The sequence below is a fragment of the uncultured Chloroflexus sp. genome, from assembly GCF_937129525.1.
Lineage (GTDB): Bacteria > Chloroflexota > Chloroflexia > Chloroflexales > Chloroflexaceae > Chloroflexus.
In genome coordinates, this window is record NZ_CAKZNK010000074.1 from 1 (window position 1) to 57,671 (window position 57,671).

Below are 57,671 nucleotides of genomic sequence, written 5' to 3' on the forward strand. Positions count from 1 at the left end.
ATGGTGGGCGGTGGGGCGGATGATTGTGCGGGGATGGGGATGGTGGGCGGTGGGGCGGATGATTGTGCGGGGATGGGGATGGTGGGCGGTGGGGCGGATGATTGTGCGGGGATGGGACGTAGGGGCGAATAATTATTCGCCCCTACGTCCCCCGCCGCGTCGTCATGATTCCCCATCGGTTCGCCGCGTCGTCATGATTCCCCATCGGTTCGCCGCGTCGTCATGATTCCCCATCGGTTCGCCGCGCCGGCATCATCCCCATTCGCCCCTACGCCCCACCCCGATACCAGCACGTCGGCAATGGCAATGCGTTCCTGGTGGTATTGTCACTGTCAAGCGGGTGTGGAAAATCGCGCCGGTAGACTGTGTCGGTCACACGATCACGACGCAAAAAGGTGAATTCCATCGTTTGCGGAATGACGATGTCACCGATTCGCCTGACTGCGCGCCGGTTGTTGGGGTGAATGTGAACGCAGGCATGCGTTTGCAATACCTTCTCAAGCGCTCGACTGGCTGTGTGAAAAAACCACTTATTCCACAACTGGTCGAGATGATGCAACTCCAGGACAATAATCCGAAACCGGTTGAGCAGCGCTACCGGTGTCGCCAGCAACACCTCATATTCCGCTCCTTCAATGTCCATCTGCAAGAGGAGATCGCTCGTTTCGTCCCCGGCCAGCGATTGCGTGACCCAGTCGGCAAGAGTGATGAACCGGCCATCGCTGTAAGCGCCAACGAACAGCTTGCGGAAATGAAATGCCGGATGTTGTGTCGCCGGCCCATCGACCGAGGCGTCGGCCATGAAGACCTGCATGCCTCGTTCGGCGCAGGCGCGCTCAAATTCGGAAACCGGGCCGACACCGGGAGAAAAGCAGGCCACGATCCCTGCCAGATCATCCGGAACGAGGTACCCTCCATCACCGGGTGGGCCGAGCCGGATGAAAGGTACCGGTGGCGCGAGCGGATGAAGCTGATGAATCAATCCTCGCAATCGCTCCGGTGGCGTGAGGTTTGTCGGGAACATCCGGGCTAATGCGAAGAGCTGGATGAACCATTGCAGGATAACTTGCTTCATGAGAAATACATCGTAATTGATACTACCGCTCGGTCGTAATTGTATCAGTTGCGGTTGCGTTGTCAATCGGGGACAATTGCCGACCGGTTCTTGCCAACGCGCTGCGCGTCATTTGCCCTCAATTCAGCATGCCCCGGTCGGAAGCAAACAGGACATAGGCGGGAGTGATCTCTTGATTTCGGAGCGAACGGCATCATGCGCAGTGTACGATCATCTTGCCCGCTTAACGCACTTCCACTCGCGACAGCGCATTCAAGATCACCACGCCAATCAAAATAAACCCAATTCCAATCCAGGCCCAGCTATCGAGTTGTTGGCCATAGATCATCCAGGCAATCAGGGTGATCAAGACAATCCCAATCCCCGACCAGATCGCGTAGGCGATGCCGACCGGTATCGCTTCCAGAGCCAGCGACATGGCGTAGAACGAGATCCCATAGCCGGCGACCACGATGATCGACGGCCACAGGCGGGTAAAGCCAGCGCTGGCTTTCAGGGCCGAAGTTGCCGCCACTTCGCTCAGAATAGCGATCAGCAGAAAGAGCCAGTACTTTGTCATAATTCGATCTCCTGGGTAAAACATGCTTATCACAGCAAAACAAAACGACCAGCGCGCGCCGCGAGCAGCGCCTACCACTGCCGTCAGGCGCCACGTCAGCACGCAGGGTAAACGGCAAGAGGTGCCAGAGAATGGAATGGGAACTTAATCTGGAGCGGTATGTTTGGGCAGAATACGGTTCAAGAGAGGGTTAGGAAAGCGACGGGCCAGGGTAATGGCGCAGAAGGTTTCGGCCAGATCCGGCAACCTGGCATACTCAACCAGGATACCGCTCTCTAACTCATCGTTTACCACGATCGGCGGCAGCACTGCCAGTCCGTTGTGTTCGCGCGCCACGAGACGCAACATCGCCATATCGTCAACTTCGGCCACGATCCTGGGTTGAATCCCCAGTCGATGAATCAGAGCGTCGAATCCAACCCGGATCGTCGATTCTGGCGCCGGTACGACTAATGGCTCGCGCTGCAACAAAACCTCGAAGGGCATCTGATAACGCGCCGGATCGGGACGACCGATCAATCCCACCGGTTGAGTGTCGATAACCTGAACGATCCACGGTGTCGATTGATCGCGCGGTGGTGGGATGTCCGAAAGCACCACGTCAAGCTCATACAGCTTCAAACCACTCAACAGCTCGTCGAGAGTTCCCGAATGAATGATTAATTTGACATCGCCATCGCGGAGCAGCGGACGCAAGAAGCGTAATTGAAAATTGCGCGAGAGCGTGGCCAAAGCGCCCGCGCGCAAGACCGGCTGCTGATTGGCGGACAACCGTCCAAAGGTACCGAGCAATTCATCGCCTTTGGCAAAGATTGCATCGGCAAAGTCGAGCGCAATGTGACCAGCCTCGGTTAACACCAGGCGGCGACCCACGCGCTCGAAGAGTGGCTGGCCCAGATACTCCTCGAGCGCGCTGATCTGCATCGATAGCGCCGATTGAGCGATGTTATGTTTGCGCGCAGCGCGCGTTAAGTTCCCTTCGTGCGCCACAATCCAAAAATAGCGGAGATGATGGTAATTCAACATACGATGGTGTGTATGGTCAGGTCAGCATCACGAGGCAATCTATGCCCCAGCTTGCGATTGGTTGATGGGCAGCGTTGCCAGAGCCGCATGCTCCCATCGCTCATAAGCCGATCTGCGTGTTGATACTGACTTCCTTGCCCTCGCGTTTCTTGCAACCGGTCGATCCGATTACCAGTATGCCAGATCGCGTTCAGGCTCGCAATGGGGGTTGGCGCTGCAACACTCCGCTTGCTGTGTGCGAGCGAACTGTCGGAGTGGTTAATGTTCTTTTAGATAGAACATATTTTTAAAATACATATATTTTACTGATTATTCTTGGCATGATACTATCCAGACATCGACCTTTGACACCAAGGAGGTAACGACGGTATGGGTATGGATGGAGGGCTGGCACTCATCGGGTATCTCGCGCCGCTGCTGCTGCTGCTCGCGGCAGCAGCAGCGGCGCTCAACCTGGTGCGGACGGTTGAGTTGACGTTTCAGTTGGGGCGTGCCGTCAGTTTTGGCGCATTTGGCTTGATGCTGGCATTGGGGATCGTAGTCTTCACCGGAGGACCGCTGGTCAGTCCCCTGATCGGAGTCGGCGAGATCGGCTTCACGCTGCGGCTCGATGCGCTCAGCGTCATGATGTCGTGGCTGGTCACGCTGTTGGGTGCGCTTCTGATCCAGTTCAGTCGCAACTACCTCGATGGCGATCCGCGCCAGAAGATCTTTTTCATCCGCTTGTATACTACCCTGGGCGCAGTGCTGCTCATGGTGTTGTCCGGCAATCTCTGGCAACTGGTGATTGCCTGGATTGGCACCAGTCTGGCGCTGCACGAACTGCTGGTCTTCTACCCTGATCGTCCGCGCGCAATTCGCGCTGCGAGCAAAAAGTTCATCGTTGCCCGGATTGGCGATCTGAGTTTGATCACCGCTGCGGTAGCGCTGGCGCAGACCTTCGGCACTACCGATCTCGGCCAGCTCCGCGAAGCTGCGCGCGCTGCGCTGGCTGACGGCGTGGCGCCTGCCGGCGCGGTCGTTGCCGCTATCCTGATCGTCATTGCGGCGGCGCTCAAGTCGGCAATGTTTCCCTTCCACGGCTGGCTGCTCGAAGTTATGGAGACGCCGACACCGGTTTCTGCGCTACTCCACGCCGGTCTACTCAATGCCGGTATCTTCCTGGTTGTGCGCTTCGGCGAATTGACCTTCCTGGCGACGCCAGCGCTCCTCTTGCTGATCGGGCTGGGCGGTTTGACTGCAATCATAGCTTCATCATCGATGATTACCCAGAGCAGCGTCAAGGTTTCACTCGCCTACTCAAGCGCAGCTCACATGGGTTTCATGCTAATGCTCTGCGGGTTTGGCGCTCATACCGTTGCGCTTATGCACCTGATCGCGCACTCCTGCTACAAGGCGCACGCCTTCCTCTCGTCGGGTAGCATTATCGAGTATGTGCGCAACACCGGTATTCAGAAACTGGATAAGGCGCCAAATCCGCTGGCCTTGATTGTGAATATGGTCATTGCGGTGGCGATGTTTGTAGCAGTTGCCACGGTCCTGGGCATCGATATTACGAAGCGACCAGGCGAGACGGCAATGATCACCATCTTTATGACTGCAGTCGCCTACCTTTTGGTGAAGGGCAATACCGGCAAAGCTCCACTGATGGTCATTGCGCGCACAATGGGAATGGCGGCGCTAGTAACGATTGCCTTCTTCATCCTGGAAGTAGTGGCCGAAGCGTCGCTCGGTCAGGCTGTGGCAGTCTATCCACCACTCGATAGCGTGACGTGGATTGCCGTGGTCACAGCAGTCATCATCTTCGTGGCTGTGATGGCGTTCAGCGCCTTCCTGCCCGCACTGGTCAATCGTCCCGTCTGGCGCGTGTTATACGTTCACCTCAAGAATGGCTTCTACGCGAACGCCCTGTTTGATCGGTTGCTCGATACGTTGCGGTTAGCGCGGTAACTGTTCTCTGCGCGCTCGACAGATACGGGCGCGCAAGACCACAAGGTCGGTGAAGCTGTTGTGTGCTGTCGTCAGTGTGCGATATTTGCTGGAGGAATGAATACCATGACGCTGGTTGAGACCAATATCAAAACGCTCCCGAAGATGTCGGCGCCGGTTGATGATCTCTCTGCCGAGAAGATCCTTGCAGCGGCCAGGCTTGCCGAGCAGCGCATTGCGCCGTTGTGGCCACTGCGCACGTTCGTCGCGGTTAATCCATATCTCGGCCTGATCGATCACTCGTTTGCGCAGGCAGCGCAACTGTTGGCGCGACGGGCCGGCGCCAAAATGACCGCGCCACGTTCGTTCTACGCCCAGGCCATCCAGAGTGGTCGTGTCACCGACGATGACCTTGCGGCGGCGATTGCCGAAGGTATTCCCTTTCCCGGCGCGCCGAACAGTGTGGCGGCACTGAAGACCTTTGCGTTGAGTGGCGCGCCCGATCCGGTCTTCAAGACGCTGCCGACTGTAGCTGATGTGGCGTATCAGGTAACCGGCGTCAAATGGACTGATATAGTCACCGATACGATTTCGAATTGGGCCGGAGCGTATTTCGATCTGGGTCAGTCATACTGGCGGTCACCCTGGGCGCACCTGCCGGCATACGAGGCCTGGCGCGCCGAAGCTGCTTTTGACCGCGCGCCACTGGTGCGGGGGGCGCGCGGTTTTCGCCGGGCTTTGCGCGAATTGCCGACCACAGCAGCCGAGACGATTGTCAGCGCGATTAAGCTGTTGCAGATTCCGGCTGATGGTCTGGAAGCGTATATGCACCGTCTCCTGCTGTCGATCCACGGCTGGGCCGGTTATGCCCGCTATCTGCGCTGGAATGCCGAACTGTACGGCGGTGAAGATCAGACCTTGACCGATCTGCTGGCGATTCGGCTGGTATGGGAAGTGGCGCTCTGGCATAGTTTCGCCAGCAGCGGTTTGGCCGAACACTGGCAGCAGCGCAAGAGTGAACTGGTTAACACTCAAGTGGAAGAGGCGACCAAACGCGCGCTTGACGGCGATCTGCTGCTCCAGCGCGCTTTCGAGAAGGCGTATCAGCGTCAGTTGTTTCAACGCCTCGGCCAGCCAGCTCCGGCAGCGGTTACGCGCAAACGAGCGCAGGCGGCATTCTGCATCGATGTTCGCTCTGAGATCTTCCGCCGCGCGCTTGAGACAGTGAGCGATGAGGTTGAGACTATCGGCTTTGCCGGCTTCTTCGGTTTTCCCATCGAGTACGTACCGATGGCCGAAACGCGCGGTGGCGCCCAGTGCCCGGTCTTGTTAACGCCCCAGTTCGTGATCACCGAGTCGGTGGCTGGCGCCAGCGAAGCAGAAGTCAACGCGGCCATCGAGCGCCGGTCAATGCGCCAGCGCGTGGCCAAAGCCTGGCGAATGTTTAAGTTTGGCCCCGTCTCGTGTTTCGGGTTTGTCGGCCCGGTGGGATTAGGCTATCTCTACAAACTAACCTTCGACACACTTGGCATTACGCGACCGGTGCCGCATCCGGCTACGTTCGGTCTCAATGCCGCTACCCGTGCCCGCGTCAAGCCGAGCCTCGAACCGCGCTCAGCCAACGGTCGCGTAATCGGCATGACACTCGCGCAGCGGATTGCAGCCGCAGAAGGTGCGCTCAAGGCAATGTCACTGACCGATCATTTTGCGCGCCTGGTGCTGCTGGCCGGTCACGGCTCAACCACCGTCAACAATCCGCACGCAACTGGTCTCGACTGCGGCGCCTGCGGCGGCCATACCGGCGAAGCGAATGTGCGGGTCGCCGCGCAGATCCTCAACGATCCGGCGGTGCGGGCCGGTTTGCGCGAGCGTGGCATTGAGATACCCGCTGATACGATCTTTCTCGCCGGATTGCACGATACCACTACCGATGACGTTACCATCTTCGATCAGGACGATGTTCCCGTCAGCCACAAGGCCGATCTCCAGCAGTTGATCGCCGATCTGAATGCTGCCGGTCGATTGGCCCGCGCCGAGCGCGCTGCGCTGCTGAAGATCGATAACGGACGTGACATCGATCGGGAAGTGCGCCGGCGCAGCAAAGACTGGTCGCAGGTGCGTCCGGAGTGGGGTCTGGCCGGGTGTGCCGCGTTCATTGCCGCGCCGCGAAGCCGCACTGCCGGGGTGAAACTCGATGGGCGGACATTCCTGCACAACTACGAATGGCGGCAGGATGATGGTTTTGGTGTGCTGGAGCTGATCATTACCGCGCCAATGATTGTCGCGAGCTGGATCAACCTGCAATACTACGGCTCGACCGTCGATAATCAGGTCTTCGGCAGCGGCAACAAGACTCTGCACAACGTGATCGGCACACTTGGCGTGCTTGAAGGCAACGCGGGCGATTTGCGCGTCGGCCTGCCCTGGCAATCAGTACACGACGGTGAACGGTACGTTCACGAACCGATGCGGTTGCACGTGGTGATTGAAGCGCCAATTGACGCGATGACCGCGATCATTGCCCGCCACGAACAGGTGCGCCAGTTGCTCGATAACGGCTGGCTCTACCTCTTTGCAATGGATGATCGCGGCAAGGTAACGCACAAGTATGCCGGCAATTTGCAGTGGGAAACGCTAGAGCCGGCGAGCGCAGCATGATAAGCTGACTGCTGTCAGCGCGCAGAGACGGGGCAACGCTCCGTCTCTGTTTTGTTATCATCGATCTCCTTGTCGGCAAACGGCATCTGCGTGAGCGCCGGCTAGAGGATGCGCATGTCCGTTTCGGCCCGGCTGGCAGACACTACCGTAGCCGATTGTGTAATGCATTGGTTATTGCGGTATGTTATACTGTGCGCATTACCCGATTATCGAACAATCTCGTCGATGCTTTGCGTCTGATGAAAAGAATAAACATTTTGCTGCGCAGATCCTTCTTTTTTTATCTGTGCTAAGTGGAATATCATGCGATAATCGATTATAGTTGCAAATTGACTGAAAATGACATCTTTCTAATTGAGTAGAATGTATTGTGCTATAATTAGGATTATACTTCTCAGCATTGTATCTAATTCAGTACTTCCGCCAGGATAGGGGGCGCTATGGCAGTTATCGGGGCTGATGTCGAGCTTTTGCGGGCAATGGCAGCCGCTTTGCGGCAGGGTAGCGAACAGCTCAGTGAACATTTTCAGCACTCAACTCATGCGATGCAATCATTGCAGAACAGTCCATGGTCTGGACAGAATCGCCAGCGCGCTGAGGCGATGTGGATGCATATTCAAGAACAGTTTACTCCTGTTGTTGAAACGCTCAATCATTTGATCACGCAAACAGATCGTTTTACCGATTCATTAGAAGAAGCCGGGCGTGTTTTTGGCGATGGCGTCATATCCATCGCTGATACTGATGCGTCTCGCGGCATCAGGTTCACCTCTGATATGCATATTCTTGGCGGTGTTGCCCCTATTGTTGGCGCCAATCTGTCTAAGCTGAGGTTGGGTAGGTTGATCGATGTTATTGAAGACGCTCATGAAACCATACAGCTATTCAGAGATCTAACGCTAATAAAATCGCTGGAAATTGTAAACGGAAACAAATATGCTAATCAGATAATTATTAAGGGATCATTGAAAGCTAAGGAAGCAGCATTCCTTCTGCCAGCAACAACGCATATGAAAGGAGGATTGATAAATGCGCTACAAAAGCAAACGCCAAATATTATAAAGGACGTAGGTAAAGGTATTCCTTTTTCGATACTAATTGGTTCTGCTGAAAATGTATTGGATAACTGGGAAGATTATAAAGATGATGAACAGGCGTGGCAAAAAACAGCGGTTGCAACAGTTTTAGACACAGCAGTAGAAACGACCTGTGAAGCCATCGGGAGCGCTGTCTGCGGTGTGGCGCTTGGAGCAGGGCTGGGCGCCATCAGCGGCGGCACACTTGCTCCGCTAGGAGTTGCGGTGGGCGCGAGGATCGGAGGGGTTGCTGGTGGATTTGTTGGTGAGATAATAGCTGAAAAAATCATTGAAAGCGAATCTTATCAGACGTGGAGAGAAGATGTGGTACAGAAAGGCGCCGATCTTATTGACGACACCATTGAGCAAGGAGAGAAGCTACTTGATGAAGGAAAGAAGTTACTTAATGAAGGAAAGAAGTTTCTCGACGATGGCGCTCAGTTTATGCAGGATCAGGTAAAGCATTTTGATTCGCAGATTCGAGGATTTCTCAAAGGGATAGGAGTATAAGCTCTATGGAAAAGGATTTAACCCTTCGAATATCAATCGAAGAGCTGGCGCTGGCATGCATTCTGAATGGTAAAGCAGAGGAAGGTAACGCCCTGATTGCAGGCAGTCTTGGGCGCGATGTAAGCCAGGATGAACTGATTGGTCGCTTGACATCCGCCAGTCATACGCTGCTGGGCAAGGGATTGCTCGATCTGTCAGCGGATGGCAACGTTGTCGGTTCGCCAATATTGACTGAAGTGGTTGACATGATGACCAGCGCTCGTTGCACGTTGCGTTATTCGCTATCGTCGCCTGAAGAGCGCCGGGTCCTTTCCTACCACTTTGTGGGTGATAGTATCTACGAGCACTGGATCGATACGGGGGTTGTTCACGTTATCACGCGCGTCGATGCAGCGGAACCGGTTACAACCTGCCCTCTCTTCTTCAGCCTTGAGACGTTTCGCCCAACACCTGAAGCCGCAGGGGTTATCGCCGAGTCGCTGTTTCGCCAGGCCCTGCGCCAGAAACAGGTAGCGGAAGCCGAAAACCTGCTGTGCCCTGCGCTGCCGGCCACGATATGCCGTCCGTTGAGCGAAGATGCGGTGCATACAAAGGCCATTGGTGATGTGATGTTGATCCACTATCAAGCCAATCGAGAACCGGTGTCTGATGAAGGTCAGTTGATCCTGTTTGGCGCCGAGCGATTTTGGGTGTTTCATCCCACGAAAGACGGTGACATGGTGAAGGTGTCATTGGTGCCGGGAACGATCGACAATTTGCAGCAGTATGTGCGTCAGCTTGTTGACCGTCAAGTTCAGGGTGTGTCCTTGTAACGAATGACGTGCCATCGTGCTGGTTAGTCGCCTGCGCTGTTTGGTAACGCTCATCTCAGTGGATGATACCATTCTTATTCAAGTGCTGATCGTGCCTATTATTTCCTGACACTTCTTAACGTTGTGAAGACAATCTGCTAACTCAAATCCGCGCATCTGTTGATACATGTGAAGCCAAAATACTCTCTTTTATCGGGAAGATTGCGCTCTTTTGTGCCTCATAGTAATGACGTTTCCCGGCAAAGAACGTAGTTGTAGTACCTTCAGCTCTGATCGGCAGGCGACAGCCACATCCGCCTGCCGATCCAGCAGAGTCGTTTTAATCCAGCGGCGGGGGAGCCGATCACGGCGTAGCCGCAGTCACTTCACCGGTTGGCTGAGTCAGCGTGAGCGCCGGGCTGTCGGTAGCGGGCAACAGCGCAATACTCAATACCTCGTCCAGTGTCTCTACCGGAATGAAGGTCATCTCGGCGACGACGGTCGGCGGCAGATCGTCGAGATCGGCCAGATTGCGTTTCGGCAGAATGATGGTATGGATCCCTGCTCGATGGGCGCCGAGCACCTTCTCTTTCACTCCCCCGATCGGTAATACCCGACCACGCAGCGAGATTTCACCGGTCATCGCCAGATCATCGCGCGCCAGTCGTCCGGTGGCTGCCGATGCCAGTGCCGTCGCCATCGTAATGCCAGCCGAGGGGCCATCTTTCGGTACCGCTCCTGCCGGCACGTGGATGTGAATGGCATGCGTCTCGAAAAAGTTTGGCTCGATGCCGAGTGCGCGGGCACGGGAACGAACATAGGTAAGCGCGGCTTCAGCACTCTCGCGCATCACCTCCCCGAGCTGACCGGTAATGGTCAGCTCCTTCTTGCCTTCGACCGCGCTCGCCTCAACGAAGATAATATCGCCGCCGACCGGTGTCCAGACCAGGCCAATCGCGACGCCCGGTTGATCGATCCGTTCCCGGGTTTCGCTGGTGAAGCGCGGGCGACCAAGCGCCGCGCGCGTGAAGGCGACATCGACCACGAAAGGCAGACTAGCCGGATCAATATCTCCTTCGCTGAGCCGGCGAGCAACCTTACGCAACACTGCGCCAATAGATCGTTCGAGGTTGCGCACGCCGGCTTCACGGGTATATTCGTTGATGATGCAGCGCAGCGCCGCATCCTCAATCACTACCTCTTCCGGGCGCAGACCGTTGGCGCGTAACTGGCGCGGTACCAGGTGGGTCTGCGCGATCTGAACTTTCTCGTCTTCGATGTAACCCGATAACTCGATCACCTCCATCCGGTCACGCAGTGCCGGGTGTACCGTATCCCAGGTGTTGGCCGTAGCCAGGAACAGCACGCGCGACAGATCGAAGGGCAGATTGAGATAATGATCGGTAAAGGTGTGATTCTGTTCGGGATCGAGCACTTCGAGCAGCGCTGCCGCCGGATCGCCGCGGTAATCGCTGCCCAGCTTATCGATCTCATCAAGCAGGATCACCGGATCAGCCGTGCCGGCGCGCCGTAACTCTTGAATAATCCGGCCCGGTTGCGACCCGATATAGGTGCGACGGAAACCGCGCAGTTCGGCTTCGTCGCGCACGCCTCCCAGGCTCATCCGCACGAAGCCGCGTCCAAGCGCGCGGGCAATACTCTGGCCGAGGCTCGTCTTGCCAACACCGGGTGGGCCAACGAAGGCCAGAATTGGTTCGCGATTTGCGCGCAGATTTTCTTCACCGAGCGCTGCGCGCCGCTGTTTCACCGCCAGATATTCCAGGATGCGCTCTTTCACCTTCGCGAGGCCGTGATGGTCTTCATCGAGCACCTGCCGGGCATAGCCGATGTCGATCGGCTGACCGGTATAGACATTCCAGGGCAACTCGGCCAGCCATTCCAGGTAGGTGCGCACCATCTGGTATTCCGGCGAGCTGGCATTGATTCGCGCCAGCCGGTTCAGTTCACGTTCAGCCTCTTTGCGCGCCACCTCGGGCAGATTGGCATTGGTCAGCTTCTGCCGCAGGTCGTCAAGTTCGGCAGCTTCACCGCCATCTTCACCCAACTCCTTCTGAATCGCCTTCAACTGCTGGCGCAGGTAAAACTCACGCTGTTGCTTGGCCGCGCTCTCCTGCACCTCCTGGCGCAACCGGGCCTGCACCTCGAGGAGAGTAAACTGCTTCCGATAAAAGTCGCGCACCTTTCGTAGCCGCTCAACAACATCGAATGTCTCGAGCAACTCCTGGCGTTCGGCAAAGGTATAGTCTGGCGAGTAGCCGGTATTGTCGGTCAGATGACCCGGATCATCGATTGAGCGCACAAAATTGCGAATCTCCTGGGTCACACCGGGCCGCAATTCAAGCACAGCGTCAATGGCAGCGTGTGTTTCAACCATCAACTGCTCGAGTTCGGGTGTGCGCTCAAAGACATCAGGACGGCGGGTGAAGGTAAACCGCAGATAAGGCGTCGTCTGCACTGCCTGTCCAAGCTCGGCGCGCACCAACCCACGCACAACGATACCGGTTGCGCCGTTGGGGAGCGTGCCGAGCTGCTCGATGCGGCCAACGACTCCAACCCGAAAGAGGCGATCGCTCATCGGCGCATCATCCGGCGCATCGGGTCGGCGGGCAACCAGCAAGACCTGGCGTCCCTCGCGCGAGGCCGCTTCTGCCGCTGCCGCACCCAGCTCGTCGAGCGGTAGGCTGACCACGGTATAGGGAAAGACCACTACCCCCTCCAGTGGAATCAGCGGTAGGGTCTCAGGTGATGGTGTCTCAGTTGTCTCTGAAAGAGAGTGGTCGGACAGTGTTTCGTCGCTCATAGCGGTTCTCCACATTGGTAAGCGGAAAAAGTGTTCCGCGCCTAATGTATTTTGAAACGCAACGGGAACAGTGTCAATGGCAGGCAAAAAGTTCTAGTGAAAATCTAACAGAATGTAGCAAGAGGTGATGACTGCGCGGAAAAGATACAGTTGCTCAGCGTTGACCAGAGTAAATAACCCTAGACCAGGATCACCCGTGTACCGGCAGCCTCCATGCGGCGTCGCTCGACATCGGGCAGATCGGTATCGGTGATAACCGTATCAATCGCTTCCAGCGGTAACACTTTGATGAAGCCGCGCCGCTGCCACTTACTCGAATCGGCGAGCAAAAAGATCTGCCGCGCCGCTCGGGCCAAAGCGCGCTTTGTCTGCGCGATCTCACTGGTTGAGTCGGTAACGCCGTAGTTTGAGTCGACCGACTCGGCAGCCAGAAACAGTTTCTCGACTACCAGCTCACCAAGACTCTGCTCGACCAGCGGCCCCAGCGTGCCGAATGTCGCATAGTTGACTACGCCGCCAAGCATCCAGACTTGTACATCATTTAGATGACGCAGCTCGATGACCACATTCAGGGCATTTGTCACCACGGTGAGCGGGGTAGACTGGCGCAAATGCTTGACCATCTCTACCACCGTCGTGCCGGCATCGAGCAAAATCGTATCGCCGGGATTCACAAACTGCGCCGCAGCAGCGCCAATGCGCGCTTTCGCTTCGAGACGGATCCCGGCTCGTTGCTCGAACGCGATCAGGGCACTGCTGGCCGGTAGCGCGACGGCGCCACCATGATCGCGGATCAGCACTCCCTCGCGTTCGAGGGCAGCCAGATCGTTGCGGATAGTGACCGGGGTAACCCCGAATAATTCGGCCAGTTCGTTGACCCGTACCGAACCTCGTTGGCGCACCAGTTCGGCGATCCGGCTTCGTCGGTCGAGCATTAACGGACTGCGTTCGCCAATCACGCTTTCATCAGGCTGCATTGAGCGATACTCCGGTGGTAGATAGCTTTCGTTTATTTTCGGTTCTATTGTACGGCACCGACATGATGGGCGTCAAGTGGGAAATGATGACCAGCAAACACCCTTGCTCACCGAATTCAAGCGATGCTCAGGTAAACAAAATCAAACGAAAATCAAGTATTGACAAAACGAAAATGTATGATATGATAGTGGCATCAAACGATACTGTTACCGTCTGCCATCGTTGACTATCTGACCGTATCGACAGCTTCGCCCAATCTGCCAATTGCTCGCTGCGGCAAGTTGTCGAATGACCACACCGTTGGCGTGGTCCTGGCTTCAGCCTATGCAGGCTCACGCACAGAGGAGTGCTGTATGTTACAGTTGACGGCTGCGAGTGTTCGCGTTGGCGCTGTCGCTACCTCAAAGGAAGATGCGATCCGGCAGGTTGGGCAGATACTGGTGCAGGCCGGCAATATCAAGCCCGCCTACATCGAGAGTATGCTGGCTCGCGAGGCGCTGGCGAATACCTTCCTCGGCAATGGCATTGCAATCCCCCACGGCAAACCGGAAGACCGTGATCTGATTATCGAAACCGGCATCGCCGTCTTGCAGGTTCCTGCTGGCGCCCCGTGGAATGATGGCGAAACCGCGCACCTGATCGTTGGTATTGCTGCCCGCTCCGATGAACACATCGAGGTTTTGCGTCGCTTGACCCGCGTGCTCGGCGATCATGCGCTGGTTGAGAAGCTGCGGCAGACGCGCGATCCCGCCGATGTGGTTGAGGCTTTGACCGGCGAGCGTCCGGTTGCGTCACCATCCTCGGTTGGCGACTACGAGCATGGAGTGCAGGTAACGATCCACAATCCTACCGGTTTGCATGCTCGCCCCGCAACTGCGTTCGTCGAGACGGCTAAACGCTTTCAGTCCGCAATTCGGGTGCGTCACGGCGAGCAGGTGGCCGATGGTAAGAGCTTGCTCAGCCTGTTGCAGTTGGGTGTGGGTGCTGGCGCGACGGTGACGATTTCGGCTCAGGGGCCTGACGCCGATGTTGCGCTGGCCGCTTTGAGTGCACTGGTTGAAGCCGGAATGGGCGAAGAGCCGGTTTCAACCGAGGCGGTTGCGCGCCCTCGACTCAACCTTCGTGATTGGGCACCGCAGCATGCGGCGGCTGTTGTCGCAGGGATTCCGGCTGCAGAGGGGCTGGCTATCGGGCCGATTCGTCATTATCGGCGCGCGCCACTCGTTATTACCGATACTCCCGGCGATCGGATGAGCGAAGTGGCGGCGTTGGAGCAAGCGCTTGAGTCTGCCCGAAGCGAACTCGAACTGCTAGCCGGTGAGGTGTCTAGACGGTTGGGATCATCGCGCGCAGCGATCTTTCGCGCTCATGCTGAATTGCTGGCCGATCCTGCTCTGGTGCGCGAAACGGTAAGCCGCATGTTCGATGGTCACAGCGCCGCCTGGGCATGGCAGCAGACGATTGCGGCTCGCGTGGCCCAACTTGAGAAGCTCGATGATCCGGTACTGGCCGGACGAGCGGTTGATCTGAGTGATGTCGGTCAGCGGGTGTTGCGCCATTTGCTGGGGTTGGGTGAAGCGCCTTTTATCAGTCTCGCTGAACCTGCCATTCTGGTGGCAGACGATCTGACTCCTTCTGACACAGCAACGCTCGATCCCGATAGTGTCCTCGGTTTATGCACGGCGCTTGGCGGCCCTACGTCACATACGGCAATCATTGCCCGCTCCCTCGGTTTACCGGCGATAGTCGCGGCTGGTGATCGAGTCCTTGACATTGAAGATGGCACACCGGCCATTCTCGACGGCTTTAGCGGTAAGCTCTACCTGCGCCCTTCAGCCGCTGATGTTGAGACAGCGCGCGCCCTGCAAGCCGGTCTGGATCAGGAACAAGCGGTTGCATTTGCGACCCGCCATCAACCGGCGATCACTCGTGACGGGCTACAGATCGAGGTGGCTGCCAATGTCAACCGGGTGGCCGATGCTGCGCGCGCAATTGAGAATGGCGCCGATGGCGTTGGTCTGATGCGCACGGAGTTTCTCTTCATTGAACGCGATCACGCGCCTGATGAAGAAGAGCAGTACGAAGCCTACCGGACAATGGTTGAGACGATGGCTGGTCGCCCGTTGATCATCCGCACGCTCGATATTGGCGGCGATAAAGAGGTTCCTTACCTCAATATCCCGCGCGAAGACAATTCGTTCCTGGGTATTCGCGGTTTGCGGCTCTGTCTGCGTCGTCCCGATCTCTTTGAACCACAGTTGCGCGCCATCTACCGCGCCGCCAGGCACGGGCCGCTCAAGATCATGTTCCCGATGGTGGCGACGCTCGAAGAGGTGCAACAGGCCAGGGCCATCGCCGAGCGGATTCGGGCCGAACTCAATGCGCCGCCGGTTGAGATCGGGATTATGGTTGAAGTGCCTTCGGCAGTCTTGATCGCCGATGTGCTGGCAACCGAGGTCGATTTCTTCTCAATCGGTACTAATGATCTCACCCAGTATGTGCTGGCAATGGATCGTTTGCATCCCGAACTGGCCCGCCAGGCTGACAGTCTGCATCCGGCAGTGCTACGCGCGATTGCCCGCGCGGTCGAGGGCGCGACCAGCGCTGGTCTCTGGGTGGGAGTGTGTGGCGGTATTGCCAGTGATCCGCTCGGAGCGGCGATACTGGTTGGTTTAGGCGTGCATGAGCTGAGTGTCAGTATTCCCAGCGTGGCAACCATCAAAGCGCATTTGCGCAGCTTGAGCGCTGCCGATATGCGCGATCTGGCGCGGCGGGCGCTGGCATGTCGCAGTGCAGCGGAGGTGCGCGCGTTATGAAGATTGCAACGATTACGCTTAACCCGGCTATCGACCAGACCGTCTTTGTCGATCATTTTCAGCCGAATACAGTTAATCGGGCGCGCGCTATGCAACGCGACGCCGGCGGTAAAGGGGTAAATGTGGCGTCGTTCCTGGCCGATTACGGCCTGACGGTGACAGCCACCGGCCTGCTCGGCGCTGAGAATCCGCACATCTTTGAGCGTCATTTTGCCGCCAAGCGGATTAATGATCGTTTCGTGCGCGTTCCGGGCGCAACCCGGATTGGAGTGAAGATTGTCGATGAAGCTAATCAGCAAACGACTGACATCAATCTCCCCGGTTTGCCGCCGCCACCTGGCGCACTCGATGATTTGCTGACCGTGATCGATGAGCTGGCCGTGGATCACGAATGGTTTGTTCTGGCCGGTAAGTTGCCGCCCGGCGTGCCAGTTGAGTTTGTGCCTGAACTGGTCGCCCGGTTGCGCGCGTACCATCGCGCTGTCGCTCTCGATGTCAGCGGGCCGGCCTTGGCTGCCGGGCTGGCTGCGCAACCTTCACTGGTCAAGCCCAATCTTGATGAATTGCGTCAAATCGATCTGCTTGCCGGTGAGGGGATAGAGGCAGTCGCCGCTGCCGCGCGTCAGATCAATCAGATGGGGGTAGCGCTGGCGATTGTCTCAATGGGAGCGCAAGGCGCAATCTTTAGTGATGGCGCGAATCTGCTCCATGCCGTACCGCCGCCGATCACCGTCAAGAGTACGGTCGGCGCCGGCGATGCAATGGTGGCCGGCGCTATTGCCGGTTTGGTTGAAGGGCTATCGCTCGAAGAGATTGCTCGCCGCGCAACGGCCTTCTCGCTGGCGGCGCTGGCTGCCATCGGCGCGCATCTGCCGCCACGCGCCGAATTGATCGCGCTGGCGGCCAGGGTGTCGGTTTCAGTGGTTGATCCGGCGGTTACTGCGGTGCCGCCCGTTGATCAATAGTGGTTGTGAGAGCAAAGGGAGGATTGTTATGGCGCTCATTGTTGCGATCACGTCGTGCCCTACCGGTATTGCCCACACCTTTATGGCAGCCGAGGGTTTGCAGCGCGGCGCGGAGAGTCTCGGCCACACGATCAAGGTCGAGACCCAGGGGTCGGTCGGCGCGGAAAACACCTTGACCGCAGCAGATATTGCCGCGGCTGAAGTGGTTATCATCGCTGCCGATACTAAAGTTGATTTGAGTCGGTTTGTTGGCAAGCGGATTTATGAAACGAGCACGAAGGCGGCAATTCACGATGGCGCAGCCGTCGTGAAAATGGCCCTGGAACAGGCGCGGCCTAAGACGGCTTCGGCAACCGCGTCTAGCAGCGCCGATCTGGTTGATCAGGTGGCAGCAGCCAAAGCCGCGCGCGCGGCTGGAGTGGCCGGCCCATATAAGCATCTGATGACCGGCGTGAGCTATATGCTGCCCTTTGTGGTTGCCGGTGGCCTGCTCATTGCGCTGGCTTTTGCTTTTGGCGGTATCTACGTCTACGAAGACGCCAACCGCGGCACGCTCGGCTGGGCCTTGTTCCAGATTGGCGGGCCATCGGCCTTCGCGCTGATGGTGCCGATTCTGGCTGGCTTTATCGCGTTCTCCATCGCCGACAGACCCGGTCTGGCCCCCGGTATGATTGGCGGTATGCTGGCTTCCTCAACCGGTTCAGGCTTTCTGGGTGGCATTCTGGCCGGGTTTATCGCCGGTTATGCCACGCTGTGGCTTAATCGCAATCTCAATCTGCCCAAGACGCTGGCCGGTCTGAAGCCGGTGCTGATCCTGCCCTTGCTCAGCTCGCTGTTTGTCGGTTTGTTGATGGTGTACGTTATCGGACAACCGGTGAGCACCGCTCTGAATGCTTTGACGGCCTGGCTTCAGAGCATGGAGCAGAGCAGCGCGCTGGTGCTCGGTCTCATTCTCGGCGCAATGATGGCCTTCGATATGGGTGGCCCGGTCAATAAAGCGGCGTATACCTTCGCTACCGGTCTGCTGGCTTCGCAGGTGACGACCCCAATGGCAGCCGTCATGGCAGCCGGTATGACTCCGCCACTCGGTTTGGCGCTGGCGACGCTGCTGTTTAAGGATCGTTTCAACGATGAGGAGCGCGAGGCAGGCAAGGCCGCAGCAGTGCTCGGCATCTCGTTTATCACTGAGGGGGCGATTCCCTTCGCGGCGAAGGATCCGTTCCGCGTAATTCCCTCTATTATGGTTGGTTCAGCCGTCGCCGGCGCTCTCTCGATGCTCTTTGGCGCGACGCTGGCTGTGCCGCACGGTGGTATCTTCGTTCTGCCCATCCCCAACGCGGTCGGTAATCTGCCGATGTACATCGTGGCAATTCTGGCCGGTACGCTAGTGACGGCGGCTATGCTCTACGTCCTCAAACGGCCTATCGCCGGCGCTACCGAAGGACGGGCCGTTGTGGCCGGTCAGGGGACGGCTGATTAGCATCAACGTGGTCTCGGTGAGGATCTTCAATGTCAATTGAGGCCACCAGGCTCGCAAAGTCTGGTGACCAACAAATATCAGCCTCAGGTAACGCAGGGCAGGCGCAACCTGCCCTGTTCTCTACCAGTCTACCCGAGCAGTGGCAATTCACGTCGTCGCTCACCACTGAGCGCAAACAGCGCATTGGCAACTGCCGCAGCAATTGGCCCCATCGGCGGTTCACCACCACCAAAGGGTTGATCACCGCTGCGCAGCAGTTGTACCTGCACTTCCGGCGCGTCGGCAATGGTCAGGAGTGGATAGCGGTCAAAATTGCCGGCTGCAATCTGTCCATCCTGAATTGTGATGCGCTCAAACAGCGTTGCGCTCAATCCCATCATAATGCCACCTTCGGTCTGCGCAATCAGGCCGTCAGGATTGATCGCAATACCGGGATCGACCGCAGCCCAGACGCGATAGACGCGCAGGCGGTCACCTTCGTAACCAACCTCGGCCACATGGGCCGCAATCGTGTTCATATCGATGCTGCACGCAATACCGCGCGCGCGACCAGGTAGCGGTGTCTCGCTCCAGTTGGACATCTCGGCCACGGCCAGTAATGTTGCCCGAAAACGGCGTCCGACCGGAGTATTGGGCAGATGGCGTAATCGAAACTCGAGCGGATCGATCTTCGCTGCCACTGCCAGTTCATCGATAAAGCTCTCAACCGCAAAGGTATTGGCCAGCAAGCCCAGCCCCCGCCACGGGCCGGTTGGCACCGGCAGATCAACGATGTGTGAGGTGACCAGCAGGTCTGGAATGGCATACACCAGACGCGCGCCGCGCCAGGCTCCAAAATCGCTGCCGAATAGCCAGCGTAGCGGTGCCGGAATTAGCTCAAAGAGAACGTTTCCGCTGACGTGTCGTTGTTCGAGCGCGACGATAGTGCCGGTTGCATCGAGCGCAGCCCGGAAGGTGGCGTAGGTCGGTGGACGCAGATAGCTGTGGCGGAACTCTTCAGTGCGCGTCCAGCCCACATGCACCGGTCGGCCAACCGCTGCCGAGAGCAACGCTGCTTCGCTGGCTACCACTGTGGTGATTTTGCGGCCAAATCCACCACCAAGGTAGGTTGGTATGACTTCAACCGTCTCTGGTTTGCGCCCAAGCAGACTGGCCAGCGTATTTGCCACCTGAATCGGTGACTGGGTGCTCACCCAGGCCCGCACTCGTTCGGTCTGCACATCGACCAGCGCCGCCTGCGGTTCAAGATTAGCATGCGCTGCCAGTGGTGTGCGATAAGTTGCCTCGATCACGCGCGCGCCTTGCAATGCTCTCGTCGCGTCACCGCGCTTCTGGATCGGTGTCCCTGCGTTTGCTTGCGCTGCCAGACGTTCGTCAATATCTTGCTGAGAAAAGGGTGGTGGCAGTTCCCACTCCAGTTCGAGGTCATTCAAGGCCGCATAAGCGGTCAACCGCGACTCGGCGACAACACCGGCAAAGCCATCGCGAATCACCACTTCAACCACACCAGGCCGCTCCCGGGCCGTGCCCGGAGCGGCGCGTCGCAGTCGGGCGCCGAGCCGCGGTGGTCGGGCAACTGCGCCGTACAACATTCCCTCTACACGCGCATCGTAGCCATACGTTGCCAGTCCGCGAATCTTGGCCGGAAGGTCAAGACGGGGCGTCGGTTGACCGATAATCCGCCAGCGTTCCGGCGGCGTGAGTGGCGCTGCCTCTGCCGGAGGCTGCCAGTCGCGCGGCAGGCTGACCAGCGTGCCAAACCCGATCCGGCGGGTCGGATCGGCGCTATCAATCACAGCGCCATCGCTCACCTGCGCCTGGGCTATCTCAATGCCGAGCTGTTCGGCGCCGGCGGCGCGTAGCATTTCGCGCAATGTTGCCGCCGTCTCGCGCAGCAGCGGGAACAATCCCATCACCGAATATGATGCGCTGGTTCCAGCGCCATCGCGCACCGGCCCCAGCGAACTCGCCTGCGCGATCTGGATCTGTTCCCAGCTCACTCCAAGTTCTTCAGCCGCAATTTGAGCCAGCGCCGTATGTACACCCTGGCCCATCTCAACCTTTGGCATCGTCATCATGACCTGCCCGTCAGGCTGGATGGCAAACCAGAGGTTGGGTTCTTTGGGCAACGTGGCCGGTGGACCAAACCCATCACCTAGCAGATCGGATAACGCCAGCCGCGCTGCCGGAAGGCCAAACAACGCGCCAAGTGCCAATCCGCCGCCGGCCAACCCCAAACCGATCAGAAAGCCGCGTCTGGTCATTCGCCAGCGCGGTGGCCGCGCTGATTCGCTCATTGCCGGCCCTCCTTCATCAGCTCGGCGGCGCGCATCACCGCTCGCCCGATGCGGGCGTATGTTCCACAGCGGCAGTAGTTGTAGCGCATCGCTGCAATCATGTCATCGCGCGTTGGCGAAGGATTCGCTGCCAGCAAGGCCGCCGCCGCCATCATTTGCCCGCTCATACACCAGCCACATTGGGGTACCTGCAACTCGAGAAATGCCTGCTGCACCGGATGCAACCGCTCACCGTTGGCCAGCCCCTCAATGGTCGTGATCTGTGCGCCGGCCAGCGTGCTGATCATCGTCTGGCAACTGCGGGTTGCTACCCCATTCACATGCACCGTACACGCGCCACAAATCCCCGCGCCACAACCAAACTTGGTTCCTGTCAAACCCAATTCATCGCGCAATACGTACAGGAGTGGTCGCGCCGGTTCAGCGGCCACTGTGAAACGCTGACCGTTGATGATCAATTCCATGGATGCCCTCTCGCTGTTGCAGGTCCTATCGTGCAATTGGCGTGATTGTTCCCTGCACTCTTGTCAGGATGCTGGTACAATAGTTGTGCAATACCTGTACATAGTATACTACGTTATGATGAATCAAACGCCCATTTTAATCGTTGGTGGTTTCGCTAGCGAACCAAAACTCTATCGTCCACTCCGCGCATATCTCGCTGAGGTTAGCGGCAGGCAGGTCTTCATCGCGCCGATCACGCTGGTCGATTGGGCATGGGTGACGATCACCGATAGTTATGCCGGACTCCTGCGCAAACTTGACCGGACGGTAAACGAGCTGCTGGCCCAAACCGGCAGTTCCCGCTTGACCCTCGTTGCTCACAGCGCTGGCGGCGTACTGGCCCGCATCTTTCTCGGCGACCAGCCTTACAACGGCCAGGCATATTATGGCTATCAGCGCATTGACATGCTCGTGATGCTGGGAACCCCCCAACGGGCGGAACGCGAAGGTCGAATCGGCGGTCTCAACCAGATTCGCTGGGCTGACCAACGCTATCCAGGCGCGTACTGGTCTGAGGTGAGCTATGTCAGTGTCATCGGGCGGAGCATCTTTGGCGATCCCGATGGTCCCCCGCCTGAACGCGGCGCGCATCAGAGCTATCGTCTGATCAGTGGTGAAGGCGCGCAATGGGGTGATGGCGTTGTGCCACTTGACTACGGGCTGTTGCCCGGTTCACTCCAAATCGTCATTCCTGGATTGCGCCACGACCCTCGTCCCGATCGGCTCTGGTACGGATCAAGTCCGGCCACGGTCGCGGTGTGGTGGCATGCCGCGGCGGCATATGCTGCGACAAAAGCCGACGTGATCAGCTATAATCAGACTGAGAAGAAAATGACTCTGGCAATCCGCTGAGGCGCAAGGCGGCCCGCGCTGGTAACGCAGTGTGCGAATGAGCAGATTCGCATCGGGGCCGACCGGCGTGGCGCGATGATCCCGATCTGACCTCGTGTCGCTGCCTTCATCGTGCCGACCGGGTCTCGGCGCCCCGGCGTTTACGACAACACGTGAGGAATAGATATGTTTCGCCGTCTCTTTGGACGCGCGCAAGACGCGCCTCGCAGCGAAGAAGAGGCTGTCCGCGAAGAAGAACAGGTAAATGCTTCGCTGGAAAAATCGCGGCAGGGCATCTTCGGGCGTATCGCCAAACTCTTCGCCAGCGATGATCCGATCACCGATCAGCTCTGGGATGAATTAGAAGAAGCGCTTATCCAGGCCGATGTTGGCCTGGAAACGACCCAGTATCTGGTCAACCGGACAATTGACCGGGTTAATCGTCATGGCGTCAAGAAGGCTCGCGAAGCCCGCGAGATGCTCAAAGCCGAAATGGTGCGCACCTTCGCCGAGTATGCCGGTCAGAAGCGCCCCGAAGCCAAACCGTATGTAATCCTGGTTGTAGGCGTTAACGGTGCCGGCAAGACGACACTCATCGCCAAGCTTGCTCACCGCTACAAGAACCGCTTCGGCAAAAAGGTGTTGCTGGCCGCTGGCGATACCTTCCGCGCCGCAGCAACCGAACAGCTTGAGACGTGGGCCGAGCGGGCCGGCGTGCCGTGCGTCAGCCTGGGACAGGGCGCTGATGCGGCTGCGGTGGTTTACAAAGCGATTGATGCCGCCCTGGAACAGGATGTTGACATCCTGATTGTGGATACGGCTGGGCGTCTGCATGCCAAGTACAACCTCATGCAAGAGCTAGAGAAGATTCGCAACATCATCGCCCGCAAGTTACCCGGCGCTCCTCACGAGACGATTCTGGTCATCGACGCCACCACCGGCCAGAACGGAGTCTTACAGGCGAAAGCCTTTCTCAAAGCTGCCGGCGTGACTGACGTGGCGGTCACCAAGATGGATGGCACTGCCAAAGGCGGCATCGCCTTCGCTATCGCCCAGGACATCGAACGTCCGATCCGCTATATCGGTACCGGTGAGAAGCTCGATGATCTCGCTATGTTCGATGCCCAAACCTTTGTTGACGCGCTGTTTGCCGAACCGAAGACAGTCAAATGAGCATCCATACGCGCTACGATAGCCCTGTCCTACGCTATCGTAGCGCAATCGTTCAAGGTTCTTGTGCGCTGATATGCCTGCACAATCTGTGTAGAGCACTGATTGAGTGTTGCTATGTCAGTTGAAATCGTTAAGTGCCCATCCTGCAAACAGAAACTGGCGATCTTCCCCTACGTTCCCGTTGGTGGACAGGTCGTCTGCGCCAATCGCAATTGTGGCGCCAGCATCCGAATTGTCGGGCGCAATCCGCTGCGGATCGAGCTGGTGCCCGAAGAAGCAACCTACACGGTTGATTACCGTCCCGAGTCGTATGGTTGAACGAGGGCTAACGACCATCCTCCGGCGAGCAGTGATCGGCCTTTCCCTGATTGTCGGCGCAATGCTGCTCGCCGGTTGTCTGCTTATCAGCGGCGAACAAACGACCATCTCGGTGCAGGGCAGCGCAGCCAACATTCTGACCACGTTTGTCAGCGCCGAAGGCAGTGACGAATACCGGGTGCCGGCCCTTCCTGCCAACACCGAAGTGCAAGCCATCGTGATCGTCGCGGTCGAAACCGGCGACGTACAGATCGATCTGTTGCAGCCAGATGGCTCGGTCTCGTTCGTCCTGGCCGGGCGACCCGGCGCGCAGGTCACACGCAGCGGCCCGCTGCGCAGTGACGATCAAGGTCAAATCCGCTACCGGATCACGGCGCGCGGCGCGCGGAACGGCGAAATTCAGATCTTTTTGCTGCCAGGTTCCACGGAATAGCGCCCGCAAGGGATGATGGTGTGTCATCAGATGCTCAGGTCTGGTTTCTCCTGCTCAGGTTGATGCCGCCGGTGAGCAATTCATGCCACGTGGTGTATTATCACCTCCGAAAGGGCAGCATTCAGCAACAAACTCTTCTTCATACTGTCTGAACCTCCAGCAATCGCGCTATCTCCGACCGTCCCGGCAATGATGGCTGAGCGCCGGCGCGCGTCACTGCCAGCGCGCCGGCGGCATTCCCCCAGCGCACTGCCTCCGGCGGATCTTTGCCCTCGGCTAGCGCAACACAGAACGCCGCCGCAAAAGCATCGCCTGCCGCTACCGTATCGACGACCGGTACCCGGAATGAGGGCACATGAATTGTCTGTCCATCCCTGACCAGCATCGCCCCCTGTTCACCCAGGGTCACCACGATGTTCCGCGCGCCCCGCCGTTGCAGGCGGGTAATCGCCGCCGTTAGCTCGCTTTCGCCATCGGCCAGGGTCTGCAATTCTGGTTGGTTGGGTAAGAGATAGTCAATCTGCGCCAGTAGCTCATCTGGCAACGGGCGCGCTGGCGCCGGGTTGAGTATCACGCGCACTCCGTGAGCGCGGGCCAGCCGGGTAGCGGCCATAACTGCGCCAAGGGGGCATTCCAGCGGCATCAAGAGCGCGTCAGCTCCGACAAATACTGCTGCGGCCTGCGTAACATCCTCTTCGCTCACCTGCATATTGGCTCCAGGCGCAACCACAATCGTGTTCTGCCCCTGGGCATCAAGCGTGATTAACGCGACACCGGTGGCAGCCGTGGGATCGCGTTGGACAAAGGTCGTGTCAACGCCGTCTTGCTGTGCAGCGGCCAGCAGCACATCACCAAAGGTGTCAACCCCCACGCGCCCAATCATGCAAACGCGCGCGCCGAGACGAGCAGCGGCTACCGCCTGATTTGCTCCTTTGCCGCCTGGGAAGGTCTGAAAGTCACTGCCGATCAGCGTCTCTCCTGGCTGGGGATGACGCGGCGCGCGCACTACCAGATCCATGTTCAGGCTGCCGACGACAATAATCGTTGGCGTCATAAGGTTGTTCCCCCTGATAAACGTTCAACTAACGTGGTCGGCACGAGATGCGCGCGCGCCGGCAGGTTGGGATTGGCGATCCGTTCCAGCAAAAATTGCACTGCCCTGTCAGCCAAAGCCTCTTTGTCCTGGCGAATCGTGGTGAGTGGCGGGTTGACATATGAGGCTAGTTCGATGTCGTCAAATCCGATCACCGCGCAATCGGTCGGTACCTGCCGGCCCGCTTCGGCCAGAGCGCGCAATGCGCCCAACGCCATCATGTCGTTGCACACAAACAGCGCTGTGGGTGGCGGATCGAGGCGCAGAAGATGCCAGGTCTGTTCATAGCCGGAGCGTGGATGGAAATCGCCGCGTCGGATCAGCGTTTCGTCAATCGGTATCCCGGCTTCAATTAACGCCTGCCGGTATCCCACCACTCGTTCAGCGCTGGGGGTCAGATAGGAGGGACCGGTAATACAACCGATCCGACGATGACCCCGCTCGATCAGGTAACGAGTCGCCAGTAAACCTCCCTGAAGATTGTCGGCCAGGACGGTATCGACCGTGAGGCCGGGGAGTCGCCGGTCAACCACAACTACCGGCAGGTCGAGGCGCAGCAATGCCGCGAGCGAAGGACTTTGATCGCCGGTAGCAACGAAGATTAGTCCATCAACCTGCTTCTGGACGAAGACATCAATGTAGACCTGTTCACGGTCGAGATCGTTTTCGGTGTTGCCGAGAATGACGTTGTAACCGGCCCGAAAGGCGGCATCCTCGATGGCGCGGGCGATTTCGGCGAAGAAGGGGTTGGCACTGTCAGGCAAGATCAGTCCTAACGTTCGTGTCTCGCCGCGCCGAAGTGAACGGGCCAGCACATTGGGCCGGTAGTTAAGTTCGGCCATGGCCGCCAGGACACGCTCGCGCGTTTCTGGCGCGACGAAGCGGGTGTTGTTGATGATGTGCGATACCGTGGAAGGAGACACACCGGCCCGCAACGCTACTTCGCGGATTGTTGTCATAGCAGCTTCGCAATCGTTTGCGCAATCGTTTGCGGAGCAGTATACCGGATGATCAGTCGTGTGTCAATCCGTTTCCCGGTGCCTGGCGCAGAACTCAACCCTGCGCGCGCAATTCGAGCCACCGACCACTGCTGATCTGTTCCAGCCGATCGGTTAGTCGACCGCCACCTAAGAGCAATTGCTTGAGTGCCTGGTGTGGAATGGCAATCAGTTCTAGCGGCGTTACTGCAACAACGCTGGCTACCGGCAATGTTCCGCGCAACAACTCCATCTCACCAAAAAATTCGGCAGGACCCAGTCGCGCGACCAGTCGCGCCGGTCCGCTTGGGCCGCGCTCACCTTCGTCTTGTCGCAGCACAGCGGCTTGACCGCTCGCAATGACGTAGAGTTTACCGCCGGGAAAGCCTTGCCGGATCACGACTTTGCGTGCGGCAACCGTGATCCGTTCGCTGACACGAACCAGCTCACGCAGGTGAACGCGCGGTAAATCTGCCAGCAGCGGCACTCGTTCCAACAACCGCATCCGAGCTAGCAACTCAGCCCCTTCGGCAGTATGAGGCGCTGCTTCACGCAGCATGCGTTGCAGTTCACCCGGCGGCAAGTACAACAATTCACTCTCAATACTGGCGCGATATTCGCTGTCGGTAACCTCTTGTCCTTGCAGCTCACCGAAAAAGTCACCGCGGTGCAATTCTCGCACCTCGTCGCCGTTTCGTTCCAGGATCTCTCCTGCCTCAATCACCCAAATCCCTTTTGGTGGTTCGCCGGCTGGCAGAATGACTTCACCGGCAGCAACCCGTTGCGGTACGAAGGCGACTGCCAGCTCGTTAAGCTCTCGGTCATCGCAGGTGGCAAACAATTCAATCTGGCGCAGCAGCCGCAGGCGCGCTTCACGGGTATCGCCAAATGAGCGCGAAATGTCGCCCGACCACGGCATCTGTGCCAGACAGTGCCGATCAAGCGCCTCGCGTTCAGGCCACGGCAGCGCATCATATGCTGCCAGTAATGCGCGCCGGGCAAAGGTGCGACCGGCAAGTTGCTCTAGCGTTATCACGGTGTAGCGCAAGATTTCAGCATAGCGCGCTGCCTGGGCGTCCAGTGGTAGCGTCAACACTGCTGGACTGATCCGCACCTGATCGCGATCGAACGTGATTTCCCAGTTAGCCGTTGCCGCCAGCACATCCATCCGGTTATCGAGAGCGCCGGTGCGCTGCGTTCCGTAGTTGGCCCGTAGCAAACGGTACAGGCCGATGTACATGTGCCGAAAGCCATCTTGTAAGCGCGCAGTTTCGCCGAGCGCCGGTTGCAACGGCCAGCTCAAGCCGACCAGGCTGATGCTCCGCAAGGTGATCAGATGCGTTACCCAGGCTGCTGCCCACAGGCCGGCGGCCAGTACTAGTAGCGCCAGCGTCGGCGGTGTATTGCGCCAGGTGGGTAACAGTTCGAGCAGGTAGCTACCAATCTGGACCGAAATCCCCAGCCAGAGCAGTAACCAGCTCCAAAACAGGCGCGCATCGCGTAGACTGATCAATAGCGGCAATAGCAATGCTTGTCCGATCACGCCACTGTAGATCGGGACGGCGGCAATGAGTGCCCACAGCGGGCTGTATTCAGGATGGGCAATGCGGATCAGTTCAGCGGCGATAGCGCCAGCCGGGAAGGCTAAGGTCAGCAACAATGCGCTGGCAATCAGTTCGCCATTCCGCTGCTGATGGAGATCCACGTCTAGTAGCGCGACGAAGCCGGCCATAAGCAGCAGGGCGTAGCCGACAATCTCCATTCCTGACCAAAATCGTGCCCCGTCAGGCGCAACGAGATAACCTGCCTGCGCGATCATCTCAATCACGCTGATCAGCAGAAATCCGGCCAGAGCGCGTCCGATCCATGCCCCTTCGTAGTCTTGTTGCAAACGCACTTGAGCGACTACTGCCGTTACCCAGAGTGCGGTGAGTAATGTAGCCGTCTCAATTCCGGAACCATACTGAAGTGGGAGAAGGCTGATGGTTACGGCCAGTAATCCAAAAGCGCCTGCCACCAGCAAGGGGTTGCGCGTATACCCGCGCCGCGCTAGCCAGACCGCCGCCGCTTTGAAGAGGCCCCAGCCGGCTAGAGCGAGACCAATGACCAGTGGGGCAATGACCAGCACAAAGAATGCGATTGCCAGGAGACGACCAATCCAGCCCCCTGACCAGAGTTCGCTCACCATGCCCGCAAACTGGCGCTGCCAGAAGAGGAATGCCATCACCATCGCCACGCCGGTATAGGCTGCGCTCAACAGACCATAGCCGGCAAAAATACGCTCGTCACGGTTGAAATCGGCGCGAGCGCGCAGTTTCTGCCAGAATGGCCCACTGATAAAAGTCAGCGCCCGGTTGCGCAGATTCGGCAGCCGTAAAGCGTCAACCAGAATGAAATAGCCATCGAGTTCGAGCAGCGGGTTGAAGTTGAACAGGGCGGTAAGATAGGAAGCGGTCGCGATACGGCGCATCCAAAGGCCGCTAACCGTCTCTGGAGCCATCCACGCAATAATTGATGCCAGCGAACCGACCAGCAGGTCGCAGAGGGGGCCGGCCAGCGAGACCAGAATGCGGGCATGGCGTGGCGCCAGCCAGATATCGCTCGTATCGACGAACGCTGCCGGCATGCCGAAATAGAGCATGATCCCTGCCCGTGAAACCTGCCGACCGTAATGCTTGACCGCCAGCCCGTGAGCAGTTTCGTGCAACGTCAGAGTGATGAACAGCGCGATACCGAGCATCAGCATGTCAAATGCTATCCGATCGCCGCTGATCAAATCATCGCCGCTGACACCGGGCAAGAAGTAACAGATGCCCCCGATAATCGTGATGATAACGAATAGTGCAGCAAAGAATCGGTTGAAGAGCCAGCGTCCGCCCCAACGATATAACTGTTCAAATATCGCGTCAGCGCCGGTAAACGCCAGCGCGCGACCGTGAGTGAGGCGCAACATACGCTGGCCCAATCCTTCGGCAGTGCGCTGCTCAAGCTGTGTGCGCAGGTGTCGGTAAATGCCAACCGGATTATCGGTCAGAAATCCCTGCGCGCGCAGGGTTTCAATCAGCCCGGCTACTGGCAACAATTGCTTAAACCGCAGGAAACCGATCGTCGCCAGTTGCGCGATAGTGCGACTTCCGTCCATCGCCTGCCAGATTTCACGCTCGGCAGCGCTCAGCCGCAAATAGTGGCCTTTAGGGCTGCGCAACACCGTCACCTGCTGGCCGCCTTCATTGAGCGTCTCTTCAATCACCCCTTCAATGCGCTGGGGGCAGTATTGAGCCGTATCGGCGCGTCGGCGCAAATTGCTCCATACGCCACTTTCACTGTCGGGATGTGTAGCGAGTCGGCGTTGTAGATTCTGGAAGAGCGGACGGCGCTGCGGTGGCGATGTGGCGGTATGCTCTGCCAGCGTTGCCCAGAAGCCCTGGTTGATGCGTTGCGTTTGACTCATGCGTAATGTTGTATTTCTCGCAGTGTGATATATCAGTGGTACATGCTCAAAAACGAACTATTCCTGCGGCTTTTTCATCATAAAATAGGTATAGCGCATTCTAAACCTGAACGGTTCCGTGCCTCAATTGTATCATTGACAGCGCTATGAAACCTGGGTACGATGCTATTATGAGTAAAAAACGCATCATCATTACCGGCGCGACCGGCCTGATTGGTCGCAAGCTGGTGGCCGAACTCCGCAACGATTACGAGCTGGTGATTTTTAGTCGTGACCCGGCGCGAGCGCGCGCCGCGCTACCCGGCGCAGTCGATTACGTGGCCTGGCAACCCGCCGAACAAGGGCCCTGGGCCGCAGCTATTGACGGCGCATGGGGTGTGATCCATCTGGCTGGCGCGCCGATTTCTGGTGGCTTGCTGGGCAAACGCTGGACTCCGGAATACAAAGCCGAGATCCGTGATAGCCGCGTGATCGGTACTCGTGGCATCGTCAATGCCATGGCGACCGCGCAGCAACGTCCTGCCGTCTTCGTCTGTGCCTCGGCAGTTGGCTACTATGGCTTCTATCGCGACAACACTCCACTGGATGAAGATGCTCCTCCCGGACGCGATTTTCTCGCTCAGGTCTGCGTAGCCTGGGAAGCCGAAGCGGCGAAGGCTGAGCAGCTCGGCGTCCGCGTGGTCAGGTTGCGCACTGGTCTGGTGCTCGATCCCGACTCAGGCGCGTTGCCCCAAATCATGTTACCGTTCAAACTGATGACTGGCGGCCCTATTCTGCCGGGAACTCAGGTCTATCCCTGGATTCATCCGGCTGATGAGATCGGCCTCATTCGCTTTGCGCTCGAACGCGAGGATGTGCGCGGGCCGCTCAACGCTGTTGCGCCTGGCGCGCTCGCCAACCGTGATTTTGCCGCCATTCTCGGCAAGGTACTTGGCTCGCCGTCCTGGTTACCGGTGCCCGAATTCAGCCTGCGCATCGCGCTCGGTGAAATGGCCGATCTGGTTGTGTATGGTCAGAATGCTATCCCGCGCAAAGCGCTTGCGCTCGGTTACCAGTTTCAGTTCCCTCAGCTCGAGCCGGCATTGCGCGATTTGCTTAATCTGTCCCATTGAAAGACATCTGACAATTTGCAACTCAACTCGCTGGATTTGCCAGCCTTCCTTTCATCCACGGGGTGACGTGTCGCGTCGCCCCGTTTGCTCACCGTAGCGAGGATAGGGGTGCGATCAATCTCCTCTGCTGCGGGGAAAGGAGTTCCTCGCTCGCGTCACACTCCGGTATCTTCTCCTCGGTTATTGCAAGGATGCGAGCGCATGAAGTGCGCTCGCTGTCTCAAGAGCGCGAGCGAACGCTAAACAGAGCAGCAAGCATCTGCTTGCCGTGAATGCAGAATGGGAAGTGTCCACGCAAGCGCAGGGTGCAGCAGCGCTGCGCTCTACCGTATCTGGCGCAATGATATGCGGCATGTGGGTGTGTTGGGTCATCACTGCGGGATTGTCTCCTCACCTTTCCACCATCCTGCGCAGAGTAGGGAACGCGCGAGAATCTCATCAACTTCTTACACACCTCTAACCAAACATTAAAATCTGCCTACCATCATGGCCTCAGTGAAACAAACTACAGGAGGTTTCGCAATGAGCGTCAACCGTCTCGCTTTAATCTTCGTCTTCTTACTCGGTATTGTTATCGGTGTCGCTGGCGGTGGCGCCGCCGGTGGTCTGGCCGGGTATCTCATCTCGCGTCAAGCCGTGACCCAGCTTTCGGCAACTGTGTCAGCAGTGGACGCTCAACCTGTCGTCGTGAATGCTCCGGTCTCAACATCCGAACCGGCGCAATCGCTGTCTGAAACAGTGATTGTCAGCCTCTCTGATGCAATGGTTGCAGCAGTCAAGCGGGTTGCGCCGGCAGTAGTAACGGTAACGGTTGAATCCAGTACCGGTCGTGGTAGCGGTAGCGGGGTGATCATTAATGATCAAGGCTACATTATCACCAACAACCATGTGGTCGAGAACGGTCGCCGCTATTACATCCTCTTTGCCGACGGATCGCGCCGTGAAGCGCAACTGGTGGGCACCGACTCGCTCAATGACATCGCCGTGTTGAAGGTTGATGGTGAAGTGCCCGGCGTGGCCGCAATCGGCGATTCGGCAGCGTTGCAGCCCGGCGAGACGGTGCTGGCTATCGGTAGCCCACTGGGGAACTTCCGCAACACGGTGACTGCCGGTGTGGTCAGCGCCCTCAACCGTTCAGTGCCGGGTAGCGGCATGGAAGGACTTATTCAGACCGATGCCGCGATCAACAGTGGCAATAGCGGTGGGCCCTTGATCAACCTGAAAGGCGAAGTAGTTGGCATCAACACAATGGTCGTGCGCAACGACCTCGGCTTTGGCACTAGCGCGCCCGTGGAAGGACTGGGATTTGCCGTCCCAAGCAGCATCTTTGCCAACGTCGCCGATCAGATCATTCGCACCGGTCAGGTACGCTATCCCTTCCTCGGCATTACCTACCTGATGATCGATGGTGAAGTGGCGGCGCAATACAATCTGCCGGTGCAAAACGGCGCATTCATTAGCTCCGGTATCAGCGGACAGTCCGCCGTGTTGCCCAATACTGCCGCTGCCCAGGCTGGCCTGCGTGAAGGTGATATCATCACGGCTGTCAATGACCAGCGGCTCGACGCCAATACCTCGCTGCGTCAGTTGCTCTTGCAGTACCGGCCCGGCGATACCGTCGAGCTGACAATTCTCCGCAACGGTCAAGAGCAGAAGGTAACGGTGACACTGGGTGAGCGGCCAAACAATCTGCGCTAAACGCATGCAGGGGCGAGATGGGGAGCACCCGTCTCGCCTCACGCATCAAGTTGTCAAACCTCGCCCGTTCCATCCCACCCGTCGTAGTCGGGCGACAAACTCGCTTAAGAGCAGCGCCGTCGCTCCCCATACCTTGTAGCCATTGAGGGCAAAAAATGGCACTCGCATCTGCATTCCGTTCCGCTCCCAGATCTCTTCCCGCCTGATAGCGGGATCGAATAGCATCGCCAGCGGCACGGTGAACACGGCATCGACCTCTTCGGGATCGTGCTGCGGTTCAAATGGTTCTGGATAGACACCCACGACGGGCGTCAGATAGTTGTTGCTCGGTGGAATGTAAAAGGTTGTCAGTGCGCCCAGCACCTCAACCTTGCCCGGATCGATGCCGATCTCTTCGTGTGCTTCGCGCAATGCTGCTCCTGTTGCGCCATTGTCGATCGGATCGATCCCGCCACCCGGCAGCGAGACTTCGCCGCGATGGGTAGTGACTCGACTTGAACGCACGGTCAACGGGAAATACCATTCATTGTGGCGCGGGAAGAGCAGCAGAAGCGCCGCCGACTGGCGTGGCTGCACGCCCGGCGGTGGCGTAAATGGCCGCAACGGCGTGCCGTCGAGGCGGCGCAAAATCAATATCTCATCAAGCGATGGTGGTGGTTCGTCCAACGCCTGCCGAATTCGATCAATCAGGTCGCTCCAGCGCATAGTATCGCCTCCCATCCTGTTTCGTATTCCTGTATTGTAATGCTAATTGGTCGCGCGCTTGCCGTCTTAGCGTTTCTTCGCTACAATCCACACCATCAACACCGGTTATTCCCCATGAGGAGGCGCGCGTGTACAACCTGCAAGAACAGATTCAGGCCGATCACGACTATCTCATCCATCCACTCACCCATCCTACCGCCCACCAAAACCCAAAAATTTGGGTCGCCGGTCGTGGCGCAATCGTTATCGACGCCGAGGGGCGCGAGTATATCGATGGACTGAGCGGTCTATGGAATGTCAATGTTGGCCACGGGCGCGAAGAATTGGCCGAAGCCGCCTGTGCGCAGATGAAACAACTGGCCTACTATTCATCTTACGTTGGTTCGACCAATCTACCCGCCATCCAACTGGCGCGGAAATTGAGTGAGCTGTTCTACCCGAGTATCAACCATTTCTTCTTCACGTCGGGTGGCGCCGAGAGCACGGAAAGCTCTTTCAAGACGGCGCGCTTCTACTGGAAGGCCGTTGGTAAACCGGAAAAGGTGAAGTTCATTTCGCGCATGAAGGGTTATCACGGGGTAACCATGGCCGCGATGAGCGCTACCGGCTTGCCGGCATACTGGCCCATGTTTGAGCCGCGAGTGCCCGGTTTCATCCACATTGAGTCGCCCTACCCCTATCGGTTTGTCAATCCGACTCCTCATCTTAGCGACGGCGTGGCTGCCGCGAATCTGCTCGAAGAAGCTATTTTGCGCGAAGGTCCTGAAACAGTGGCTGCCTTCATTGCCGAGCCGGTTCAGGGTGCCGGTGGCGTTATTCCACCCCAAGACGACTATTTCCAGCGGATCCGTGAAATCTGTGATCAATACGATGTCCTTTTGATCAGCGACGAGGTTATTACCGGTTTTGGTCGCACCGGTCGCTGGTTCGGGTTGGAACACTACGGGATCGAACCTGATATTGTTCAGTTCGCAAAAGGGATCACCTCTGGCTACATTCCGCTCGGCGGTATCGGCGTTAGTGATCGCATCTATGAAGCTATTGAGTCGGTTCCGCCCGACAAGCGCTGGATGCACGCCTTTACCTATTCCGGACATCCGACTGCCTGCGCTGTTGCGCTGGCCAATATCGCGATCATCGAGCGAGAGGGTCTGGTGCAGCGCGCTGCCGAAGTTGGTGACTATATGCAGCGTCGATTGCAGGAGTTGTACGCCTTGCCTCACGTTGGCAACGCGCGCGGTAAAGGGATGATGGCTGGGGTCGAGCTGGTTGCCGATACCGCAACTAAAGAACCCTTCCCGGCCAGCGCCAATGTCGGCGCGCGTGTCCAGAAAGAGATGACGGCGCGCGGTCTGTTTACGCGCGTTGTTGGCGATACAATCTGTCTGGCGCCGCCACTGGTGACAACCTGTGAACAGATCGATCAAATCGTACAGATAATGGCCGAAGCCATCGAAGCAACGGTCGCGACGATAAGCTAGCGTATGCCGGCCTGAAGGGAATGGCGCGCCGATCTCGCAGACCGGCGCGCCGCGCCACTAAGGTGTTAACGGCCAGTTATCGATCAACCGCACCTGATCGAATCGCACCGCCAGCGAGAGCAGTGCCCCCTCTACCCCGATCTGATCAAGCTCGCGCAACGTCTGCGGATGGGCAACACTCACATAGTCCGGTTTTGCCAAAGGTTCGCTTGCCAGCACCTCACGCATCAATGCTCGCAGCGCCTCTCCGCTCCGTTCACCAGCCGCATAACGCTCGGCGGCGGCTCGCAACGCCCGGTACAACACTGGCGCCGCTGCCCGCTGTTCACGATTAAGATACACGTTGCGGCTACTCAGGGCCAGCCCGTCAGGTTCCCGTACCGTCGGTACAATCACAATCTCAACCGGCATGTTCAGATCGCGCACCATTTGTCGCGCGACCACCGTTTGCTGCGCATCTTTCTGCCCAAAATAGCTTCTGGTCGGTTGCACAATATTCAGCAGTTTGCAAACCACGGTAGCGACGCCGCGGAAATGTCCGGGTCGCGCGGCTCCCTCTAACACCTCATCGGCAGCAGGTTGAATAACGTAGGTACCGAATCCGGCTGGATACATCTCTTCTACCGATGGCACAAATACCAGATCAACCCCGGCTGCCTCAAGCAGGGCCAGATCGCGTTCCGGATCGCGTGGATACCGCGCATAATCTTCATTGGGGCCAAACTGAGTCGGATTGACAAAGATGCTAACCGCCACTGCCGGACACTCACTGCGGGCGCGTTCAACCAGCGCCAGATGTCCCTGATGGAGATAGCCCATCGTCGGCACAAAGCCCAGCTCGCCGAACGCGGCCCGCGCTCGCCGAAAATCAGCAATTGTTTGTAACACTTTCATAGCCATATCCTTTTATGGTGGTGATCAACGTTGATCAAAACCAATTTGTGACACGCAGGTCAGTTCATCCCTTTCACCTCTGCTATTCACCAGGATGTCTTATCCGGCGTCACCAGACTCGGCCAGCGCCGCCGCCAGCTCAGCCGGATCCATCCGACTGCTGTGTTCCGGGCCGGGGAAGGCACCGCTGCGAACATCGTTAGCATACTGCGCCAGAGCTTCGCCAATGACTGTTGCCAGGTCAGCGTAACGGCGGGCATGCCGCGGCAAGAAATCGCTGTACAGCCCGAGCATATCGTGCCAGACCTGTACCTGTCCACTGCAACCGGCGCCGGCGCCGATCCCAATTGTTGGGATGCGCAACCGTTCCGTAATCGCCTGAGCCAGTTCGGCAGGTACCAGTTCCAGCACAAGCGCAAATGCGCCGGCCTCTTGCACTGCCAGGGCATCGGCGAGCAATTGGCGCGCCTCTTGCGCTCGTCGGCCTTGCACGCGCAACCCAATCTGATTGACTGCCTGTGGTGTAAAGCCGATATGCCCCATCACCGGAATGCCCAGACTGACCAGTCGGGCAATCGTCGGCGCCATCTGAACGCCACCCTCCAGTTTGACCGCCTGCGCGCCGGCTTCTTGCAACATCCGGCCTGCGCTGATCACAGCCTGATCGGGCGAAGCATAGGTTAAGAACGGTAAATCCCCAATAACCAATGCCTTACGCGCTCCACGCGCTACAGCCCGGGTATGATGCAGCATTTCATCAAGTGTTACCGGTACCGTTGACTCGTGGCCCAGTACGACCATCCCCAGCGAGTCGCCGACCAGGATCATCGGTATTCCCGCGCGATCGGCAATCTGAGCCGAAGTGTAGTCATAAGCGGTGACCATCGGGATCCGCTCACCGCGATCGCGCATTTGCTGAATATCGCGAATGGTTGTGCGCATTATCGGCTCCTCTTAACTAGCGTGCATTGCCGCCTGTTCTGGCATATCCGATTGTAGCACGGAATGGTGATACGTTCGTGGTTGGAGGTGGATTGTTCCGTTCAATATACACTGTACGATTCGTGGGTCAGGCGCGTGAATTGTGGTTTAGCGTTGTTTCTGCCAGCACATCTATCAATCACGCGACTGGTCTGAGACAGAATTTTAATGCTTCTTTCATTGATTGTTATACGTCGTAGTAATAATTAAACCGATCAATGTAAGCTGTTGCGGAATTTATCTGATATTAGAGTAAATAAGCTTGACAAAACAAATATGTTTGAGTAAGATACCCGCGCGCTTGTATCCTCGGAGCATATGCTATGTTGCGCAATTTCAGAATGGATATTCCCGCCGCGCTGGTTCCCTATGCGCGTCGGGTTGCTCTGCGCGATCTCGATATCTTCTACTACGATGCCGGGGCAACCACGGCGCCCACAGTATTGCTGCTCCACGGTCTTGGTGATGAAGCCGATACCTGGCGTGCAATCATACCGCCGCTGTCTCGTGGTTATCGCATTATTGCGCCTGATCTCCCCGGTTTTGGCCGCAGTTCTGGCCCCAACGGTGGCTACAGTCTCACCTTTTTTGCCCGCGCAATGGCCGAATTTATTGCCGCATTGGGCTTGCGGAAGATAACACTGGTCGGCCATTCACTTGGCGCGATGATTGCGCAACGTCTCAGCATTGGTCTGCCTGAGCTGATCCAGCAACAAATTCTGATCGGAGGATGCCTGCCGATTAAATTCCATCGCCCAGTGACCGGGGTCTTCATATTGCTCATTCCCGGTCTTGGTGAATTGGTGTTGACCGGTTTGCGCCAATCGCGTGAATGGGCTTTTCTCAGCTTGAAGCCATTCTACGCGAATCTGTTCGAATTACCAATCCGCGAGCAGCGGTTTCTACGGCGGCGCGTTTGGGCGCGACTTCATCATCCGATCCAGCGTCGCGCCACCCTGTCAGCGTTGCGCTGGCTGGCCATTGATGCGATCTTTCGCCATCCCCAGTACCTCGATCTGGTCAGAGAATGCGCCGTACCAACGGTGCTGGTCAGCGGCGGTCGTGATTTGATCGTTGACGGTGAGTTAATCGAAGCAACCGAGCTGGTGCTGGCCGATCGTGGTTACTACATTCACCTCGAACAGTGCGGTCATATGCCCCACCAGGAACAACCCGATCTGATCTGCGAGTTGATCGCTGAACTGGTTCCGCTCGAGCCACTGCTTAGCGCCGACTGGCAGAGCGAACCGTCCGGGTAATACAATATGGCAGCGAGACAAAACTCCCATCTGTCTCGCTGCCACAAACGCGCTATCCTGGTAGACTACCGCTTTCCTCCCCTGCTCATAGCTATGACGATGAAGGCGCGTGCTCGCCAGCCCCGACGACGCGCGCCCGCACTAGCGACGCCACGATTGCAATCGTAATAATCGTCGCCACCACGCCGAGCGAGACGCCGGTGGGGATCTTCCAGCTTACGCCGACCAGCGCTGCGCTCAGATCGGGCAAGAGCATTTTGACGCCGACAAAAGCCAGCACGACCGATAACCCCAGCTTGAGATAGTGGAAGAGATGAACAACTCCGGCCAGCACGAAGTAGAGCGCGCGCAGACCTAAAATGGCAAAGACGTTGGACGTGTAAACAATAAACGGATCTTGCGTCACCGCAAAAATGGCCGGAATCGAGTCAACCGCGAAAATCAGGTCGGTCGTTTCGACCATGACCAGCACCAGCAAGAGCGGGGTTGCCATCAAAACGCCGTTCTGGCGGGTGAGGAATTTCTGCCCATCGTAGCGGTCGCTAATCGGCATAAAGCGCCGGAATAGCCGCACCACCGGATTCTTCTCTGGCTCGACCTGCTCATCCTGCGCCATTGCCATCCGAATCCCGGTGAAGATCAGGAAAGCGCCGAAGATCCAGATAATCCAGTGGAATTGCTTGATCAGCGCCGCGCCGGCAGCAATCATCGTGCCACGCATCATCAACGCGCCGAGAATGCCCCAGAAGAGAACGCGGTGCTGATATTTGGCCGGCACAGCAAAGTATGAAAAGATCAGCACAAACACGAAGATGTTGTCAACGCTCAACGCCTTTTCGATCAGATAACCGGTCAGGAAGGCCAACCCGGCATCGGCGGCGCTGAGGGTGCTGTCCGGCATAATCTGGTCCCAGAAGAAGTACAATCCGATGTTGAAAACGAGCGCGAGCGAAATCCAGACTACGCTCCAGATCGCAGCCTCACGCAGCGAGACCTCGTGCGCTTCGCGGTGGAATACCCCCAGATCAATCGCTAATAGGGCCAGTACGAAGAGGTTAAAAATCACCCAGACCCAGATGGTGCCAACCATTGTGCGCTTCTCCTGAACATCTGACAATCCTAATCGATCACAATAAAAAGGCGAGCCGAACGCAGCTCACCACTGCGTCGGTCTCGCCAGTCTGGCTAACCAGCCTCGATGCAACCGGGAATAATCAATTCCGTCTTGACGATTGCATCAACCCGCGCCGGCGGGCGGCTACTCCCCAACGGTTTGCACTATAGCGTATTTTTGCCGTTCTCGATAGGGAAAAATTTCCCGGTGCCGGTTCGGACGGGTGGCAATAACAATACCGGATATCCGCCCTCGCCAAAAGTATTCTTTAGCGATATACTAAACTATTATGGAGAAATGCTCTACCAGTAGTTTGTGGATACAACCCTATGGATGTAATGACAATCGGCTTACTGATCGGTGGTTTGGCGTTGCTCACTGTCGGTGGTGAGCTGTTGGTGCGCGGATCGAGCCAGCTCGCGGCGCTGGCCGGTATTTCGCCGCTGGTTATCGGTTTGACGGTGGTTTCGTTTGGTACCAGCTCACCCGAGTTAGCGGTCAGCGTTCAATCGGGGCTGGCCGGCAAGAGCGATATTGCCGTCGGTAATGTCGTTGGCAGCAACATCTTCAACATTCTCTTCATCCTTGGCGCCTGCGCTGTGATCAGTCCGCTGGTCGTTGCCGTGCAGCTCATCCGCCGTGAAGTGCCGTTCATGATTGCGGTTTCGCTCCTGGTGGCCGCTTTTGCGCTCGATAGCAGGATTGGCTGGCTCGATGGTTTGCTGCTGTTCGGTTTACTGGTCGGCTATACTGTCTGGTCGATCTATGCCAGCCGCAAGGAGGGCGCAGAGGCGCAGGCAGAGTATGCGCAGGAGTTTGGACCTGACCGATTGCCGACCGGAAGTAGAGCGAAGGTTTGGCTGATGAGTATCAGCTTTGTCGTGATCGGTCTGGGTTTGCTGGCCCTTGGTTCAAACTGGCTGGTTGAAAGCGCAACTACCCTGGCGCGAGCCTTTGGGGTGAGTGATGTCATTATCGGGTTGACCATTGTGGCGGCAGGCACTTCGTTGCCGGAAGTAGTAGCCTCGATTGTAGCAACTCTCAAAGGTGAGCGTGATATTGCTATCGGCAATGCCATCGGCAGCAACATCTTTAACCTGTTGGGTATCGTTGGCATCGCTGCGCTGGTCACTCCCGGCGGCCTGACCGTTGCTTCTTCGGTCATCACCTTCGATCTTCCGGTCATGATCGCAGTCGCTTTTGCTGTGTTGCCGATTGCAGTCTCTCGTCTCAGTATCAATCGCTGGGAGGGGGCGCTCTTTCTTGGTTACTACGTTGCCTACACTGCGTACCTCGTTCTGGCGGCAGCTCAGCACGATGCGCTCCCGGCGTTTAGCGGCGTGATGGCGCTGTTTGTTCTGCCGATTACGGTCATCACGCTGTTGATTCTGGCGATCAATGCGGTGCGGCGCCGTGACTGGGCAACGCCGCAGACGCAGTGACGGCACGCCAGGAGAGACACTCGTAGCAATGTGTCTCTCCTGGGTGCTACGTATGTTATGGCAAAACGACCAGTACACCCTGTTGTTCTTCGTGACCCGGGATGCGACAGTAGAAGCGGTATTCACCAGGATCTGGCGCGCGGAAGGCCAGAATCGCATCTACTCCCGGATCGGCAGAGACGGTGCGATCACCGGCAGGTAACTCGATGGTCAGGCTGTGGGCAACCTGACCGCGGTTGCGTAGCCGCAGGAAGATCTGCTCACCGGTGCGGGCTTCAACGCGGTCCGGATCGAAGCGCATCTCGGTGGCCGTAATTTCGATTGAACGTTCGCGCAATGGCTCACCGCAGGCAGTGAGTATTGCCAGCGCCACCAGTAATGCGCCGGCAGCAATGATAATCGAAGGTAAACGGGTGAAACTCTGCATGGTTTGATTGCTCACGATCTTCTCAACGATGGCTTCACCATAACTGTACCAGAAATATGCATCGTGGTGGCACAGGTGCTGGCGCCAGTTTCGCTCTCGGGTTGCAAGGGGCAACTGCTGGCAATCCTTTGCATAATATTGCGCATATCGGGTTTCGCCTGCGATTGAAAAGATGATACCGTTGTTTCGCGCGTTGCCCGGTTGATTGAACATACGTGGGGTGTCGATCGGTTTTAGCCGATTACGAAGCGCGCCGGCTGACCTCTCGTCTGAGCAGACGTGCGGCAGGTTGTTTTATGACAGATCGACTGTTTTCGGGTACAATAGTAGTTTTATGACAGATCGACTGTTTTCGGGTACAATAGTAGTTTTATGACAGATCGACTGTTTTCGGGTACAATAGCAGAAAGCCCAACTTTTAAGGTTATCTCGCGATTGAACAAGCCACGCCGCAGTGCATAACAGAGGTTGCTTGGGCAAGGTATTGCTTTGCCGTTACGCAGGCAATACGCTGCGTGACGCAGGGCGCGAGAGTAGTTGATCCAGTATTGTCAACATTAAATTACGTTGAGGGAAGCATGCTCTATCCGCTGGTGTTGATTGCGCTGGTTGCCGCGCCGGTAGCATTGCTGGCGCGCTTTCCCGGACGCGAACGCATTGCGTGGGGGCTGGCCCTGATCCCGTTGTCCATCTTCGGCTTAACGCTCGCTCTGGCGGGTCCGGTCTGGGAGGGTGGTCAGGTCAGTGAACGAATTGCCTGGGTCTCGGCGCTCGGCCTTGATCTCAGTTTCACGCTCGATGGACTCAGCCTGTTGTTTGCGCTGATTATTTCCGGCATCGGCACACTCATCGTTGGTTATGCCGGTCACTATCTCGGCGCCGACAGCGGTTTAGGTCGATTTCTCGCCTATCTGATGCTCTTTATGGGCGCGATGCTCGGCCTCGTGCTGGCCGGCAACGTGCTGACTATGTTCGTCTTCTGGGAATTGACCTCGGTTACCTCATATCTGTTGATTGGGTATAAGCACGACTATGCTGATGCGCGGCGCGGCGCGCTCCATTCGTTGCTGGTAACCGGTGGTGGTGGTCTGGCGTTGCTGGTCGGTTTGTTGCTGCTCGGTCAGGCGGCTGGTAGTTACGAGCTGAGCGATATTCTGGCTGCCGGCGATCTGCTGCGTGCCCATGCGCTCTATCCGGCAGCAGTGATTCTAATCTTGCTTGGCTGTTTTACCAAGTCGGCCCAGATCCCCTTTCATTTCTGGCTGCCGGGCGCAATGCAGGCTCCCACGCCGGCCAGCGCCTTTCTCCATTCGGCCACCATGGTAAAGGCCGGCGTCTACCTGATGGCGCGGCTCAGCCCGGCGCTGGGCGGCACTGCGTTGTGGGATGTGACGCTGGCTGTGGTAGGTGGCGCGACCATGACCTTCGCGGCGATTGTGGCGATGCGCCAGTTTGATCTGAAGGCGATGCTGGCTTATACCACAATCAGTATGCTCGGCGCATTGACAATGCAGATCGGGTTGGGCGGTAAGTATGGCGCTGAAGGCGTGGCTACCAATATTCTGGCCCATGCCCTTTACAAGTCAGCCCTGTTTATGCTGGCCGGCGTGATCGATCACGAATGCGGCACGCGCGATCTGCGCCGTCTGGGAGGATTGCGCGCTTACATGCCGCAGACAATGGTCGTGACTGCGCTGGCTCTGCTCTCGTTTGGCGGCATTCCGGTGATGTTTGGTTTTGTCGCTAAAGAGCTGATGCTGGAAGCGGCACTGGAAACTGAACTGGGCGCAACAATGAGCCTGCTCGCCGTGGCGGCGATTGCGATCACGGCGGTGGCCTATCTTGTGACCGGTTGGCGGCTGTTCAGTAGTACGTTCCTCGGTCAGCGCAGCCTGGCGGCAATGCAGCAGCATGTTACCGATCCGGCGCTGGGAATGTTAATCGGCCCCGGCGTTCCGGCTGTGTTGTCGCTGCTCATTCCACTCGCGTTCCTGGGTCCGATCAGTGGCTTGATTGAGCCGGCCAGCGTCGCCATCTATGGCAAGCCGATTGAGGTCAAACTGGCGTTGTGGCATGGTGTCAATCCAGCGCTGCTAGTCAGCTTGAGCGCCATCGTGATTGGCTTTGGCCTGGCTCGCTTTGGCGAACATCTGGCCAATCTCCGCGGCTGGCCAGCGTGGTCCCGCGGCGATATGATCTTTGATCGCCTGATTGAACGTACTCTGGCCGGCGCTACAGCCCTCACCCGCGCGATCCAGGAAGGTCGCTTGCGCCGCTATATCTTGATCACCGCAGTCACAATGCTGATCTTTGTCGGCGTGCCCTTCCTCAGTTTTGGCCTCGGTTCCATCCGTCTCGATCTCGATCCACAGTTGCAGTTCTACGAAATCCTGGCGGCAGCGCTTATTCCAATTGGCGTCATTGCCACGATCAAGGCTCGCACCCGTTTGGGCGCCATCATCTCTGTTGGCATGGTGGGCGCAATGGTTGCGCTGCTCTTTGTCCTCTTTTCGGCGCCCGATCTGGCATTGACCCAGTTGCTGATCGAGGTACTCTCGACCGTTTTCCTGCTCCTGGTCTTCTCGGTGTTGCCGGTGCGATTTGAGAGCTTCTCGGAGGCATGGGTGCGACGGCGCGATGCTATCGTTGCGACGGTAATGGGCGTTTTGATGGGGAGTCTGGTGCTGGCTACAGCTACTAACGATGCGTTTGCGCCACTTGCGCCGTTCTTCCTTGAAAACAGCCTCGAACAGGGCAAAGGCACCAATGTCGTCAACGTCATCCTGGTTGACTTTCGCGGGTTTGATACGCTGGGTGAAATTACCGTCTTGTTTATTGCCCTGCTTGGTATCTATGGATTGCTCCGTTTGCGACAAGGAAAAGGCGATGCGACACCAGAACGAGTTACCGCTACCGAACCAGCAGCCGAACCAGTCGATACCAAGAGATAGTGCGCTGTACGACTCGCTTATTCTGCGCACGGTTAGCCGGCTGATGATGCCGCTATTGATGATGCTGTCAATCTTTATGCTGCTGCGCGGTCATAATCTGCCCGGTGGCGGATTCATTGGTGGCTTGCTGGCGGCTAGTGCCATCATTCTGCAAATCGTGGCGTTTGGCCCTAAGACGGCGCAGCGGATTTTACCGGTAAACTATCTGTTGCTGGCTGCGTTCGGCATCTTTTTCGGCGCTATCTGGGGTCTACCGGCTTTGTTTGCTGGCTTGCCGTACATGCAGGCATTCTGGTTGCCTGAGCCGATCCCCGGTGTGGGTAAAATCGGTACGCCAGTGCTGTTTGATGTTGGCGTCTACTTTACCGTGATCGGTGTCACCACCAAGATCGCATTATTGCTGGTGGAAGAGCCAACAATTTTTCCCTTGCCGACAATGAAGTCTGCGCCGGTCGAGCACGAGGAGGGCGCATGATTATTCTACTGGCAATCGCTATCGGTTCACTCTTTGCTGGCGCAACCTATCTCGTTCTGCGCCGTTCCGTCGTGAAGTTGATTCTCGGTCTAATCATGTTGAGTCATGGCGTCAATTTGCTCATCTTCACGATGGGTGATGGTGTGCGTCGTGGCGCGCCGCCGCTGGTCGATGCGCAGGGGCAACCGCCGGCAGGCGCTGCCGATCCGCTGGTGCAGGCGTTGATTCTGACGGCAATCGTAATCAGTTTTGGCTTTACCGCCTTCGTTCTGGCGCTGGCTTATCGCTCGAATCAGGCCGTTGGCAGCGATGATCTTGATGATCTCTCGACGACTGACCGCCTGTAGGTGACGCTGCTCCGTCGTCTTCTGGTCTAGATTTGGCTGAAGACCCGGTTGTTGGGCCGCCTGATCGGCGCGCCATTGTATCGACAACGCGACGTTCGCAGGGTCGTTTGCCGCTCTGCTCTGATAAATTGCTAAGGTATCAGAAATATGGTGTTTCACCTCTTTCTTCCGATCGTCTCACCGCTGATCGGCGCAGCGCTGGCCGTTCTCCTCAATCGTCTGCCGCTTGCGAGTCGCCTGATCGCTCTGCTCAGCACGCTCATCAATCTTGGCTACGGTCTCTGGTTAATGGTGACCGTGCCTGCAAGTGGGCCATTGGTGGCGCAAGCATCGGGTTGGCTGGCGCCGTTCGGCATTTCGCTGGTGGCCGATGGGATGAGCGCGCTGATGGTTATGCTGGCGGCGCTGTTAATGCTGACGACTATCATCTACAGCTTCTTCTCGATCGATTACGAGCGCGAACGCCACTTCTACTATCCGTTGTTGCTGCTCTTGCTGCTCGGTGTGAGTGGCGCTTTCCTCACCGGTGACCTCTTCAACCTCTATGTCTGGTTTGAAGTGTTGCTGGTCGCCTCATTCGGCCTGATTACGCTCGGCGGCAGTCGCGATCAGCTCGAAGGCGGCTTGAAGTATGTGGTGCTCAACCTGCTGGGGAGTACCGCTTTCCTGTTCGGCTGCGGCTTGATGTACGGTTTTGCCGGCACGCTCAATATGGCCCATATTGCCGAACGGATGGCAACGCTGACCAATCCCGGTTTGCAGACGGTGCTGGCCGGTGTCTTTCTCTTCGCCTTCGGGAGCAAAGCTGCGATTGTGCCGCTCTTTTTCTGGCTCCCTTCCAGTTACCATACCCCGCCGGTGGCGGTGACCGCCATCTTCAGTGGCCTGATGACAAAGATCGGTGTCTATTCGCTTTACCGGGTGTTCGGTCTGTTACTCCAAAACGAGTTGGCGATCTACGGGCCGTGGCTGACGCTGCTGGCCGGCCTGACTATGGTGATCGGTGTGTTGGGCGCGGTAGCGCAGATGAATGTGCGCCGTATTCTCAGCTTCCATATCATCAGCCAGATCGGTTATAGCATTATGGGGATCGGCCTGGCCAGCGCTGCCGGCCTGGCTGCCGGCCTGGTCTTTACCGCGCATGTGATGATCGTCAAGATGGCGCTGTTTTTCATCGGCGGCGCTGCCGAGCAAATCAACGGCACCGGTGATCTGAAGCGGATGGGCGGGTTGGCGCGTCGCGAGCCGCTGCTGGCGCTGTTCTGGTTCCTCGGTATCCTCTCGCTGGCCGGTATTCCGCCGTTAAGCGGTTTTATTGGCAAATTGATTCTCTTACAGGTGGGTGTGAGTCAGCAGGCATATCTGATTACTGCGGTTGCCGCCGCTACCAGCATTCTGACCTTCTTCTCAATGCTTAAGATCTGGAATGAGGTCTTCTGGAAGAAGTCCTACGAGGATGTGAGTCGCTTACCGCGGGTGCGCTTCGGCCTGCTGGCGCCAGGGGCGGCACTGGTCATTCTGAGTGTGGCGCTGGGGTTGCTTGCCGGGCCACTGGTTGAGTACAACACGATTGCCGGTCAACAGGCGTTTGATCGCGACGCTTACATCGCCGCTGTGTGTGGTGTCGATGGATGCGAAGCCGTGTATCAGGCCGCAGTGCGATAAAGGGTGTGATTATGATCGTCCTTGTTTTGATACTGACTATCACATGGATGGCATTGCAAAGCAGCTTTACCCTGCCCGATCTGATCGTCGGCCTGGCAGTCAGTTACGGTATCGTGGCGCTGGCCAGTCGGTTTCTGAGCGCGCCATTTACCGATGGCGGCCTTGGTCGTTCTCGCATTGATAGCCGCAACTACGCCCGGCTTACCATGAAGTGGATTGCCTTTATCGGCTTTGCCTTGTGGAGCATTCTCAAGGCCAACCTTGATGTCGCCCGGATCGTGCTCTTCCGGCGCGTCGAGGATATTCGACCGGGCATTATTGCCATTCCACTCGATGTGAAGAGTGATGCCGGCATTACCGTGCTGGCCAATCTTATCACACTCACGCCGGGCACCGTCTCACTCGATGTCTCGACCGACCGTCGCACTATCTACATTCACTGTATCGATGTGCAAGACGCCGCTGCCGTGCGTGATGACATCAAGCGGAATTTTGAGCGGCGGGTGATGGAACTATTGCCGTAAAGGGAATTCGCAATGACGCTCTTTGAGATGTTGATAGCAGGATTGATGGGCGTTGTCGCCGTGTCGATGGTGCTCTGCGCGGCTCGCTTGCTAATGGGGCCAAGCATTCCCGATCGAGCGATGGCATTTGATACGTTGATGATCCACGTGGTGGCGCTGGTCGCGCTCTACGTGATTATCACTGATCAATTGTCTCTGGTTGATGCTATCCTGGTAGTGGCTGTGCTGGGGTTTCTGGGCACAGTAGCCATTGCCCGCTATATTGAGGAGGGACGCACGTGATGAGCCTGACTGAAATCATCACGCTCGCGCTGGCGACGGTTGGTGTCGTGTTTATATTTCTGGCTGCGGTTGGCATGCTCAAATTGCCCGATCTGTACACGCGTGTGCATGCTACCGGCAAGGCCGGTACGTTGGGCATCACCGGGGTTTTGCTGGCGGTTGCGGTGCATCACGGTGATCTGGTGGCTGCGGCCAAGATGATTGCGCTGATTGCCTTCTTCCTGTTAACGGCTCCGGTAGCGGCGCATATGCTCGATCGGGCAGCCTATCTAACCGGCGTCAAACGCGCGCCACAGACAGTACAGGATGATCTGGCCGGCAAATACGACATAGAGCAGGGACGGTTGCGCTCGTAAGCGCGTTCGCTCCGGATTTAATCGTGATGACTCTCTGCGCCAGGAGCGCGACTGGCAGCGGTGACAATCTGGTGCAGATAGTGTTGCCAGTGTTGCTGGTTAGCGCGCGTCAGTCGGCGAACAGCGTCGATGTCGCCGGCTTCACCCGCTTCTGCGGCGGCGGCAAGCGATTCCTGAAACGCGCGCGCCAGATCGGCAACAGCGCGTCGTAGTTCGGCATTCATTGCCCGCTGGCGTTCCAGTTGTTCGTAAAGCCACTCGTTAAGCCGCAACTGTTCTTCTAATTGTTCGCGTAACCGCTGTTCAGCCGGTGTCATAGCATCACCTCAAAGAATCGGCGCGCCCAACCTGGTGGCAGGTCGGGCGCTGATGATTGGCGGGGAGAGTGAGATTCGAACTCACGAGGGCTTATTAGGCCCTACCCGTTTTCGAGACGGGCACGTTCAACCACTCCGTCATCTCCCCGTGCCGCGTCGGTGTCTATTATAGCGAGGTGACTGCAACCGCGCAAGTGAGGCCAGTCCTTCCCTACACCCGCTTGATGACAACCATCGTCATATCGTCGGCTTGTGGCGTATCACCAACAAAGGTTTGGATGGCATTCAGCACAGCTTTCACTATCTCGGTCGGCGAGTGGTGACTGGCGGCGCGGAGGGTAGCGGCCAGCCGCTCATCGCCGAAGAGTTCGCGCTGCAGATTCATTGCCTCGGTGATACCGTCAGTGTAGAAGAGCAATACATCGCCGGTTTCGAGGGTGATTTCACCTGGTGTGAAGTGTGGATCGGGCACGATGCCAAGGACAATCCCTTGCGCGACGAGCGGTATCACCTGATCAACGGCGCGGCGGTAGAGCAGTGGATAGTTATGACCTCCGTTGGCGTAGGCAACGTGACCACTAACCGGATCGACCAGGGCATAAAAACAGGTCACGAACAGACCGGCGCGTGAGTCGGCTAGAATGAGGCGATTGGCGCGCTGCATCACCGCTACCGGCGGACGGCCATCAATCGCACTTGCTCGCAGCAGTGTGCGAGAGAGAGCCATAAAGAGCGCTGCCGGCACTCCTTTGTCGGTCACATCGGCGATAACGATGCCGAATCGGGCGGCGCCACCGGGGTTTGTCGGTGGCACTTCGATAAAGTCGTAGAAATCGCCACCAACCTGGCGAGCAGCGCGATAGAATGCTTCGATCTGAAGGCCAGGTATCAACGGGCAACAATCAGGCAGGAAACTGGCCTGGATCTCGCTGGCCAGGTCAAGTTCACGTTCGAGCCGCTGTCGGGCCTGTGCCTCCTGATTGAGCCGTTCACGGTCGATCATCTGCGCCACTTGACTGGCTAGCAGGCCGAGCAGTTCGGCCTCGCTATCAAAGAACGAGCGTGGGGTGACGGTATTAACCAGCAGGAGACCGAGCTGTGCGCCACCCAGCTCAACCGGCGCTGCCAGATGACCTTGAAAGTTCTGCTGACGCAAGAGTGGCGGCAGCCGCATAAGGGCATCATCAGGTAACTGCGCGCTGCGTTCCGGCAGATACCATAAATGTGGATGGTTGTCATCGAGTGTGATCGGCCACGGACTGCTTGATGGCAGCGTCCAGCCGTAACAGGCGCGCAAGATTGCCCGTCCACCCTCTTCATCGGCCTCGACAAACGCGCAGGCATCAGCTTCGAGCAGGCGCGCTCCGATGCGGGTGAGCCGTTGCAGGGTTGGCTCGAGATCGTCGCTAACGAGCAACTCTTGCGAGAGCGAGAGCAACGCGCGCCGTTCCTGTACGCGACGCACACTAAACTCTTCGTAGAGATAGGCGCGAGCAATGGCCGTGCCAAGGAGATCGCCGATTGCCGCCACGAGATACTGATCGGCTACTTCTAATCGCGCCCACTGACTGGTCGCCAGATTCAGAATCCCAATGACGCGAGTATTATCGCGCAAAGCGATCGATATATGGTGCGAAAGGCCGCGTTTATCGCCGGTGGCGCCGCGCAAACGCGAACATGCCATCAGCGTCGGTTCACCGAGACGACCGCTACTGCATCGCTCCTGGCAGGCGCACTCTCCTTGCCAGGCCAGGCCGGGATAGGTAAGCGCCGGCGGCAGGCGATGGCGCGCGGCCAGAGTAAATTGCTCACCTTCGTGGCGTAAATAGATCCAACCGGCCTCAAGGCCGGTCAGCTCAAGGATATGGCCTAACGCTGCTTCCAAAGCCGTTCGCAGGTCAAGCGTCTGGTTAAGGGTCTGAGCCAGGGCGCGCAATGCCGCCCAATCGGCAAGACGATGATGCATGATAACAATGCCTGAGCGAATGCCGAAACCGGCAATCGTCCTTTACTGAGCGAAGGTTGGGAACTCGCTAAAGATTGATCGGCTCCCTTCCTCGCTCAGTTGTGCTCTTCTTGCGTTTAGCGCTTCTTGCGACTAATCGACACGCCATCACGCAACGGAATAATCACCGACTCGAGCTGCGGATGCTCCATAATGGCCCGATTGAAGCGCTGGATCCCGCGCACCAGTGGCGAAACATCTTCTTCGAGCACCTGTGCGCTACACAAGACATTATCGGCGATCAACACGCCACCCGGGCTGAGCAACGAGACACACAGTTCGAGCGCCTGAGTGGCCTGTTCGTCATTCGACGAACTGCGCAAGACATCGAGGAAGATCAGGTCAAATTCCTGATTGAGTGATGGCAGAATCTCGCGCCAATCGCCAATATGAATGGCAATCATGTCGCGAAATCCGGCGGCTTCGATAACCTCGTTCGCTAGCTTGACCCGCTCGGGGTTTCGTTCGATTGCAGTCATCTTACCGCCAGTTTGCCGGAGCGCCTTCATAATGAAGGTAGCGGCGTAACCGGTGGTAATACCGACTTCCAGCGCATTGCGCGCATTCATCATCAACGCTTGCAGGTAGAGAAACTGCCCCTGCACCGGCCCGACCAGCGATAGCCCCTGCTGTCTGGCGCGCGCTTCGAGATTGGCCAGAACCTCATCGCGCGGCGGCATAAGATTGTGCAGATAATCTTCGATGGCAATATTCGTGATGTCGTAGCGCATCACGTCCTCCTCACCCCGATGGTTGCGGCGGTATGTATAGCTGCCGCCCCAATGGCGTCAGTTGCATACGCAAACACTTCCTCTCGCATTAAATTGTATCACACCCCTGCCCATCTTGTGGTATGATCTAAGCTATCACGTAATGCGCAAGCTTGCAGCGGGAGGCAGCCGTGGCCGCGATTCGTATCCTGATAGCCGAGGATAACGATCTCGTGTCGCTCACCCTGGAAGAACAGCTCAAAGGGTTGGGCTACGAGGTGGTTGGTATTGCTCGTACTGGCGCCGAGGCAGTAATGCTGGCAGCGCGTCTCAAGCCTGATCTGGTGATGATGGATATTCGTATGCCGGAGATGGACGGCACGGAGGCAACGGCGCGTATTCGCGATCAGACCGGTATTCCGGTAGTGATGTTGACTGCGTTTGCCGATAAAGAGACGATTCGGCGCGCCGAAGCTGCTGGCGCGTTGGCCTATCTGGTCAAGCCGGTCAATGAACAAGAATTACCGCCGGCGATTGCGATTGCGCTGGCGCGTCATCGCGAGTTGCAGAATCTGCGCAATGAAAATCTCGAACTGCAAGAGGCGCTTGAGGCGCGCAAGCTGATTGAGCGGGCTAAAGGTATTTTGATGCAACGGCTGGGCCTGAGCGAGCGTGATGCCTATGAACGGTTGCGCCAGCGCGCGCGTGATAAGCGCACGAAGATGAAGGATATTGCCCAGGCGATTATCGAAGCCGAAGAGTTGCTCGGTTCGTGATGCGCTTGACGAATAACTGCGGCTATGGTATATTTCCCTCGTCGGAGCGGGTAGATAGTAAGGTAAGCGTTTCCATGATTGGTTCGCGCTTTTACACCTACTTTTTCTACTTTACCAGCCGAAAACCGGACTGGTCGCTTCGCATTTCCTGAAAGACGCGCGAGATTAGAGAGCAATCACAAGGGGGCGCGAGGCGAACAAACCTCGCGCCCCCTCTGTTATTGCCCGGAGGAGAATCAATGGACGTTCGTTGCCGCGGAGTACGAGGAGCGACCACCTGTGACGAAAATACGCGCGACGCGATTCTGGAAGCAACGCACGAATTGCTCACGTTATTGATCGAAGCTAACGACATCAAACCAGAAGACATTGCCAGCGCTATTTTTACTACCACTCCCGATCTCAATGCTGAGTTTCCGGCAGTGGCTGCCCGCGCAATTGGTTGGCTTGACACTGCCCTGCTCTGCGGCCACGAAATGGCGGTGCCGGGCAGTTTGCCGCGCTGTATCCGCGTCTTAATCCACTGGAATACCCCCAAACGCGCCGATGAGATCGTGCATGTCTATATTCGCGGGGCGCGCGGGTTGCGGCCCGAACGTGCCGCGATGATGAATGCCTTCCGGGTTGCCGCGCCCCTGCCACCGGAGGAACGACCATGAGCAGCCACCGGATGACGCAGTCTATCTCGTCGCGATCCGATGCGAAGATTGGAGGAATGTCTGATTGGCGCTATGACTCGGTAACGCCGCCTGCTGACGATCAGGTCGTGACCGGACCGTCGCCTGCTTTAGCTTCTAATTCTTGTGCCATTGAGGAGGATCGTTCCATGATTGTGGTGATGCAAACCGACTCAACTGAGAGTCAGATCAATGCGGTGTTGGCCCGGCTGCGCGAGCATAACTTGCGCGGCCATTTAACTGTCGGCGAAGAGCGCACTGTCATTGCCGTGGTCGGCGCGGCCATCCCGCCGACGTTGCGTGAAGAACTGGAGCATTTTGCCGGCGTTAAAGAAACGCTGCGGATTACCCAGCCCTACAAACTGGTATCGCGTGAGGTGCAGCCGCGCGATACTATTGTGCAGGTCGGTGATGTAAAGGTTGGCGGTGGTCATCTGGCAATTATCGCCGGCCCCTGCTCGGTCGAAAGCGAAGAGCAGATCATGGCCGCAGCTCGCGCCGTGCGCGAAGCCGGCGCCAATATGTTGCGCGGCGGCGCGTTTAAGCCGCGCACGTCGCCGTACAGCTTCCGCGGTCTGGGTGAGTTGGGATTGCAGTTGCTGGCGCAGGCCCGCGCTGAAACCGGTCTGCCGATTGTGACCGAAGTGATGACCCCTGCCGATGTCGAGCTGGTTGCGCGTTATGCCGATGTGCTCCAGATCGGTGCGCGCAATATGCAAAACTATCAGTTGCTGGAAGAAGCCGGACGGAGTGGGATGCCGGTGCTGCTCAAGCGCGGTCTGTCGGCGACTATCGAAGAGTGGCTGCTCTCGGCAGAGTATATCATTGCCCAGGGCAATCCAAACGTGATCTTGTGCGAGCGCGGCATTCGCACCTTCGAGACCGCTACCCGAAATACGCTCGATCTAAACGCGGTGGCCGTGGCGAAGAAGCGCTCTCATCTGCCGGTGATCGTCGATCCAAGCCACGGCACCGGCAAATGGTATCTGGTGCCGCCGCTTACGCTGGCTGCCATTGCATCGGGCGCCGATGGCGTCATCATCGAAGTCCATCCTGATCCCGACCGGGCCAAGTCAGACGGTGGTCAATCGCTGAGCCCAGAGAATTTCATGAACCTGATGCCAAAAGTGCGGGCTGTCGCCAAAGCGATCGGGCGGGGATGATGGAATAGCGACGCAGCCGGCTGATCTCGTGGCGAGATGCGAGACTGCGCATCTCGCCGCGAATCTGTCTTGCCTGTTGCAACCATGGTTGCGCGCCAATGCTGGTTTTGATCGGCGCCATGGCCTGAGCAATCAGCAGCGGTGAACCCACCTGCACAGCTCTGGCCAGGTATGAACGAAGACCCTGGCAGTTCAATGAGGGGAATCGCGTTATGCTACTATTGAAAAAATTGACATAATATCTGATAATTTTGTCAGAACATTTGTCTCCGGCGCTCCGTCATGCGACGCATTGCCCGCCATGTCACAGCGTGGTACAATGATCTGACGAGACCGGCAAACGTCGCAGATGCGTAACCTTGAGTGAGGCAATATGGAAAAATCGACGTGGACGACAAAGGTTGGGCTGGCGCAAATGCTAAAGGGTGGCGTGATTATGGATGTCGTCACTCCAGAGCAGGCGCGCATTGCCGAAGAAGCCGGCGCCGTGGCGGTGATGGCGCTCGAGCGAGTGCCGGCTGATATTCGCGCCCAGGGCGGTGTGGCCCGCATGAGCGACCCAGAGCTGATTCTGGCGATCAAGCAGGCTGTAACAATTCCGGTGATGGCGAAAGCCCGCATTGGTCACTTCGTCGAGGCGCAAGTCCTCGAAGCGATTGGAGTTGACTACATCGACGAGAGCGAAGTGCTAACGCCGGCTGACGAAGAGCACCACATCAACAAGCATAAGTTCCGGGTGCCGTTTGTGTGCGGTTGCCGCAATCTCGGCGAGGCGCTGCGCCGGATTGCCGAAGGCGCGGCGATGTTGCGCACCAAGGGCGAAGCCGGCACCGGCAATGTGGTGGAGGCCGTGCGCCATGCCCGAGCAGTGTACGGTGAGATTCGCCGTTTGCAGTCGATGAACGAAGACGAATTGTTTACGTATGCCAAGCAGATTCAAGCGCCTTACGAGCTGGTCAAGCAGGTTGCCGCTGAAGGCAGGCTGCCAGTGGTCAACTTTGCCGCTGGCGGTATTGCTACCCCCGCCGATGCGGCACTGTTGATGCAACTGGGCGTTGATGGGATCTTTGTCGGTTCGGGGATCTTCAAGAGCGGCGATCCGGTCAAGCGAGCGCGGGCTATCGTCGAAGCGACAACCCATTACAATGATCCAGAGATTATTGCCGAGGTGAGCAAGGGTCTCGGTGAAGCAATGGTTGGGATCAATATCGATCAGATTCCCGCCGAGCAGTTGATGGCCCGACGTGGCTGGTAGTTAGCAGGAGGAAGCGGACGGAGCAACGCTTCGTCCGCGTAGCAACATCTATGACAGTTGGCGTTTTGGCTCTACAAGGCGATTTTCGCGAACACTGCGCGGTCTTACAGCGGATCGGCATCGATCCGATTGAAGTGCGGCTCCCGCGCCAGCTTGCCCGGGTTGAACGCCTGATCATTCCTGGTGGCGAGAGCACAACCATCGGGCGACTATTGACAAGGTATCAATTACTGGAACCGATCCGGGCGCGCGCCGGGCATGATCTGGCGATTTGGGGTACCTGCGCCGGAGCCATTTTGCTGGCAAAAGAGGTGGTGGATCAAAAGCAAGGCGGTCAGCCGACCATCGGAGTCATGAATCTGACCATTCAGCGCAATGCGTATGGTAGTCAGCTCGATAGCTTCGAGGCACCGATCACAATGCCGATCATCGGCGAAACGCCCTTGCCCGGAGTCTTCATTCGCGCGCCGCGTATCATTGCGCTGGGTCAAGGCAGTGAAGCAGTTGGCTGGCTGGCAGATGGCAGCGTTGTCGCTGCCCGACAGGGACGGTTGCTCGCAACGACGTTCCATCCTGAACTGACCGGTGATGATCGCGTTCACCGGCTCTTTCTGGAATTATGATACGAACCGTAACGCCGGGTGACTTGTGGTCGCTGCGGCGGAAACCTCGCTACCAACAGGTGCTCTACACCGAACGACTGTTGGCGTATAGCCACCGGCCGCTGTGGTTCGCGTTGCAGAGTATGCTGGCCGGCAACCACCGCGAACGGATGACGCTCGTGTTGGCCGAACGAGGTGGTTTTGCACTCGCGCAGGCGATGGGCCGACCAGGCCGGCCAGAGCAAGATGTAATCTATCTGGCAACGAACGGCTCCCGCAGCGAACAGACGCCCAGCGATTACGAACTCTGGTTTCATCTTTTACACCGGCTCTGTGCTGATGCAGCCCAGCATTCGGTGCAGCGACTCTACGCGGCGTTGCCCAGCCAGCATAACGAGCTGCGCGAGATCTTTCGGCAGGTGGGTTTCCAGGTCTATACCCATCGTCACCTGTTTCATCTCTCTGGGCCTGATTGGGATCAGGGCACTCGCCTGGCGCCGATGCGGGTGCAGGCGCGGCGTGATCACTGGGCAATCCATAAGCTGTATGGTATGGTAGCGCCGCATTTGGTGCAGCAGGCCGAGGTGCGCAATGCCCGTTACTGGACGTTGCGTCAGCCCTACTCGCTCACGCGCCAGCATGCGTGGGTGCTTGGTCCTGATGACGACCTGTCAGCCTATCTCCGCTTGCTCAGTGGGCCGAGTGGACACGTCTTTTCGCTCTTAATTCGGCCTGATGCCCGCGAACTGGCAGTTGATGTGCTGCGCTTCGGTCTGGCGCAATTGAGCGATACCCGGCCAGTATATCTATTGTTGCGCGAATATCAGCAGGAGTTGTTTGAACCGGCGATGCGGTTGGGTTTCCAACCGGTCGGCGAACAAATATTACTGGTCAAGCATACGGTGGTGCCGATCCGACGCGCTATGTTGACGCCGTCGTTAGAAGTCGGCCTTGAGCCGCGCGTGTCGGTGCGCCGGTATGTGTGGCCACCAACGGCACGGGAGGAGTGCTAAGCAGTTATGGCTGTGACGGATACGAGCAACGACATTCAGCTCTTGTTAGCAACGCTGCCGCCGGCAATCAGTGAGGCGATTCAGAAGGCTAACGACCAGGATAATTTGCTCGAAATTGTGATGGATCTGGGACGGTTGCCTGAGGCGCGTTATCGCGGTCACGAACTGTTTTTAAGCGATCGCGAGGTAACTGTCGAGGATATTAACTATGTGATCGCGCGGATTGGTGAATTCGGTGAAGATAATCGCGCCGGTATTCCCCGTACCCTCCACCGTATTTCTGGTATTCGCAATCGTCGTGGCGTAGTGATTGGATTGACCTGTCGCGTAGGGCGCGCGGTGTTCGGCACAGTCGATATTATTCGCGACCTGGTTGAGACCGGGCAGAGCATTCTGCTGCTGGGCAAGCCAGGCACCGGGAAGACAACCCTGTTGCGTGAAACGGCTCGCGTCCTTGGCGATGAACTGCGCAAGCGGGTCGTAATCGTCGATACCTCCAATGAGATCGCGGGTGATGGCGATATTCCTCATCCCGGTATCGGGCGGGCACGGCGGATGCAGGTGCCGCGACCTGCCGAACAGCACAACGTGATGATCGAGGCGGTCGAAAATCACATGCCTGAAGTGATCGTGATCGATGAAATCGGTACCGAGCTGGAAGCGGCAGCCGCGCGCACAATTGCCGAGCGGGGTGTGCAACTGGTCGGCACTGCTCACGGCAATACGCTCGATAATTTAATGATCAATCCGACCCTGTCCGACCTGGTGGGCGGAATTCAGGCGGTGACCCTGGGTGACGAAGAGGCGCGTCGCCGGGGGACCCAAAAGACGGTACTCGAGCGAAAAGCGCCACCGACCTTCAGCATCCTGGTTGAGATTCAGTCGTGGGATAGTGTGACAGTCTATCCCGATGTGGCGGCAGCCGTCGATGCCATCTTGCGCGGTGAGGAACCGCCTTGTGAACGTCGTTTCCGCGAGCCGAACGGCACGGTGCGGCGTGAACCCGCGCGGCGAGCGACAATCGATGCGCCAGCGTTTGGTGGTCGCCGCAGTCGTGGTGGCCGCGAACAGGCCCAAATGGGCACGAGTGGCCCGCGTTTGCGCGATCGCAATGGCGGTGATGTGTCAGCCACAACGATGATGCCGCCGCAGCGGATCTTTCCCTTTGGTGTCAGTCGCAATCGGTTGCAAAACGCGATCGAGCGTCTGCGAGTGCCCGCAGTGATTGTGCGTGATTTGAAAGATGCTACCCTGGTGATGACCCTGAAAAATTACTATCGCCAGAGTTCGCAACAACTGCGACAGGCCGAAGAGCAGGGGGTGCCGGTCTATGTGCTGCGCAATAATACGATTACCCAAATGGAACGACAACTGGCGCAAGTCTTCCAGTTGCGTGAGATTATCGATGACGAAGCGCCGTTGCCGGCCAGTGGTGACTCGGTGATTGAAGAGGCGCTGCTCGAAACTGAGCAGGCGATTACCCAGGTGATCAACGGAGAGCGTAGTGCGGTAGAATTAACACCACGCAGCAGTTACATTCGTCGCCTGCAACATCAGATGGCCGGTCGCTACAATCTGCGTTCCGAGAGCCGGGGGGATGATCCTAACCGGCGAGTGAAGATTTTTCGCTGATAACGCTTCCTGCTGGAAGCCAAAACCTGTATCTGGTGACCATCACG

The 57,671-nt window shown here is 57.7% G+C and carries 49 protein-coding genes and 1 tRNA gene; 31 read left to right on the forward strand and 19 right to left on the reverse strand.

The genetic code is table 11. The features are described 5' to 3' along the window. Window positions 1-226 (forward strand): hypothetical protein (locus Q0650_RS09000; RefSeq protein WP_298818095.1); only part of this gene is annotated, 226 nt, incomplete at its 5' end. A 42-nt stretch (window positions 227-268) separates the two neighbouring features. Here the strand turns inward: Q0650_RS09000 and Q0650_RS09005 are convergent. The 3 genes from Q0650_RS09005 to Q0650_RS09015 form a co-directional block, all read right to left on the reverse strand. Further along, a complete protein-coding gene (locus Q0650_RS09005) occupies window positions 269-1,075 on the reverse strand; it encodes an FkbM family methyltransferase (protein ID WP_298818097.1) in 807 nt (268 codons plus the stop codon). Between the two features lie 223 nt (window positions 1,076-1,298). After that, window positions 1,299-1,634 (reverse strand): multidrug efflux SMR transporter, encoded by a 336-nt coding sequence (locus Q0650_RS09010; protein WP_298818099.1) that lies wholly within the window; start codon window positions 1,632-1,634, stop codon window positions 1,299-1,301. Window positions 1,635-1,778: 144 nt separating this feature from the next. Further along, entirely contained in the window at window positions 1,779-2,660 is an 882-nt protein-coding gene (locus Q0650_RS09015; protein ID WP_298818101.1) for a LysR family transcriptional regulator, read from the reverse strand. A 369-nt stretch (window positions 2,661-3,029) separates the two neighbouring features. Here Q0650_RS09015 and Q0650_RS09020 point away from each other — a divergent pair, with 369 nt between their 5' ends. The 4 genes from Q0650_RS09020 (at window position 3,030) to Q0650_RS09035 (ending at window position 9,645) form a co-directional block, all read left to right on the forward strand. Beyond that, window positions 3,030-4,610, forward strand: a complete 1,581-nt coding sequence (locus tag Q0650_RS09020) for a proton-conducting transporter membrane subunit (RefSeq protein WP_298818103.1) — start codon at window positions 3,030-3,032, stop codon at window positions 4,608-4,610. A gap of 105 nt (window positions 4,611-4,715) precedes the next feature. Then, window positions 4,716-7,247, forward strand: coding sequence for a YbcC family protein (locus Q0650_RS09025; RefSeq protein ID WP_298818105.1), 2,532 nt, complete (start codon window positions 4,716-4,718; stop codon window positions 7,245-7,247). Between the two features lie 440 nt (window positions 7,248-7,687). After that, window positions 7,688-8,833: a WXG100 family type VII secretion target gene (locus Q0650_RS09030; protein ID WP_298818107.1), complete on the forward strand. Its 1,146-nt coding sequence runs from the start codon at window positions 7,688-7,690 to the stop codon at window positions 8,831-8,833. A gap of 5 nt (window positions 8,834-8,838) precedes the next feature. After that, window positions 8,839-9,645 carry a hypothetical protein gene (locus Q0650_RS09035; protein ID WP_298818109.1) on the forward strand — a complete coding sequence of 269 codons (807 nt, stop codon included), beginning with the start codon at window positions 8,839-8,841 and terminating at the stop codon, window positions 9,643-9,645. Between the two features lie 343 nt (window positions 9,646-9,988). Here Q0650_RS09035 and lon read toward each other — a convergent pair whose 3' ends face one another. Both lon and Q0650_RS09045 read right to left on the reverse strand, forming a co-directional pair. Beyond that, entirely contained in the window at window positions 9,989-12,445 is a 2,457-nt protein-coding gene (lon, locus tag Q0650_RS09040; protein WP_298818111.1) for an endopeptidase La, read from the reverse strand. A 179-nt stretch (window positions 12,446-12,624) separates the two neighbouring features. Then, a complete protein-coding gene (locus Q0650_RS09045; RefSeq protein ID WP_298818113.1) occupies window positions 12,625-13,422 on the reverse strand; it encodes a DeoR/GlpR family DNA-binding transcription regulator in 798 nt (265 codons plus the stop codon). A 354-nt stretch (window positions 13,423-13,776) separates the two neighbouring features. On the opposite strand from Q0650_RS09045, the gene ptsP reads away from it, so the two are divergent. The 3 genes from ptsP to Q0650_RS09060 are packed head-to-tail and all read left to right on the forward strand — an operon-like array spanning window position 13,777 to window position 18,684. Continuing rightward, on the forward strand, window positions 13,777-16,239 hold the full coding sequence (gene ptsP, locus Q0650_RS09050; RefSeq protein ID WP_298818115.1) for a phosphoenolpyruvate--protein phosphotransferase: 2,463 nt from the start codon (window positions 13,777-13,779) through the stop codon (window positions 16,237-16,239). Beyond that, a complete protein-coding gene (gene pfkB / locus Q0650_RS09055; RefSeq protein ID WP_298818117.1) occupies window positions 16,236-17,204 on the forward strand; it encodes a 1-phosphofructokinase in 969 nt (322 codons plus the stop codon). Before ptsP ends, pfkB begins: the two co-directional genes overlap by 4 nt. 28 nt (window positions 17,205-17,232) lie before the next feature. Next, the gene (locus Q0650_RS09060) at window positions 17,233-18,684 is read left to right on the forward strand and encodes a PTS fructose transporter subunit IIC (RefSeq protein WP_298818119.1); all 1,452 of its coding nucleotides are present in this window, start codon (window positions 17,233-17,235) and stop codon (window positions 18,682-18,684) included. Window positions 18,685-18,812: 128 nt separating this feature from the next. On the opposite strand, the gene Q0650_RS09065 is transcribed toward Q0650_RS09060, so the two are convergent. Both Q0650_RS09065 and Q0650_RS09070 read right to left on the reverse strand, forming a co-directional pair. Next, window positions 18,813-20,981, reverse strand: coding sequence for a molybdopterin cofactor-binding domain-containing protein (locus Q0650_RS09065; RefSeq protein ID WP_298818122.1), 2,169 nt, complete (start codon window positions 20,979-20,981; stop codon window positions 18,813-18,815). Then, window positions 20,978-21,445, reverse strand: coding sequence for a (2Fe-2S)-binding protein (locus Q0650_RS09070; RefSeq protein WP_298818124.1), 468 nt, complete (start codon window positions 21,443-21,445; stop codon window positions 20,978-20,980). The genes Q0650_RS09065 and Q0650_RS09070 overlap by 4 nt, the downstream gene beginning before the upstream one ends. A gap of 115 nt (window positions 21,446-21,560) precedes the next feature. Between Q0650_RS09070 and Q0650_RS09075 the strand changes: the two genes are divergently transcribed. From Q0650_RS09075 to Q0650_RS09090, 4 genes are all read left to right on the forward strand, one after another. Continuing rightward, window positions 21,561-22,337: a triacylglycerol lipase gene (locus tag Q0650_RS09075; protein WP_298818126.1), complete on the forward strand. Its 777-nt coding sequence runs from the start codon at window positions 21,561-21,563 to the stop codon at window positions 22,335-22,337. Between the two features lie 165 nt (window positions 22,338-22,502). Continuing rightward, a complete protein-coding gene (gene ftsY, locus Q0650_RS09080; protein ID WP_298818127.1) occupies window positions 22,503-23,489 on the forward strand; it encodes a signal recognition particle-docking protein FtsY in 987 nt (328 codons plus the stop codon). 114 nt (window positions 23,490-23,603) lie between these two features. Further along, on the forward strand, window positions 23,604-23,807 hold the full coding sequence (locus Q0650_RS09085; protein WP_298818129.1) for a hypothetical protein: 204 nt from the start codon (window positions 23,604-23,606) through the stop codon (window positions 23,805-23,807). After that, entirely contained in the window at window positions 23,800-24,240 is a 441-nt protein-coding gene (locus tag Q0650_RS09090; RefSeq protein WP_298818131.1) for a hypothetical protein, read from the forward strand. The genes Q0650_RS09085 and Q0650_RS09090 overlap by 8 nt, the downstream gene beginning before the upstream one ends. A gap of 139 nt (window positions 24,241-24,379) precedes the next feature. Here the strand turns inward: Q0650_RS09090 and rbsK are convergent, their stop codons facing one another. The 3 genes from rbsK to Q0650_RS09105 form a co-directional block, all read right to left on the reverse strand. Continuing rightward, a complete protein-coding gene (gene rbsK / locus Q0650_RS09095; protein ID WP_298818133.1) occupies window positions 24,380-25,294 on the reverse strand; it encodes a ribokinase in 915 nt (304 codons plus the stop codon). Then, window positions 25,291-26,292 carry a LacI family DNA-binding transcriptional regulator gene (locus Q0650_RS09100; RefSeq protein ID WP_298818135.1) on the reverse strand — a complete coding sequence of 334 codons (1,002 nt, stop codon included), beginning with the start codon at window positions 26,290-26,292 and terminating at the stop codon, window positions 25,291-25,293. The genes rbsK and Q0650_RS09100 overlap by 4 nt, the downstream gene beginning before the upstream one ends. A 94-nt stretch (window positions 26,293-26,386) precedes the next feature. Continuing rightward, window positions 26,387-29,761, reverse strand: coding sequence for a cyclic nucleotide-binding domain-containing protein (locus Q0650_RS09105; protein ID WP_298818137.1), 3,375 nt, complete (start codon window positions 29,759-29,761; stop codon window positions 26,387-26,389). Between the two features lie 170 nt (window positions 29,762-29,931). Here Q0650_RS09105 and Q0650_RS09110 point away from each other — a divergent pair, with 170 nt between their 5' ends. Next, entirely contained in the window at window positions 29,932-30,873 is a 942-nt protein-coding gene (locus tag Q0650_RS09110) for a TIGR01777 family oxidoreductase (protein WP_298818139.1), read from the forward strand. Between the two features lie 522 nt (window positions 30,874-31,395). Continuing rightward, window positions 31,396-32,571 carry a S1C family serine protease gene (locus Q0650_RS09115; protein ID WP_298818141.1) on the forward strand — a complete coding sequence of 392 codons (1,176 nt, stop codon included), beginning with the start codon at window positions 31,396-31,398 and terminating at the stop codon, window positions 32,569-32,571. 45 nt (window positions 32,572-32,616) lie between these two features. On the opposite strand, the gene Q0650_RS09120 is transcribed toward Q0650_RS09115, so the two are convergent. Next, entirely contained in the window at window positions 32,617-33,276 is a 660-nt protein-coding gene (locus tag Q0650_RS09120) for a CoA pyrophosphatase (RefSeq protein WP_298818143.1), read from the reverse strand. A 128-nt stretch (window positions 33,277-33,404) separates the two neighbouring features. Here Q0650_RS09120 and Q0650_RS09125 point away from each other — a divergent pair, with 128 nt between their 5' ends. Then, the gene (locus Q0650_RS09125; protein ID WP_298818145.1) at window positions 33,405-34,757 is read left to right on the forward strand and encodes an aspartate aminotransferase family protein; all 1,353 of its coding nucleotides are present in this window, start codon (window positions 33,405-33,407) and stop codon (window positions 34,755-34,757) included. 57 nt (window positions 34,758-34,814) lie between these two features. Here Q0650_RS09125 and panC read toward each other — a convergent pair whose 3' ends face one another. Continuing rightward, entirely contained in the window at window positions 34,815-35,651 is an 837-nt protein-coding gene (panC, locus tag Q0650_RS09130) for a pantoate--beta-alanine ligase (protein ID WP_298818147.1), read from the reverse strand. A 99-nt stretch (window positions 35,652-35,750) separates the two neighbouring features. Then, window positions 35,751-36,593 (reverse strand): 3-methyl-2-oxobutanoate hydroxymethyltransferase, encoded by an 843-nt coding sequence (gene panB / locus Q0650_RS09135; protein WP_298818149.1) that lies wholly within the window; start codon window positions 36,591-36,593, stop codon window positions 35,751-35,753. A gap of 362 nt (window positions 36,594-36,955) precedes the next feature. Between panB and Q0650_RS09140 the strand changes: the two genes are divergently transcribed. Further along, on the forward strand, window positions 36,956-37,891 hold the full coding sequence (locus tag Q0650_RS09140; protein ID WP_298818150.1) for an alpha/beta fold hydrolase: 936 nt from the start codon (window positions 36,956-36,958) through the stop codon (window positions 37,889-37,891). A gap of 91 nt (window positions 37,892-37,982) precedes the next feature. On the opposite strand, the gene Q0650_RS09145 is transcribed toward Q0650_RS09140, so the two are convergent. Continuing rightward, on the reverse strand, window positions 37,983-38,981 hold the full coding sequence (locus Q0650_RS09145; protein WP_298818152.1) for a TerC family protein: 999 nt from the start codon (window positions 38,979-38,981) through the stop codon (window positions 37,983-37,985). 353 nt (window positions 38,982-39,334) lie between these two features. Between Q0650_RS09145 and Q0650_RS09150 the strand changes: the two genes are divergently transcribed. Then, window positions 39,335-40,447, forward strand: coding sequence for a calcium/sodium antiporter (locus Q0650_RS09150; protein ID WP_298818154.1), 1,113 nt, complete (start codon window positions 39,335-39,337; stop codon window positions 40,445-40,447). Window positions 40,448-40,502: 55 nt separating this feature from the next. Here the strand turns inward: Q0650_RS09150 and Q0650_RS09155 are convergent, their stop codons facing one another. After that, window positions 40,503-40,988 (reverse strand): cupredoxin domain-containing protein, encoded by a 486-nt coding sequence (locus tag Q0650_RS09155; protein WP_298818156.1) that lies wholly within the window; start codon window positions 40,986-40,988, stop codon window positions 40,503-40,505. A 464-nt stretch (window positions 40,989-41,452) separates the two neighbouring features. Here Q0650_RS09155 and mbhE point away from each other — a divergent pair, with 464 nt between their 5' ends. From mbhE to mnhG, 7 genes are all read left to right on the forward strand, one after another. Further along, window positions 41,453-43,825: a hydrogen gas-evolving membrane-bound hydrogenase subunit E gene (gene mbhE, locus Q0650_RS09160; RefSeq protein ID WP_298818158.1), complete on the forward strand. Its 2,373-nt coding sequence runs from the start codon at window positions 41,453-41,455 to the stop codon at window positions 43,823-43,825. Then, entirely contained in the window at window positions 43,761-44,300 is a 540-nt protein-coding gene (locus Q0650_RS09165) for a Na+/H+ antiporter subunit B (RefSeq protein ID WP_298818160.1), read from the forward strand. Before mbhE ends, Q0650_RS09165 begins: the two co-directional genes overlap by 65 nt. Next, window positions 44,297-44,647, forward strand: coding sequence for a sodium:proton antiporter (locus Q0650_RS09170; RefSeq protein ID WP_298818162.1), 351 nt, complete (start codon window positions 44,297-44,299; stop codon window positions 44,645-44,647). Before Q0650_RS09165 ends, Q0650_RS09170 begins: the two co-directional genes overlap by 4 nt. Window positions 44,648-44,794: 147 nt before the next feature. Next, a complete protein-coding gene (locus Q0650_RS09175) occupies window positions 44,795-46,312 on the forward strand; it encodes a proton-conducting transporter membrane subunit (protein ID WP_298818163.1) in 1,518 nt (505 codons plus the stop codon). 11 nt (window positions 46,313-46,323) lie between these two features. Beyond that, entirely contained in the window at window positions 46,324-46,836 is a 513-nt protein-coding gene (locus Q0650_RS09180; protein ID WP_298818165.1) for a Na+/H+ antiporter subunit E, read from the forward strand. A gap of 12 nt (window positions 46,837-46,848) precedes the next feature. Beyond that, entirely contained in the window at window positions 46,849-47,118 is a 270-nt protein-coding gene (locus tag Q0650_RS09185; RefSeq protein WP_298818167.1) for a monovalent cation/H+ antiporter complex subunit F, read from the forward strand. Then, the gene (gene mnhG, locus Q0650_RS09190; RefSeq protein WP_298818169.1) at window positions 47,118-47,474 is read left to right on the forward strand and encodes a monovalent cation/H(+) antiporter subunit G; all 357 of its coding nucleotides are present in this window, start codon (window positions 47,118-47,120) and stop codon (window positions 47,472-47,474) included. Before Q0650_RS09185 ends, mnhG begins: the two co-directional genes overlap by 1 nt. A 17-nt stretch (window positions 47,475-47,491) precedes the next feature. On the opposite strand, the gene Q0650_RS09195 is transcribed toward mnhG, so the two are convergent. The 4 genes from Q0650_RS09195 to Q0650_RS09210 form a co-directional block, all read right to left on the reverse strand. After that, the gene (locus Q0650_RS09195; RefSeq protein ID WP_298818171.1) at window positions 47,492-47,791 is read right to left on the reverse strand and encodes a DUF2203 domain-containing protein; all 300 of its coding nucleotides are present in this window, start codon (window positions 47,789-47,791) and stop codon (window positions 47,492-47,494) included. Between the two features lie 57 nt (window positions 47,792-47,848). Continuing rightward, window positions 47,849-47,939: transfer RNA gene (locus Q0650_RS09200), tRNA-Ser, on the reverse strand. Window positions 47,940-48,002: 63 nt separating this feature from the next. After that, window positions 48,003-49,757, reverse strand: a complete 1,755-nt coding sequence (locus Q0650_RS09205) for a GAF domain-containing SpoIIE family protein phosphatase (RefSeq protein WP_298818173.1) — start codon at window positions 49,755-49,757, stop codon at window positions 48,003-48,005. A 116-nt stretch (window positions 49,758-49,873) separates the two neighbouring features. Continuing rightward, window positions 49,874-50,527 (reverse strand): O-methyltransferase, encoded by a 654-nt coding sequence (locus Q0650_RS09210; protein WP_298818175.1) that lies wholly within the window; start codon window positions 50,525-50,527, stop codon window positions 49,874-49,876. A gap of 170 nt (window positions 50,528-50,697) precedes the next feature. Here Q0650_RS09210 and Q0650_RS09215 point away from each other — a divergent pair, with 170 nt between their 5' ends. From Q0650_RS09215 to Q0650_RS09245, 7 genes are all read left to right on the forward strand, one after another. Continuing rightward, complete coding sequence (locus Q0650_RS09215; RefSeq protein ID WP_298818177.1) at window positions 50,698-51,282, forward strand: ANTAR domain-containing response regulator; 585 nt, start codon at window positions 50,698-50,700, stop codon at window positions 51,280-51,282. Window positions 51,283-51,521: 239 nt separating this feature from the next. Further along, window positions 51,522-51,941 (forward strand): chorismate mutase, encoded by a 420-nt coding sequence (aroH, locus tag Q0650_RS09220; protein ID WP_298818179.1) that lies wholly within the window; start codon window positions 51,522-51,524, stop codon window positions 51,939-51,941. Between the two features lie 167 nt (window positions 51,942-52,108). Further along, window positions 52,109-53,122, forward strand: a complete 1,014-nt coding sequence (gene aroF, locus Q0650_RS09225) for a 3-deoxy-7-phosphoheptulonate synthase (protein ID WP_298818182.1) — start codon at window positions 52,109-52,111, stop codon at window positions 53,120-53,122. A gap of 373 nt (window positions 53,123-53,495) precedes the next feature. Further along, window positions 53,496-54,377, forward strand: coding sequence for a pyridoxal 5'-phosphate synthase lyase subunit PdxS (pdxS, locus tag Q0650_RS09230; RefSeq protein ID WP_298818184.1), 882 nt, complete (start codon window positions 53,496-53,498; stop codon window positions 54,375-54,377). 50 nt (window positions 54,378-54,427) lie between these two features. Beyond that, window positions 54,428-55,000 carry a pyridoxal 5'-phosphate synthase glutaminase subunit PdxT gene (gene pdxT, locus Q0650_RS09235; RefSeq protein ID WP_298818186.1) on the forward strand — a complete coding sequence of 191 codons (573 nt, stop codon included), beginning with the start codon at window positions 54,428-54,430 and terminating at the stop codon, window positions 54,998-55,000. Next, window positions 54,997-55,992: a hypothetical protein gene (locus tag Q0650_RS09240; protein WP_298818187.1), complete on the forward strand. Its 996-nt coding sequence runs from the start codon at window positions 54,997-54,999 to the stop codon at window positions 55,990-55,992. Before pdxT ends, Q0650_RS09240 begins: the two co-directional genes overlap by 4 nt. Before the next feature lie 6 nt (window positions 55,993-55,998). Further along, a complete protein-coding gene (locus Q0650_RS09245; RefSeq protein WP_298818189.1) occupies window positions 55,999-57,624 on the forward strand; it encodes a R3H domain-containing nucleic acid-binding protein in 1,626 nt (541 codons plus the stop codon). Window positions 57,625-57,671: the final 47 nt, after the last annotated feature.

Excerpts from the sequence above, each read along its gene's own strand:
- Q0650_RS09115 (WP_298818141.1), top strand. The coding sequence starts at position 31,396 with ATGAGCGTCAACCGTCTCGCTTTAATCTTCGTCTTCTTACTCGGTATT.
- Q0650_RS09060 (WP_298818119.1), top strand. The coding sequence starts at position 17,233 with ATGGCGCTCATTGTTGCGATCACGTCGTGCCCTACCGGTATTGCCCAC.
- Q0650_RS09105 (WP_298818137.1), bottom strand. The coding sequence starts at position 29,761 with ATGAGTCAAACGCAACGCATCAACCAGGGCTTCTGGGCAACGCTGGCA.
- Q0650_RS09210 (WP_298818175.1), bottom strand. The coding sequence starts at position 50,527 with ATGCGCTACGACATCACGAATATTGCCATCGAAGATTATCTGCACAAT.
- Q0650_RS09065 (WP_298818122.1), bottom strand. The coding sequence starts at position 20,981 with ATGAGCGAATCAGCGCGGCCACCGCGCTGGCGAATGACCAGACGCGGC.
- Q0650_RS09195 (WP_298818171.1), bottom strand. The coding sequence starts at position 47,791 with ATGACACCGGCTGAACAGCGGTTACGCGAACAATTAGAAGAACAGTTG.
- Q0650_RS09015 (WP_298818101.1), bottom strand. The coding sequence starts at position 2,660 with ATGTTGAATTACCATCATCTCCGCTATTTTTGGATTGTGGCGCACGAA.
- panB (WP_298818149.1), bottom strand. The coding sequence starts at position 36,593 with ATGCGCACAACCATTCGCGATATTCAGCAAATGCGCGATCGCGGTGAG.
- pfkB (WP_298818117.1), top strand. The coding sequence starts at position 16,236 with ATGAAGATTGCAACGATTACGCTTAACCCGGCTATCGACCAGACCGTC.
- Q0650_RS09010 (WP_298818099.1), bottom strand. The coding sequence starts at position 1,634 with ATGACAAAGTACTGGCTCTTTCTGCTGATCGCTATTCTGAGCGAAGTG.
- pdxT (WP_298818186.1), top strand. The coding sequence starts at position 54,428 with ATGACAGTTGGCGTTTTGGCTCTACAAGGCGATTTTCGCGAACACTGC.
- Q0650_RS09185 (WP_298818167.1), top strand. The coding sequence starts at position 46,849 with ATGACGCTCTTTGAGATGTTGATAGCAGGATTGATGGGCGTTGTCGCC.
- Q0650_RS09020 (WP_298818103.1), top strand. The coding sequence starts at position 3,030 with ATGGGTATGGATGGAGGGCTGGCACTCATCGGGTATCTCGCGCCGCTG.
- Q0650_RS09030 (WP_298818107.1), top strand. The coding sequence starts at position 7,688 with ATGGCAGTTATCGGGGCTGATGTCGAGCTTTTGCGGGCAATGGCAGCC.
- Q0650_RS09175 (WP_298818163.1), top strand. The coding sequence starts at position 44,795 with ATGGTGTTTCACCTCTTTCTTCCGATCGTCTCACCGCTGATCGGCGCA.
- Q0650_RS09035 (WP_298818109.1), top strand. The coding sequence starts at position 8,839 with ATGGAAAAGGATTTAACCCTTCGAATATCAATCGAAGAGCTGGCGCTG.
- aroH (WP_298818179.1), top strand. The coding sequence starts at position 51,522 with ATGGACGTTCGTTGCCGCGGAGTACGAGGAGCGACCACCTGTGACGAA.
- Q0650_RS09170 (WP_298818162.1), top strand. The coding sequence starts at position 44,297 with ATGATTATTCTACTGGCAATCGCTATCGGTTCACTCTTTGCTGGCGCA.
- Q0650_RS09090 (WP_298818131.1), top strand. The coding sequence starts at position 23,800 with ATGGTTGAACGAGGGCTAACGACCATCCTCCGGCGAGCAGTGATCGGC.
- mnhG (WP_298818169.1), top strand. The coding sequence starts at position 47,118 with ATGAGCCTGACTGAAATCATCACGCTCGCGCTGGCGACGGTTGGTGTC.
- panC (WP_298818147.1), bottom strand. The coding sequence starts at position 35,651 with ATGAAAGTGTTACAAACAATTGCTGATTTTCGGCGAGCGCGGGCCGCG.
- Q0650_RS09075 (WP_298818126.1), top strand. The coding sequence starts at position 21,561 with ATGATGAATCAAACGCCCATTTTAATCGTTGGTGGTTTCGCTAGCGAA.
- Q0650_RS09145 (WP_298818152.1), bottom strand. The coding sequence starts at position 38,981 with ATGGTTGGCACCATCTGGGTCTGGGTGATTTTTAACCTCTTCGTACTG.
- Q0650_RS09045 (WP_298818113.1), bottom strand. The coding sequence starts at position 13,422 with ATGCAGCCTGATGAAAGCGTGATTGGCGAACGCAGTCCGTTAATGCTC.
- Q0650_RS09085 (WP_298818129.1), top strand. The coding sequence starts at position 23,604 with ATGTCAGTTGAAATCGTTAAGTGCCCATCCTGCAAACAGAAACTGGCG.
- Q0650_RS09165 (WP_298818160.1), top strand. The coding sequence starts at position 43,761 with ATGCGACACCAGAACGAGTTACCGCTACCGAACCAGCAGCCGAACCAG.
- Q0650_RS09205 (WP_298818173.1), bottom strand. The coding sequence starts at position 49,757 with ATGCATCATCGTCTTGCCGATTGGGCGGCATTGCGCGCCCTGGCTCAG.
- Q0650_RS09005 (WP_298818097.1), bottom strand. The coding sequence starts at position 1,075 with ATGAAGCAAGTTATCCTGCAATGGTTCATCCAGCTCTTCGCATTAGCC.
- Q0650_RS09100 (WP_298818135.1), bottom strand. The coding sequence starts at position 26,292 with ATGACAACAATCCGCGAAGTAGCGTTGCGGGCCGGTGTGTCTCCTTCC.
- Q0650_RS09245 (WP_298818189.1), top strand. The coding sequence starts at position 55,999 with ATGGCTGTGACGGATACGAGCAACGACATTCAGCTCTTGTTAGCAACG.
- ftsY (WP_298818127.1), top strand. The coding sequence starts at position 22,503 with ATGTTTCGCCGTCTCTTTGGACGCGCGCAAGACGCGCCTCGCAGCGAA.
- aroF (WP_298818182.1), top strand. The coding sequence starts at position 52,109 with ATGATTGTGGTGATGCAAACCGACTCAACTGAGAGTCAGATCAATGCG.
- Q0650_RS09110 (WP_298818139.1), top strand. The coding sequence starts at position 29,932 with ATGAGTAAAAAACGCATCATCATTACCGGCGCGACCGGCCTGATTGGT.
- pdxS (WP_298818184.1), top strand. The coding sequence starts at position 53,496 with ATGGAAAAATCGACGTGGACGACAAAGGTTGGGCTGGCGCAAATGCTA.
- Q0650_RS09240 (WP_298818187.1), top strand. The coding sequence starts at position 54,997 with ATGATACGAACCGTAACGCCGGGTGACTTGTGGTCGCTGCGGCGGAAA.
- lon (WP_298818111.1), bottom strand. The coding sequence starts at position 12,445 with ATGAGCGACGAAACACTGTCCGACCACTCTCTTTCAGAGACAACTGAG.
- Q0650_RS09180 (WP_298818165.1), top strand. The coding sequence starts at position 46,324 with ATGATCGTCCTTGTTTTGATACTGACTATCACATGGATGGCATTGCAA.
- Q0650_RS09070 (WP_298818124.1), bottom strand. The coding sequence starts at position 21,445 with ATGGAATTGATCATCAACGGTCAGCGTTTCACAGTGGCCGCTGAACCG.
- Q0650_RS09120 (WP_298818143.1), bottom strand. The coding sequence starts at position 33,276 with ATGCGCTGGAGCGACCTGATTGATCGAATTCGGCAGGCGTTGGACGAA.
- Q0650_RS09150 (WP_298818154.1), top strand. The coding sequence starts at position 39,335 with ATGGATGTAATGACAATCGGCTTACTGATCGGTGGTTTGGCGTTGCTC.
- Q0650_RS09025 (WP_298818105.1), top strand. The coding sequence starts at position 4,716 with ATGACGCTGGTTGAGACCAATATCAAAACGCTCCCGAAGATGTCGGCG.
- rbsK (WP_298818133.1), bottom strand. The coding sequence starts at position 25,294 with ATGACGCCAACGATTATTGTCGTCGGCAGCCTGAACATGGATCTGGTA.
- Q0650_RS09140 (WP_298818150.1), top strand. The coding sequence starts at position 36,956 with ATGTTGCGCAATTTCAGAATGGATATTCCCGCCGCGCTGGTTCCCTAT.
- ptsP (WP_298818115.1), top strand. The coding sequence starts at position 13,777 with ATGTTACAGTTGACGGCTGCGAGTGTTCGCGTTGGCGCTGTCGCTACC.
- mbhE (WP_298818158.1), top strand. The coding sequence starts at position 41,453 with ATGCTCTATCCGCTGGTGTTGATTGCGCTGGTTGCCGCGCCGGTAGCA.